The 57671-nt window shown below is 40.7% G+C and carries 55 protein-coding genes, 2 pseudogenes and 1 riboswitch (1 of these 58 running past the window's edge); of the genes and pseudogenes, 29 read left to right on the top strand and 28 right to left on the bottom strand.

Annotated elements, in window-relative coordinates; translation table 11 throughout:
- Positions 1-1137, top strand: partial view of an AbrB family transcriptional regulator gene (locus V7K48_RS21840; RefSeq protein ID WP_335075290.1) — the 3' portion only. 48 nt of this gene lie to the left of the window's left edge; the window shows 1137 of its 1185 coding nt (coding positions 49-1185); its start codon lies off the left edge, out of view; it ends in the stop codon at positions 1135-1137.
- A gap of 89 nt (positions 1138-1226) precedes the next feature.
- Here V7K48_RS21840 and V7K48_RS21835 read toward each other — a convergent pair whose 3' ends face one another.
- Together V7K48_RS21835 and V7K48_RS21830 are read right to left on the bottom strand one after the other, a co-directional pair.
- Positions 1227-1415 carry a hypothetical protein gene (locus V7K48_RS21835; RefSeq protein ID WP_335075289.1) on the bottom strand — a complete coding sequence of 63 codons (189 nt, stop codon included), beginning with the start codon at positions 1413-1415 and terminating at the stop codon, positions 1227-1229.
- A 334-nt stretch (positions 1416-1749) separates the two neighbouring features.
- On the bottom strand, positions 1750-2373 hold the full coding sequence (locus V7K48_RS21830) for an acyltransferase (protein WP_335075288.1): 624 nt from the start codon (positions 2371-2373) through the stop codon (positions 1750-1752).
- A gap of 329 nt (positions 2374-2702) precedes the next feature.
- On the opposite strand from V7K48_RS21830, the gene V7K48_RS21825 reads away from it, so the two are divergent.
- Positions 2703-2852, top strand: a complete 150-nt coding sequence (locus tag V7K48_RS21825) for a hypothetical protein (RefSeq protein ID WP_335075287.1) — start codon at positions 2703-2705, stop codon at positions 2850-2852.
- Positions 2853-4281: 1429 nt separating this feature from the next.
- On the opposite strand, the gene ccmS is transcribed toward V7K48_RS21825, so the two are convergent.
- From ccmS to V7K48_RS21805, 4 genes are all read right to left on the bottom strand, one after another.
- The gene (gene ccmS / locus V7K48_RS21820) at positions 4282-4710 is read right to left on the bottom strand and encodes a beta-carboxysome assembly chaperone CcmS (RefSeq protein WP_335075286.1); all 429 of its coding nucleotides are present in this window, start codon (positions 4708-4710) and stop codon (positions 4282-4284) included.
- A 38-nt stretch (positions 4711-4748) separates the two neighbouring features.
- Positions 4749-6557, bottom strand: coding sequence for an ABC transporter ATP-binding protein (locus V7K48_RS21815; protein ID WP_335075285.1), 1809 nt, complete (start codon positions 6555-6557; stop codon positions 4749-4751).
- Positions 6558-7097: 540 nt separating this feature from the next.
- Positions 7098-9017 carry an iron uptake porin gene (locus tag V7K48_RS21810; protein WP_335075284.1) on the bottom strand — a complete coding sequence of 640 codons (1920 nt, stop codon included), beginning with the start codon at positions 9015-9017 and terminating at the stop codon, positions 7098-7100.
- 678 nt (positions 9018-9695) lie between these two features.
- On the bottom strand, positions 9696-9848 hold the full coding sequence (locus V7K48_RS21805) for a hypothetical protein (protein ID WP_335075283.1): 153 nt from the start codon (positions 9846-9848) through the stop codon (positions 9696-9698).
- Between the two features lie 179 nt (positions 9849-10027).
- On the opposite strand from V7K48_RS21805, the gene V7K48_RS21800 reads away from it, so the two are divergent.
- The 5 genes from V7K48_RS21800 (at position 10028) to rbsK (ending at position 15229) form a co-directional block, all read left to right on the top strand.
- Entirely contained in the window at positions 10028-11710 is a 1683-nt protein-coding gene (locus tag V7K48_RS21800) for a SulP family inorganic anion transporter (protein ID WP_335075282.1), read from the top strand.
- A gap of 312 nt (positions 11711-12022) precedes the next feature.
- On the top strand, positions 12023-12259 hold the full coding sequence (locus V7K48_RS21795) for a hypothetical protein (RefSeq protein ID WP_335075281.1): 237 nt from the start codon (positions 12023-12025) through the stop codon (positions 12257-12259).
- Between the two features lie 412 nt (positions 12260-12671).
- Positions 12672-12923 (top strand): hypothetical protein, encoded by a 252-nt coding sequence (locus V7K48_RS21790; RefSeq protein ID WP_335075280.1) that lies wholly within the window; start codon positions 12672-12674, stop codon positions 12921-12923.
- A 450-nt stretch (positions 12924-13373) separates the two neighbouring features.
- Positions 13374-13763 carry a response regulator gene (locus V7K48_RS21785; protein WP_335075279.1) on the top strand — a complete coding sequence of 130 codons (390 nt, stop codon included), beginning with the start codon at positions 13374-13376 and terminating at the stop codon, positions 13761-13763.
- A 521-nt stretch (positions 13764-14284) separates the two neighbouring features.
- Entirely contained in the window at positions 14285-15229 is a 945-nt protein-coding gene (gene rbsK / locus V7K48_RS21780; RefSeq protein WP_335075278.1) for a ribokinase, read from the top strand.
- A 42-nt stretch (positions 15230-15271) separates the two neighbouring features.
- Here rbsK and V7K48_RS21775 read toward each other — a convergent pair whose 3' ends face one another.
- The 3 genes from V7K48_RS21775 to V7K48_RS21765 all read right to left on the bottom strand — a co-directional run bounded on the left by V7K48_RS21775 (position 15272) and on the right by V7K48_RS21765 (position 19100).
- Positions 15272-16270 (bottom strand): 2-hydroxyacid dehydrogenase, encoded by a 999-nt coding sequence (locus tag V7K48_RS21775; protein WP_335075277.1) that lies wholly within the window; start codon positions 16268-16270, stop codon positions 15272-15274.
- A 72-nt stretch (positions 16271-16342) separates the two neighbouring features.
- On the bottom strand, positions 16343-17395 hold the full coding sequence (locus tag V7K48_RS21770; RefSeq protein WP_335075276.1) for a hypothetical protein: 1053 nt from the start codon (positions 17393-17395) through the stop codon (positions 16343-16345).
- A 217-nt stretch (positions 17396-17612) separates the two neighbouring features.
- Positions 17613-19100: a galactose oxidase-like domain-containing protein gene (locus tag V7K48_RS21765; protein ID WP_335075275.1), complete on the bottom strand. Its 1488-nt coding sequence runs from the start codon at positions 19098-19100 to the stop codon at positions 17613-17615.
- A gap of 800 nt (positions 19101-19900) precedes the next feature.
- On the opposite strand from V7K48_RS21765, the gene V7K48_RS21760 reads away from it, so the two are divergent.
- The 4 genes from V7K48_RS21760 to V7K48_RS21745 all read left to right on the top strand — a co-directional run bounded on the left by V7K48_RS21760 (position 19901) and on the right by V7K48_RS21745 (position 24153).
- Entirely contained in the window at positions 19901-20956 is a 1056-nt protein-coding gene (locus tag V7K48_RS21760) for a glutathione S-transferase family protein (RefSeq protein WP_335075274.1), read from the top strand.
- A 52-nt stretch (positions 20957-21008) separates the two neighbouring features.
- Positions 21009-21893 carry an aspartoacylase gene (locus V7K48_RS21755; protein WP_335075273.1) on the top strand — a complete coding sequence of 295 codons (885 nt, stop codon included), beginning with the start codon at positions 21009-21011 and terminating at the stop codon, positions 21891-21893.
- A 700-nt stretch (positions 21894-22593) separates the two neighbouring features.
- Positions 22594-23577: a polysaccharide deacetylase family protein gene (locus tag V7K48_RS21750; protein ID WP_335075272.1), complete on the top strand. Its 984-nt coding sequence runs from the start codon at positions 22594-22596 to the stop codon at positions 23575-23577.
- A 336-nt stretch (positions 23578-23913) separates the two neighbouring features.
- Complete coding sequence (locus V7K48_RS21745) at positions 23914-24153, top strand: hypothetical protein (protein WP_335075271.1); 240 nt, start codon at positions 23914-23916, stop codon at positions 24151-24153.
- 150 nt (positions 24154-24303) lie between these two features.
- Here V7K48_RS21745 and V7K48_RS21740 read toward each other — a convergent pair whose 3' ends face one another.
- Entirely contained in the window at positions 24304-24645 is a 342-nt protein-coding gene (locus V7K48_RS21740) for a WYL domain-containing protein (protein ID WP_335075270.1), read from the bottom strand.
- Positions 24646-24770: 125 nt separating this feature from the next.
- On the opposite strand from V7K48_RS21740, the pseudogene V7K48_RS21735 reads away from it, so the two are divergent.
- From V7K48_RS21735 to V7K48_RS21715, 5 genes and pseudogenes are all read left to right on the top strand, one after another.
- Positions 24771-25131, top strand: a pseudogene (locus V7K48_RS21735) (biliverdin-producing heme oxygenase); the annotation flags it as partial.
- A 239-nt stretch (positions 25132-25370) separates the two neighbouring features.
- Positions 25371-26753, top strand: a complete 1383-nt coding sequence (gene hemN, locus V7K48_RS21730; protein WP_335075269.1) for an oxygen-independent coproporphyrinogen III oxidase — start codon at positions 25371-25373, stop codon at positions 26751-26753.
- 701 nt (positions 26754-27454) lie between these two features.
- The gene (locus V7K48_RS21725; protein WP_335075268.1) at positions 27455-27733 is read left to right on the top strand and encodes a GlsB/YeaQ/YmgE family stress response membrane protein; all 279 of its coding nucleotides are present in this window, start codon (positions 27455-27457) and stop codon (positions 27731-27733) included.
- 172 nt (positions 27734-27905) lie between these two features.
- A complete protein-coding gene (locus V7K48_RS21720) occupies positions 27906-28598 on the top strand; it encodes a manganese catalase family protein (protein ID WP_335075267.1) in 693 nt (230 codons plus the stop codon).
- A gap of 568 nt (positions 28599-29166) precedes the next feature.
- Positions 29167-29379, top strand: a complete 213-nt coding sequence (locus V7K48_RS21715; protein ID WP_335075266.1) for a hypothetical protein — start codon at positions 29167-29169, stop codon at positions 29377-29379.
- A gap of 251 nt (positions 29380-29630) precedes the next feature.
- Here the strand turns inward: V7K48_RS21715 and V7K48_RS21710 are convergent, their stop codons facing one another.
- From V7K48_RS21710 to V7K48_RS21695, 4 genes are all read right to left on the bottom strand, one after another.
- On the bottom strand, positions 29631-30026 hold the full coding sequence (locus tag V7K48_RS21710) for a hypothetical protein (protein ID WP_335075265.1): 396 nt from the start codon (positions 30024-30026) through the stop codon (positions 29631-29633).
- 21 nt (positions 30027-30047) lie between these two features.
- Complete coding sequence (locus V7K48_RS21705) at positions 30048-30530, bottom strand: tetratricopeptide repeat protein (RefSeq protein WP_335075264.1); 483 nt, start codon at positions 30528-30530, stop codon at positions 30048-30050.
- Between the two features lie 311 nt (positions 30531-30841).
- Positions 30842-31240 (bottom strand): response regulator, encoded by a 399-nt coding sequence (locus V7K48_RS21700; RefSeq protein WP_335075263.1) that lies wholly within the window; start codon positions 31238-31240, stop codon positions 30842-30844.
- Positions 31241-32083: 843 nt separating this feature from the next.
- Positions 32084-33400, bottom strand: a complete 1317-nt coding sequence (locus tag V7K48_RS21695; protein WP_335075262.1) for a CCA tRNA nucleotidyltransferase — start codon at positions 33398-33400, stop codon at positions 32084-32086.
- A gap of 86 nt (positions 33401-33486) precedes the next feature.
- Here V7K48_RS21695 and V7K48_RS21690 point away from each other — a divergent pair, with 86 nt between their 5' ends.
- The gene (locus V7K48_RS21690; protein WP_292790237.1) at positions 33487-33735 is read left to right on the top strand and encodes a Ycf34 family protein; all 249 of its coding nucleotides are present in this window, start codon (positions 33487-33489) and stop codon (positions 33733-33735) included.
- 354 nt (positions 33736-34089) lie between these two features.
- On the opposite strand, the gene thiC is transcribed toward V7K48_RS21690, so the two are convergent.
- The 3 genes from thiC to V7K48_RS21675 form a co-directional block, all read right to left on the bottom strand.
- Positions 34090-35463, bottom strand: coding sequence for a phosphomethylpyrimidine synthase (gene thiC / locus V7K48_RS21685; protein WP_335075261.1), 1374 nt, complete (start codon positions 35461-35463; stop codon positions 34090-34092).
- 9 nt (positions 35464-35472) lie between these two features.
- A riboswitch (TPP riboswitch) is annotated at positions 35473-35569 on the bottom strand.
- 119 nt (positions 35570-35688) lie between these two features.
- Positions 35689-37455 carry an AIPR family protein gene (locus tag V7K48_RS21680; protein WP_335075260.1) on the bottom strand — a complete coding sequence of 589 codons (1767 nt, stop codon included), beginning with the start codon at positions 37453-37455 and terminating at the stop codon, positions 35689-35691.
- Positions 37456-37766: 311 nt separating this feature from the next.
- The gene (locus tag V7K48_RS21675; protein WP_335075259.1) at positions 37767-38246 is read right to left on the bottom strand and encodes a protein tyrosine phosphatase family protein; all 480 of its coding nucleotides are present in this window, start codon (positions 38244-38246) and stop codon (positions 37767-37769) included.
- Between the two features lie 501 nt (positions 38247-38747).
- Between V7K48_RS21675 and V7K48_RS21670 the strand changes: the two genes are divergently transcribed.
- From V7K48_RS21670 to V7K48_RS21660, 3 genes and pseudogenes are all read left to right on the top strand, one after another.
- A complete protein-coding gene (locus V7K48_RS21670) occupies positions 38748-38927 on the top strand; it encodes a hypothetical protein (RefSeq protein WP_335075258.1) in 180 nt (59 codons plus the stop codon).
- A 12-nt stretch (positions 38928-38939) separates the two neighbouring features.
- Positions 38940-39509 (top strand): annotated as a pseudogene (locus V7K48_RS21665) (DJ-1/PfpI family protein); the annotation flags it as partial.
- Positions 39510-39612: 103 nt separating this feature from the next.
- Positions 39613-40116 (top strand): GNAT family N-acetyltransferase, encoded by a 504-nt coding sequence (locus tag V7K48_RS21660; RefSeq protein WP_335075257.1) that lies wholly within the window; start codon positions 39613-39615, stop codon positions 40114-40116.
- Between the two features lie 59 nt (positions 40117-40175).
- Here the strand turns inward: V7K48_RS21660 and V7K48_RS21655 are convergent, their stop codons facing one another.
- On the bottom strand, positions 40176-41096 hold the full coding sequence (locus V7K48_RS21655) for a calcium-binding protein (RefSeq protein ID WP_335075256.1): 921 nt from the start codon (positions 41094-41096) through the stop codon (positions 40176-40178).
- A gap of 57 nt (positions 41097-41153) precedes the next feature.
- Positions 41154-41912, bottom strand: a complete 759-nt coding sequence (locus V7K48_RS21650) for a glycosyltransferase (protein WP_335075255.1) — start codon at positions 41910-41912, stop codon at positions 41154-41156.
- Positions 41913-42355: 443 nt separating this feature from the next.
- Between V7K48_RS21650 and V7K48_RS21645 the strand changes: the two genes are divergently transcribed.
- From V7K48_RS21645 to V7K48_RS21635, 3 genes are all read left to right on the top strand, one after another.
- Positions 42356-42964, top strand: a complete 609-nt coding sequence (locus V7K48_RS21645) for a TetR/AcrR family transcriptional regulator (RefSeq protein WP_335075254.1) — start codon at positions 42356-42358, stop codon at positions 42962-42964.
- 214 nt (positions 42965-43178) lie between these two features.
- Positions 43179-43370: a hypothetical protein gene (locus V7K48_RS21640; RefSeq protein WP_335075253.1), complete on the top strand. Its 192-nt coding sequence runs from the start codon at positions 43179-43181 to the stop codon at positions 43368-43370.
- 159 nt (positions 43371-43529) lie between these two features.
- A complete protein-coding gene (locus V7K48_RS21635) occupies positions 43530-44135 on the top strand; it encodes a CDP-alcohol phosphatidyltransferase family protein (RefSeq protein ID WP_335075252.1) in 606 nt (201 codons plus the stop codon).
- A 282-nt stretch (positions 44136-44417) separates the two neighbouring features.
- On the opposite strand, the gene fdhD is transcribed toward V7K48_RS21635, so the two are convergent.
- Positions 44418-45257, bottom strand: coding sequence for a formate dehydrogenase accessory sulfurtransferase FdhD (gene fdhD, locus V7K48_RS21630; RefSeq protein ID WP_335075251.1), 840 nt, complete (start codon positions 45255-45257; stop codon positions 44418-44420).
- A 143-nt stretch (positions 45258-45400) separates the two neighbouring features.
- On the opposite strand from fdhD, the gene V7K48_RS21625 reads away from it, so the two are divergent.
- The 3 genes from V7K48_RS21625 to V7K48_RS21615 all read left to right on the top strand — a co-directional run bounded on the left by V7K48_RS21625 (position 45401) and on the right by V7K48_RS21615 (position 47597).
- Positions 45401-46582 (top strand): serine hydrolase domain-containing protein, encoded by a 1182-nt coding sequence (locus V7K48_RS21625; RefSeq protein WP_335075250.1) that lies wholly within the window; start codon positions 45401-45403, stop codon positions 46580-46582.
- Positions 46583-46676: 94 nt separating this feature from the next.
- Entirely contained in the window at positions 46677-47105 is a 429-nt protein-coding gene (locus V7K48_RS21620) for a toll/interleukin-1 receptor domain-containing protein (protein WP_335075249.1), read from the top strand.
- Positions 47106-47123: 18 nt separating this feature from the next.
- On the top strand, positions 47124-47597 hold the full coding sequence (locus V7K48_RS21615; RefSeq protein WP_335075399.1) for a GUN4 domain-containing protein: 474 nt from the start codon (positions 47124-47126) through the stop codon (positions 47595-47597).
- Positions 47598-47971: 374 nt separating this feature from the next.
- On the opposite strand, the gene V7K48_RS21610 is transcribed toward V7K48_RS21615, so the two are convergent.
- The 3 genes from V7K48_RS21610 to V7K48_RS21600 are packed head-to-tail and all read right to left on the bottom strand — an operon-like array spanning position 47972 to position 49356.
- Positions 47972-48268, bottom strand: a complete 297-nt coding sequence (locus tag V7K48_RS21610; protein ID WP_335075397.1) for a helix-turn-helix domain-containing transcriptional regulator — start codon at positions 48266-48268, stop codon at positions 47972-47974.
- Entirely contained in the window at positions 48261-48599 is a 339-nt protein-coding gene (locus V7K48_RS21605; protein WP_335075248.1) for a type II toxin-antitoxin system RelE/ParE family toxin, read from the bottom strand. The genes V7K48_RS21610 and V7K48_RS21605 overlap by 8 nt, the downstream gene beginning before the upstream one ends.
- A gap of 25 nt (positions 48600-48624) precedes the next feature.
- Positions 48625-49356, bottom strand: coding sequence for a Uma2 family endonuclease (locus V7K48_RS21600; protein WP_335075247.1), 732 nt, complete (start codon positions 49354-49356; stop codon positions 48625-48627).
- Positions 49357-49910: 554 nt separating this feature from the next.
- On the opposite strand from V7K48_RS21600, the gene V7K48_RS21595 reads away from it, so the two are divergent.
- Positions 49911-50360 (top strand): orange carotenoid protein N-terminal domain-containing protein, encoded by a 450-nt coding sequence (locus V7K48_RS21595; protein ID WP_335075246.1) that lies wholly within the window; start codon positions 49911-49913, stop codon positions 50358-50360.
- Between the two features lie 201 nt (positions 50361-50561).
- Here V7K48_RS21595 and V7K48_RS21590 read toward each other — a convergent pair whose 3' ends face one another.
- The 3 genes from V7K48_RS21590 to V7K48_RS21580 all read right to left on the bottom strand — a co-directional run bounded on the left by V7K48_RS21590 (position 50562) and on the right by V7K48_RS21580 (position 54725).
- Complete coding sequence (locus V7K48_RS21590; protein ID WP_335075245.1) at positions 50562-52784, bottom strand: FdhF/YdeP family oxidoreductase; 2223 nt, start codon at positions 52782-52784, stop codon at positions 50562-50564.
- A 1121-nt stretch (positions 52785-53905) separates the two neighbouring features.
- The gene (locus V7K48_RS21585; RefSeq protein WP_334977138.1) at positions 53906-54211 is read right to left on the bottom strand and encodes a hypothetical protein; all 306 of its coding nucleotides are present in this window, start codon (positions 54209-54211) and stop codon (positions 53906-53908) included.
- 286 nt (positions 54212-54497) lie between these two features.
- Positions 54498-54725 carry a hypothetical protein gene (locus tag V7K48_RS21580; protein ID WP_335075244.1) on the bottom strand — a complete coding sequence of 76 codons (228 nt, stop codon included), beginning with the start codon at positions 54723-54725 and terminating at the stop codon, positions 54498-54500.
- Between the two features lie 157 nt (positions 54726-54882).
- Between V7K48_RS21580 and V7K48_RS35115 the strand changes: the two genes are divergently transcribed.
- Complete coding sequence (locus tag V7K48_RS35115; protein ID WP_442949456.1) at positions 54883-55116, top strand: hypothetical protein; 234 nt, start codon at positions 54883-54885, stop codon at positions 55114-55116.
- 84 nt (positions 55117-55200) lie between these two features.
- Here V7K48_RS35115 and V7K48_RS21570 read toward each other — a convergent pair whose 3' ends face one another.
- The gene (locus V7K48_RS21570) at positions 55201-55326 is read right to left on the bottom strand and encodes a hypothetical protein (RefSeq protein ID WP_335075242.1); all 126 of its coding nucleotides are present in this window, start codon (positions 55324-55326) and stop codon (positions 55201-55203) included.
- 342 nt (positions 55327-55668) lie between these two features.
- Positions 55669-55791, bottom strand: coding sequence for a hypothetical protein (locus tag V7K48_RS21565; protein WP_335075241.1), 123 nt, complete (start codon positions 55789-55791; stop codon positions 55669-55671).
- A 208-nt stretch (positions 55792-55999) separates the two neighbouring features.
- Between V7K48_RS21565 and aroA the strand changes: the two genes are divergently transcribed.
- Positions 56000-57280: a 3-phosphoshikimate 1-carboxyvinyltransferase gene (aroA, locus tag V7K48_RS21560; protein WP_335075240.1), complete on the top strand. Its 1281-nt coding sequence runs from the start codon at positions 56000-56002 to the stop codon at positions 57278-57280.
- Positions 57281-57671 lie beyond the last annotated feature (391 nt).

Below are 57671 nucleotides of genomic sequence, written 5' to 3'. Positions count from 1 at the left end.
GAAAATCCTGTTGTTACCAAACAACAGCTATTAGCAAAGCAACTAATTGTCCTTGTTTTGGAAATAGTTCTGGCATTACCTCTGGGTTTACTGCTAGCAAAGTTCCAAATTGGCAGGATTGCCTGGATATTTGGCGGGATTGCCGCTGGTACAGTGGTTCTTCAAGGATGTCGAATTTTTTATCAATATTCCCCCCAACCTAACCGCACTGCTAGAAAAGTGGGAATGGCACTTGTAGGCTTAACTGTCGGCGCTTCCAATGCCCACGGGAATCTAGCTAGTGTTGTTTCTGAGATTCCGATATTTATTTTTCTTACCTTGTTTCTGCTGCTGAGTGGAAGCTGTATTGGTTATATTTACTCCCGCCTCAGCAAAACTAACTTAATGACAGCAATGCTGGCTACAGTTCCTGGTGGTGTCGGAATTATGGCAGCGATCGCCGCTGATTACAATAAAAATGTTACCTTGGTTGCCCTAGTTCAGGCGATTCGCGTCACCTCAGTAGTTGTTCTGATTCCCTTCATCGCTAAGACATCAGCTGGTAATTACTATCCGCAAACACTCCCAAGCACCGCTGCTTGGCTCAATCTTGATCCATCTCAACTAGGATTACTCTTGTTAGTACTGCTAATCACTGGATTAGTAATTTATCCAGCTATATTATTTAAAATTCCCGCTGGCGATTTCTTTGGTGCATTGTTGATTGGTATCGGGTTTAATCCTTTGCTACATTGGTTGCCTTTTGTGGGTGATATTAGCTTTAGTCCGCCGCCTTTAATTAACTTATTGGGTCAAATGCTCCTGGGAATTACTATTGGTGAGTATTGGGGAGACAAACCCAACTTTAAGAAGCGGACTGTCGGCTATGCCTTGATGTCTGTGGGCATGACTCTTGTAGCCGGAGCGATCGCTGCTACACTTGCGATGCAATTAACCTCTTGGGACTGGTTAACCTGTCTTTTAGTCACAGCACCAGGAGGATCAGCAGAAATGATCCTGGTTTCTCTGGCATTGAATCATAATGTTGAAATTGTTACAACTGGTCATTTAGTGCGACTAATTGCGATTAATAGTTCTCTACCTCTTTGGGTGTTTTTGTTTCGCCGTCTGGATGAGCGAGTTTCAAAGCCAGTTTAATTGATGAAGGCAGAAAGCAATAGAGGCAGGGGAGGTAGGCTTTCAAGGGCAGGTTTTTAGAAATGGGTAAATGATCGGATCAAACATCGTCACACAAAGTGGGTGATGAATGAGTATTCAGGTTTGCACAGTTGGATAGCGATCGTTATTTTTAGCGGAACTACTGTCCGAGAAAGAAAATACAGTCCGGCAAAGATTAAAGGAATGGTTAAAAGATGCGGCGGATAAAAAAGGTAATCATTGACAAGAAATTGATCTGACAAAGTGCTTTGCACCATTTGGTCACTTTTCTCCTGAACCTTGGACTACTCATCTCAACTTCTCTTCTGCCTAAAAAAACCTGCCCTTGAAAGCCCCCAACCCCTCCCTGCAAGCGGGGCTACAGTGTACACACAAGTCGGAAAACCTCATCCACATTGGCTTGAATGTGGTAGGGTGCATTATGGACATTAGTCCTAAGGCACCGAAAATCTGGGATGGTGCGTTAGCCTACAGCATAACACACCCTTGCATTACTGATTTGTTTGTACACCGTAGGCTTGCTCTTAGGGGAGCAAAAGCCTAACTTTGGGGAAGTGAGGTTCTAGCGTGAAATATATCAAGTTTAGTTAATCAATTATGCTGTTCAGTGTCAGAATTAGCTGATATTTCAGGTTGAATCTCTTGCTTTTCGGCGAGTTGTTCATAATGTTCTTTGTCACGGTATTTAATTGTTCTCATAGGTTGATTTCCAACAATTGCTAAAGGCTCAACATTAGCAGTTACAACTGTACCAGCCGCCACAATTGCACCATCTCCAATGGAAACTCCCGGAATAATTAGGACATTCCCGCCAATCCAAACATTGCGACCGATGACAACAGGTTTATGAATGTAGACATTATGTTCATAGGGCAAATCATTACTTTGATAATCGTGGTTTGCAGAGAGGATAACTACGTTAAATCCAAGTGTTGTGTTGTCTCCAATTGTGATTCCACCACGACCATCTAATAAAACATCCGGGCCGATGTAGACTTTATTTCCCAGAGATACATTTTGCGGATTGTCAATTCTAATATCTCGCTTAAATCGTAGACCTGAGCCACAAAATTTTAATTGACTCTTCAACTCTTGATGCTTATATCGCCGAATTTTGGTTTCTAGGTATTCTCCCCACCGTACCAGACGAGGTACTAACCATTGTTCTAATAGTTGTTCTAATTTATTTGTAATTTTATCTTTGATTTGTTTCATAAAACCTTATGGAAGTCTAAGAACTTTCTGGCTTTCAACCAAGGAGGAAAAACGACGTGGGTACTTTAGCACCCTTTACATTTGTTAGGTTTCCCTGATTAAAGTATTTTCTCCCGTGTGAATACCGTTTATCTAAAAGTGGGGTGAGGGATGCTAGCCTTGTAAAGATCAGGTAAACGTTACGAGTTTTAAGCTTGAAGTGTCAAGTTCTGAAGCTCAAGTTGCGAGTTCAAAGGTCGAAGTTCCGATAGACTTGACAAAAAGCCAACTGATGTAGCAATATTCATTTAAGTCCCTTGCGTCCCACATTTCAAAGTGGGTAGGAGGCAATGCATGATTGGCAGTATTTCTTTAACCACGATCGCAGCAATTTAAATCAAGGCACTTACCGCATCTTTGAGCCGGAGTGGAAAGCAGAGATTCTCCACTGGTTCAGCCAAAAGGATGTGGATAAGCAGCAAAAAGAAGATTTTATCTAAGCTTTAATAGATTTTGATGACGGCTGCGGCGATTTTTATCGGTATCGCGCCTATTTTTTGGCGGCTGAGGCTTTATCCCAGTTCCCAGAATGTAGCTTGGGTGATGCAATTGTAGAACAACTGCTCAAATGGAGTTATGCCTATTTTCGGCAAGATAAGCGAGATTGGCAGATACTACCAAAATCATTGGTGAAGACAGCTAGAAAAACGCTGGAATTAACTGACAGAAAACGGGTAATTGCTGCTTTTGTCCATCTGGTTCATACTACTGAAAGTCGTTCAATTCTTAGAGTTGCAGCTGAAAAGTTAGGAAAATTCGATCCGGGTAATAAAAGTGCGATCGCAGCCTTGGCTTTGATGCCGATTACTGAGGAGAGACACGGATACCAGAGAAGTTATAGTCTAGGCAAAATAGCCGTTGGTGATGAAACTGCCATCGCTGTTCTAGTTAACGACATCAAAAACATACCAGATCGGGAAATTTGCACGCATGGAATTACAGCTTTGGGAGATATTGCTGACGGTAATCACGCTGCAATCGCTGCATTAGTTAACCTTATTGAGACAACACTGAATAAGGACAATTGTTGTAATGCGATCACAGCTTTGGGAAAAATTGCAGTGGGTAATCAAACTGCGATCACAGCCCTTGTCAAATTCTTACAAATAAACCAGGGTGATAGAATCTGTTTTGATGCAGCTCAAGCTTTGTGGCAAATTGATCCTGGTAATGCAGCTGTACTCAAGAGTTTAGTGTACATTGTCGGAACTTGTGCGAATACATCTCTTATAAATCGCGCGGCTATATATCTACTAGAAATTGAGCCAGAGAATAAAACTGCGATCGCTACTTTATCCAAAACACTTGAAACCTCTCAGTCTGACGGCGAACGTTTGCAAGCAGCTAAAAGTCTCCTACAAGTAGACTCTAATAATCAAATTGCAATTAATGTCTTATTAGAGTTAATTAAAAATCTGGGTCAATCCCCAAAAGGTTTATATTATACACAATGTCTCGCGTGGGAAGCAACTAGAACTCTGTCGCAAATCGACCCCAGTAATAAAATTGCAATTAATGCTCTAGTTGATCTGATTAGGACTGCTAACCATCATTCTTACTTCAACCTAGCAGTGCAGGATTTAGGGCTTTTTGGTGCTGGGAATGAAACTGCAATTGCAACTTTAATCAAGTTAATCGCCTCCACTAAAGATGATTCCCTATTATGCGATGCCGCTGGGAGTCTAGGAAAAATTGATTCAGGTAATAAAGTGGCGGTTAGCACGTTATCTCAGGTACTTGAAACTTATCTGGCATTGTGCCGAAAATCTAACTTACCCAGATTTCTACAAAGCAATCAACTAAACAATAAGCGCAGAGTTATTTCTCTTCCTCCGCGTTCCTCTGCACTTCCCTCCGCGTCCCTTTGCGTTAAAAAACAATCTCCTCCTTCATCCTCTCTTCCAGCACATCCAATAACCCATCCACATCCTTCCCAGCTTGCTCAAAGCAAATCGGTGGTGGTGGTTCCGGTACAAACTGAATTAACTTAATTTCACCTTTACCAATCCCAATCATCACAACTTCCACTTCTGGTTTGTGATTCTCGACAATTCCCAAAATTTCCTGAAGCCGATTCTCAACTTTATTATTTAAATTCTCTATCTGCTCTTTTGGACAATAAACAAAATGCGGCGTTGGTTGCAAATCAATACCAACAGTACCCTGACTGTCGCCATTTGCTAACCACAATCCCCAAAACAGCGCCGCCAATTCCTGCTGATTTGCTTTCACAAACTTATCTAACTGGCGACGCCACTTAGTATCACCTGATTCTGGTTGACTATTACCAAAAAACATAAATAATTCGTAATGAAGACACAAATAATGGGCGAAAGTTATTTCAAACCTGACTGTACACGCCAGAGACTAGCGTAAATCCCGTTTTTCTCCAACAATTCTTCATGGGTTCCCGACTCTACTAATTTTCCATGTTCCATGACATAAATGCAATCAGCATTGCGGATGGTGGAAAGACGATGAGCGATCGCAATTGTAGTTCTATCGACTGTAATCCGTTCGAGCGATCGCTGGATTGCCGCTTCTGTCTCATTATCCACTGCTGAGGTTGCTTCATCTAAAATCAGAATCGGGGGATTTTTGAGAACTGCACGAGCGATCGCAATCCGTTGTCTTTGTCCACCAGATAACTTTTGTCCTCTTTCCCCCACAATTGTCTCATAATCTTGGGGCAGGTTAATAATAAATTCGTGCGCCTCGGCTACTTTCGCTGCCGTGATAATTTCTTGCTTTGTAGTCTCAAAACTACCATAAGCAATATTCTCCACTATAGTGCCATGAAATAGAAAGACATCTTGACTCACTAAACCAATGCAGCGGCGTAAATCTTGAAAATTTAAACTTTCCAAGTCAATGCCATCGAGAGTAATGCTTCCAGCTTGCACTTCGTATAACCGCAACAAAAGTTTGACTAAAGTGCTTTTCCCAGAACCCGTTGAACCTACAATTGCAATAGTTTTTCCCGCCGGAATATCCAAAGACAGATTTTTAATAACTGGAAATCTATCTTTATAGGCAAAATGAACATCTTTAAATTGTACTTCACCGCGCACTTTTTCCACAGGTAAAGATACATCACCTGTATGAATGGTGATGGGAGTATCTAACAAATCCATGACTCGATTAGTAGAAGCCATTGCCCTTTGATATTGGTCAAAAGTTTCGCCTAATCTTGTTAAAGGCCAAAGTAAGCGCTGGATTAAAAATACTAATACGCTGTAAGTACCTACAGACATTTTTCCAGAAACTGCTGCCATCCCGCCATACAACAGTAATGCCGTGAACCCTACCAAAATCAGCATCCGAATTAACGGTACAAAAGCAGCAGAAAGAATAATTGCCTTACTATTACTGCGGCGATAAGCGTCACTATCTAATTCCAAACGAGAGGCTTCATAAGTTTCGGCGGTGAAACTTTTAATAGTAGTAATTCCGCTGATATTGTTTGATAAACGCGAATTTAAGAAACCTACCTTTTCCCGGACATCAGCGTAGCGAGGTGCAAGTAGTCGTTGGTAGGCAAAAGAACCCCAGAGGATAAATGGCATTGGTGACAAAGCCATCCACGCCACATCAGGAGCCAAAATGAAAAAAGCAGCGCCAATAATTATAACAGTTGCGGAAACTTGGATAATATCATTCGCTCCCCCATCCAAAAACCGCTCTAATTGGTTAATATCATCACTGAGGATAGACATTAAACCGCCAGTGCTGCGTTCTTCAAAATAAGCCAATTCCAACTCTTGCAAATGTTTGTATGCATCCAAACGCAAGTCATGCTGAATATTCTGAGCCAAATTTCGCCAAAGTCGAGCGTAGGCGTACTCAAAAACAGATTCTAGTATCCAAATGATCACAGTAAGGAAGGAAATAATCAAAAATTGTCCAAAGACATCGCGTACCCCTAACTGGGCAATTATGGAATCCTGCTGCTTGACTACCACATCCACTGCGACGCCTATTAAGCCGGGTGGTGCCAAGTCGAAAAATTTATTGAGGATAGAATAAGTAGTCGCTAGCCAAATTTGTTTACGATACTGGTGTCCATACTCAAGCAAACGCTGGAGAGGATACGTTGAATGTTTACGCCTTCTTGATACCCGATGAGATTTTAATCCAGTGGCCACAGCTTTTTGCGGTTTCGTGCAACTGATATTAACACAGAATAAAGTCCTGAGGAGCTAGTGTGTTGGAGAGCCTAATATTTCTGCTACAAAGCTTAAGCTTATTAATAAATGAAAACGAAAAATCCAGGTTTTCGAGCATATTTTACGAAAAGAAGTAGGAATTTTTAGAATAGTGGGATAGGATCAGCATAGTATTGCCAATATATTTAATATCAGTCACCACCATAGTCATCGCACTAGTTTTGCATAACAGATTTTGGGCAATGCGACTATATTTTTGTCAAAAACTAAACAATATTATTCAATAAACATCCACCGATTTTCTACGTATTTATTAGTCATTATTTTATCCTCGACACTCCTTTTAAAGATGTGACTAATGGATAGCCGAAGCATCGGGGAGGGAAACGTTTGCTTTACTCAAATGCAGGGTGGGGTTATTTATTGTTGATTTATGCAAGAGGTCTACTGTGAACTTTGTTATCCAATCTCAAAATCCCCCAATTTATTGGGAGATTTTGACTGCCTACTCCCAATCTCTTAAAATGTAAAAGTAGTCCGAAGTATACCTACAGTCGTAGTATCATTGTTGCTGTTACCTTCTGGGTTAAAGAGAACAAACGCACCAGGGGTAATGCTGATATTATCGCTAACTTGAAGGCGGTAATAAGCTTCTAAATGGTAAGGAGTCGCCCGATTGTCGCCTGTAGGCGTAAGTTGAGCAGAACCACCACTATCACTACGGAAAAGCGGCTGACCAAAAAGAATCCCGGCAGTGTTTCCTGACTTGAATAAATCTCTGAAGTGAATTCCTGCCATCCAACTTGTAAAGGTGGTGGAAGCATCCACGTTATTGGAAGCAGCATCAACAAATATTGCTGCACCGTAGCCAGATAATGCTATTTTGGGAGACAATCGCCATGTTACTGTACCGCCAACAGAGTTGAGTGTGAGCGGTGTTCCAACTGCAACCCCTGCTAAAGCACCGATATCACTACTAACTAATCCTGTAGCCAAAATATTGATTTCGTGATAACTGTGGGCATAGTTTAAACCAATATCTAGAGCAGGACTTGGCTTGAAGGTTAACTGTGTGGCAATAATACTACTACCACTAAATAAACCTGCTCCCAAAGGTGTAGTAGAAACTCCTGGTACTGCCTCATTCGCAGATTTTTCGGGTAAATTGGCATTTACACTGCCGTATAAAGCTCTTAAATCAAAATTTGGCGAAATATTAAAAATAAATCCCGCCGCCGATGCTAAACCAGTACCCGAAGTCCCACCAGAAACCCGTAGCACAGGATTCAAGTTGCCAAAACGAGAAATTGACTCTTGTCCTTCACCATAAAAAGGCGTAATTGCTGGGAAAGCATCTGATGTCTCTGCCGCAGTTCCCGCAAACAAGGTTAATTTATTAGCGACGGGAAAGATATACAGCAATTTGTAAAGCTGAACACTGTTTGCGCCAACACTTGACAAAGTATTGACATTTAACCCCGGAAATTGCGGCTCAAAACTGGTACGGGCACTACTTGCACTCAAAAGTGGCGAAGCTAATCCTAAACTTTGTTGCAGACTACCCTGTCCATCGGCTCCACCCAAAAAGTTATAGGCTTGCAATCCAGTAATTAATGAATCTTTACCAGTGAAGCTAGTGGTGAGATTTAACCGCACTCTATTGACTAGGATGATATTCGGGTCACTGTCATTAGGAGCGCCACCGCTAGCACCAACACCAGCAATAATTGCCTCACCAGTGAGTTTGGTCGTAGTAGAAAACCGATTTGCTTCTAGCTCTGCTGTGCGAGCTTCTACAGCATCTACTCGACCCCGCAATGTTGCCAATTCCGCCGCAAATTGTTCTTGTAGTTTCTGCAACGTGGCTAAATCTTCTTTCTTGACCAAATCACCAGTTGCAGTCGCAATCAGTTCGTTGATTCGGTCTAAACAAGCATTTAAGCCAGCAGCAAATTCATAGCGAGTCATCGCCCGATTACCGCCATAGGTTTGATTGGGATAACCTGCGATACAACCATAGCGCTCGACTAAAGATTGGAGTGCCTGAAAAGCCCAATCAGTCGGTTGTACATCAGACAATTGGGATACGGATGTTACTTGTGCAAGTTTGTATGAGGTTGGAGATGAACTTGCAAGTTGTGGTATGATTGGCTGCCACAAGTTAACAGCAGAATCTACTTCTATATCTTGAATTTTTTGCTGTTGATTAACTAAAGGTAAGTTTTTTTGAGTTTCATTAGCTATCAGCAATTTACTGGAGATATTATTTGTTAAATCGCTTTGATCAGAATAATTCTTTTCATAGCTGCCGTCATTTTGATTAACAGCTACGTTTTTATCTCCAATTTCTAAACTAGGAAGGGCTTGCACAGGTGATAACCCGACAATTAAACATAAAAATCCCATCCCACTAGCAGAAGCTAGTAGATATTTTGCCATAATCACTCCCAACACCTATAAAATAGTGGAAAAATTCATTGCGATTTGAAAATGGATTGATAAGTAAATTTAAAGTAGATTTAGCAAGAGAGTCTTGTTAACTTTAAATTTTGGATATCAGGATTTTTTCTGAATTAACTTACTAAAACATCAACTTATTTCGCAAGCATTAAATTATAGTAAATACTATTTTGGGAGAGAATTAACAATATATCATATTGATAGTTTTTATAATTACGATAGTAATCCTCAATGGTTTTTGAACAATGCATTACGTAAAATGCTTGATTCATATTTGGGAAAGAATTAACGATACGTCATATTGATAGTTTTTATAATTACGATAGTAATCCTAAATAGTTTTTGAACAATGCATTACGTAAAATGCTTGATTCATAAGCCTTTCAAATTTTCTCTGTTCAAATATAAAATAGGATTGCTATATTGACAAAATAATGATTTACGTAAGTCTGATTTTGTGATAAAGAATATAGATATTGAGCCGAAATCCTCGGCTCAATACCTAACAAAGAATAATTTACTCAAAAAAATTAAGAGACTGCGATCGCTGCTCAATTTGGGTGCAGGCTAAGATCGGGAAGAAAACAGCATTTTGCAGAGTTTAATATATCGAGAATTACTTTCACTATTAGGAATTTGCAACAAATTTAGAAGGAATTACTCGATTATTATCAGTGAATCTACTGTAATCGGTTCGAGCGATCGCCAGATTGCCGTTTCTGTTTCATTATCCACCACCAAGGTAGCTTCATCTAAAACCAAAATGGGCGGATTCTTTAAGATTGCGTAGGCGTAGCCCGCCGCAGGCATCGCCGCTACAAGTTAATAACAATATAATTTTATAATTTTGACTTTTTTCAGAGATGTCTATAATAAAGGAGCTTTTCCCTCCAGGCTCTTTGAGGTTCCGGGTATGATGCTTAATTGCCCGGATATCATCTGACATCTATCTGTGTTCAACAAATTGTCTATAAGAGTTGAAATGGAATATGGCAATATCTGATATCCTCCAAAAACCACAGCGTCTGGGTAGCTTATTTAGTGGACTGCGTGGGGATTTGACGGGAGGACTGACAGCAGCAGTGGTAGCCTTACCTTTAGCTTTAGCCTTTGCAGTGGCAAGTGGAGTAGAACCAAAGGCTGGACTTTACACCGCTATTGTGGCGGGAATTGTAGCGGCAATTTTTGGTGGTTCCTCAGTCCAGATTACAGGGCCAACAGGTGCAATGGCTGTGATTTTGGTGGGAATTGTCGCTAAGTACGGCATTGAGAAAGTTTGGATTGCTGGGGTGATGGCTGGGATTATTCAGATTGCCTTGGGGGTTGCCAAACTTGGACAGCTAGTGAAGTTTATTCCCTATCCAGTGACGGCAGGCTTTACCAATGGTATTGCCGTGATTATATTTTGTGGACAGTTAAATAATTTCTCTGGTTTACAACTACCGCGTAGCGAACATTTTTTACCGGGAGTTTGGCAAAGTTTAACTCATATAGAAGCTTTAAACTGGGCTGCTGTTGGGTTGGCAATGGTGGTGATTGCAACCACGGTTTTGTGGCCCAGGATTAATACGACAATACCAGGTTCTTTAATGGGGTTGATCTTGGCAACAGCGATCGCTGCTTATTTCCATCTGGCTGTAGCCACAATTGGCAGTATTCCGCAATCTTTACCGATGCCCCACGGTATCCCCCACTGGAATAATTTTACGTTGATTGGGGAACTGATTAATCCCGCTTTGGCTTTAGCAGCACTGGGAAGTATTGAATCGTTGCTATCGGCGGTAGTGGCTGATGGGATGACGGTGAGCGAAAAACACAATAGCGATCGCGAATTAATTGGTCAAGGGTTGGCAAATATTATTGTCCCATTTTTTGGTGGCATCCCCGCAACAGGTGCGATCGCTCGGACTGTTATCAATGTCCGTTCTGGCGCTAAAACCCGACTATCTGGAGTAATTCACGGTGTTGCCTTAGCGATTATTGTTTTAACTTTAGCACCCCTAGCAGCACAGATTCCTTTAGCAGCACTTGCTGGCATTCTGATGGTGGTTAGCGTGCGGATGATTGAGTGGAAAGCCATTGGTTTATTAATACATGCTACCTACTCCGACTTTGCTGTGATGATTCTCACCTGGCTAGTGACAATCTTGTTTGACTTAGTTCTGGCTGTAGAAGTGGGATTGATTGCAGCTGGAGCCTTGTTCATCAAACAGATGAGCGATTTAAGCCTAGTCAAAATACCTGAAACCGAAGTATTTCCTCCTGGTACTCCTCTAGAATTAGGTAAGGAAATTGCCGTTTATCGGGTAGATGGCCCCGTATTTTTTGGTGCTGCTGAACGGTTTGTTACCTTCGTCCGCCATCAACCGGAAGTGAAGTATTTAATTCTCAGGTTGCGGTTTGTGCCAAATATGGACACAACTGGGTTAGTAGCCTTAGAGGATATTTACCACGACTTGGAACGGCACAATTGCCGCTTAATTCTCACAGGTTTACAATCCGAAGTCAAACAACTACTAGAACGTTCAGGATTGTTAAAAACAATTGGGTTATCAAATTGTTTTGAAACAACGACAGATGCAATTTGCTCTATCTCTCCTCAGATTGAAGGATGTTCTCTACCAATAGCTGCTGATTTGAAAACCAAAGAATTGATGGAATTAAATGAATGATAAGATTTTGCCATCAAGAGAGTAAAATAGATACCTATAATCACAACTAAAACTAATATTTATGATCGTAAAGGTGCTAAATATTTGGTTACTGTTACAAACTCTTTTGGGATGGCTGTTACAACTTCCCAGTTACAGCGTTTTTCAGGTAAATGAGGTACATAGGTAGGGGCACAACAATGTTGTGCCCTTACAATAATCTGTACTCACCTTGGCGTAGCCTAAGAAGAGAAGTTGCAATCTGCTGTAAGATGAATTTTTAGCGATCGCACTTATAGAATTGGGCTGGTCACGCATTGCATATCTGTAGACATGAACTCGACCCGCGATCGCACTTTGACCAAGTTAAAAATGGGAAGGCAGTCAGCAGCCGCAAAGGCAATCGACGCATTTATTCGAGAACTTCAAAAATCGACTCATGGCAATGTTCACCCCAAAGGTGAAGAACTGCCACTTGTTACCCAGATCCAGCCACCAGCCACATGGGAAGCACGGGCTGACGTGCAAACAAAGACAGCCGGCGATCGCCCAAGCCTTGCATGGATATAAGCTTTTGTTATGGCTAATCGTTGCAAGCCCGATTCTAGGGTGTCAGCTATTGATAAGCGTGGCTTAATCAGCACTAGCTGTTAATAGCATAGCAACGAAGAATCAATATTTACAGGCTTGGATTCCACGTTATGCGAACAACGTAAAATCAATAATTTTCGTCCTTGATTCCACAAAATAGCCCAAAAGTGTACTACTGAGCATATAGTGATGTTCAGTCTCTAGACTGAACGCTACTTCATATTAGCTTAGGTAAGCGAACTCGCATCTCGCCGCTCTGTCAGAAGCTGAGTATCAATGTGCGAAACTGAACCGACTCTCTACGTCTTGCGGGTGTAAATTTAAAGCTATCTAGATTAATGAGCAATGGATGCAGGATTTCAAGAGGTTCTTTGTAAGCCTTTTGAACCTGATGAGCTTGTTGCAGTTGTGGCACACCTTACACACCTACATTTGTTTAGCAATGTCAAGTAATTTCTTTACACCAGTAGAAGAAAGAGAAAAAATATTTTGCACGGAACTGGTTAACCGTGGTGTGGAACACCAAAAAGCGGTTATTGCCGCCAAAATTTTAGCGTCTGGTCAGTCAGATGAGCTTTTGTCCTTAGAAGAGAAACAAATTGTTAAAGATGCTTGTAAACAGTGGTCTTTGTACATAAATTAGCCTTCTCTTCGTTGAACCTTACACACCCGTTTTAGGTTAGGTGTACAAACTTTATTTAGATCGGCTTATTCCCTTTTCGCGATTTAGCAGACTTCTAGACCCAAAAGGGAATAAAGCGAACGCCTGCAATTCGAGCGTGAGCTTATAAACACAGTTCTATGTCCGAAACCGGACAGACTCCCGACGTTGAGCGTTTGTAAACTTGAGGATAGGATGTTTACACTATTACTACTCAAGGAAAGTGAAACCGGGAGCAATGCGATTTTGTTAGATCGGACTTTAATTCTCAGTTATAGAGCTAGATTCTCAATAAAAATAGTTATTTGACTGTGATCGCACCCCTAAACAGGTGATTTAGCACCTGAATTTTAAGCACCTCACAAAATCGCATTGCTCCCGTGAAACCTCAACACGGGAGTTATGGAGAGATAGGGAAAAGTTTTAGAGTCGATGCAGGAATCAATAGTAAATTCTATCAAACATATATTAATTTGTGATGATATCGCTGATAACTGTTTTCTGCTTGAAGCGATTTTGCAAGCTGAGGATTGCAAGACAGAAATCGTTAATTCCGGTGCAGAGTTGTTGAACAAGATTGAAACTGACCCGAAAGTGCCTGACTTGCTAATACTAGATGTGTTAATGCCACAAATAGATGGATACGAAGTAGTTCGACGTATCAGACAGTCGAATAAATTTGAATTTCTTTCTATTTTGTTGGTAACAGCTTTCGATAAAGATGATACTAAATTGGCTGACGATATAAAGATTGATGGATTTATCCAGAAACCCTTTGATCCAGATGCAGTAATTGCTCAAGTGCAAACAATTTTAGACTGAACCTACCGAAAGTACATTTAAATTAATAGATTTATAGACCCAAAAGGGCGATCGCGTCGCGCACAGAGAACTGTACAAAATCGAACATATACCCGACGTTGAGCGTTTATAAACTTGAGGATTAGATGTTACAAACCATTATAAATGGTCTCTAAGAGTGCTGTCACAGACCTTTAATCAGCTGCAAGATTATTTCTTAAAAAAGGCGATACCCAAGCTTATCAACAAACACAAACTCTGATTCAGCAAGTTCAACGTTAGTAATTTGTTCAGGGTAATATAGAAGCGTTAAGAAATTTGCTTTCCTTGCAAATCAGGTTCAGAGAAATTTAAATGCTCAGAGTGATTTAGATTTACTGAGTAACAAGATTATTTTTTTAGTTTCATACCAAATAATATTCCCGTCAAAATCAAAAAATGGGATCGCAAATATTCCACCTCTACCATTGCCAAAACAACAGTTGCGATCGCTGACTGTAATATTAGGCTAAATGACTTTAAGATCAACAAAAATAAGCATTATGAGCATTATCGTCTTCGGCAGCATAAATATAGACTTGGTTGCAACAGCACCCCGGTTGCCAGTCGCAGGAGAAACGTTGCTAGGAGAAGACTTTTTTAAAGTTTCGGGAGGTAAAGGAGCTAATCAAGCCGTAGCATTAGCAAGATTGGGAATTCCTACCCAAATGGTGGGGCGTGTAGGTGCAGACGGTTTTGGTATGGAACTTTTCAACAATTTGCAAGCATCTGGTGTGCAGATTGACAATATTTTTGTAGATGAGACTGTTAGTTCGGGAGTCGCGATCATCGCTGTAAATCATGCTGGTGAAAATCAAATTATTGTAATTCCTGGTGCCAATGGGTGTGTCAATCAAGAAGATGTAGAACGATTGTCCGATTTATTACCAGAAGCTACAGCACTGCTTTTACAATTAGAAATTCCGATTACTGCTGTGGTTGCAGCCGCTAAAGCCGCAAAAAAAACCAAAATAATCGTCATTCTCGACCCTGCACCCGCACAATCTGATTTCCCTGATGAACTTTACCCGTTAGTGGACATTATCACACCGAATGAAGTTGAAGCAGCGCAGTTAGTAGGTTTTCCTGTAGATGGAGAAGAACTTGCAGCTAAAGCAGCTGGAGTTTTATTACAACGGGGTGTGAAATGTGCGATCGTTAAACTAGGTGCTAAAGGTGTTTTTTGTGCCACTGCTGAGGAAAAGTTTTTTGTACCAGCGTTTCCAGTTCATGCGATTGACACAGTAGCTGCTGGCGATGCTTTTAATGGCGGCTTAACGGCAGCACTTTTTGAAGGACTTTCTTTACATCAGGCAGTTATTTGGGGTGCAGCAGCAGGTGCTTTGGCGACAACAAAATCAGGCGCACAAACTTCGCTAGCCGATAGGTTTACATTTGATGCGTTTCTTAGGGATAGAGTTGTGGGCAGTAGGGAGTGGGGGAAATGAGGCTTTCAAGGTAGGTATTTAAAAAAGATATTAATCAGCGAATTATGAGTTATAAATTTCAGGGTTAACACAATAAGCTAGACGATCGCCTGTCAGTCCAGCAATTAAGTTAGCGATCGCCATTGTTGCGATTTTTGAGCGCGTCTGGCGACTGGCACTACCAATATGAGGTGCAATAATTAGATTATCTAAGGTCAACAACAAGCTATCGGTGGGAATCGGTTCTGGTTCGGTGACATCCACAGCCGCACCGGCAATTTGACCACTTGCAAGGGCACGATACAGAGAATCGGGATCTACAATAGTTCCCCGCGCTGTATTAATCAAAATAGCCGATCGCTTCATCAACTCAAATTGGCAATCGCTAATCAGATGATAAGTATCATCAGTAGATGGTGTATGCAGTGTCACAAAGTCTGACTCTTGAAGTACGTATTCCAACGTCGCAAACTCCATACCTAGAGATTGTTCTAATTCTGGCTTGCATCGTTGCCTACTGGTATACAAAATCCGCATTTCAAACCCCTTGGCACGATGAGCGATCGCCTGACCAATGCGCCCAAAACCAACAATCCCTAAGGTAGCACCTGTAACATTCGGCCCCAATAATAAGTCTGGTTCCCAAGTTTGCCACAACCCTGCACGAGTAAATCGATCTGCCTCCACGACTCGCCGTGCAGCTGCCATCAATAATGCCCAGGTAAAGTCTGCGGTAGCATCGGTTAACACACCCGGAGTATGACCCACGGGAATCTGCCGTCCAGTAGCGGCACAAATATCAATGTTATTGTAACCCACCGCCATTTGACTGATAACTTTGAGTTTCCCAGACTTTATCAGTTGCCGATCAATTTGGTCAGTCAGCAGGCAGAGCAATCCATCTATTTCCTTGACTTTTTCTAGTAAAATTTCGTAGGGAGGGGGTTGGCGTTCTGGCCACACTTCGACAGTAGCAAGCGATGCCTGCGGCGGGCTACGCCTACGCAGTTGCTCCAATTCGATGGGCAGGCGACGAGTGATAAAGACTTTAGCTTGAGGCATATTGTTGATAAAAAGCCCTCAAGTCCAGATGAGGGCTTGGCACTTTTTTGCTAGATATCGGCTCAATCCCTTCTACCCACGAGCAAGCGTAATCTGAGTAGCGTCAAAGTCTTGTAGCCGAGTCATGTTTCCACTGTTCTTATCTATGGTATACACAGCATTAGGTGTCTCATACCTCATAGCTCCAAAGGCGAGGAGTTGACCTGTTGCAGAACAAACTAAGCTTTGTAAGCCATTATTCCATTCTTGACCATTAACTTTCAATTGTGCTAGTCTGATCGGCTTTTTTTGATTTGAATCTAGCTGCACCAGAGTTGTGTCACCATCAGATCCAACTAAGGACGTATAAAGTTTTCCATTTGGGCACTCAGCTAGATTGCTGACTCGCTCATCGTTCGGAAATTTAATCTTAGTGATGAAACTAATCTCTCCTGTTTCAAGGTTAATATCTACCAATCTGATCGGCGGTGTACCGTTCTTGTTACCTACTAAACCGATGAGTCGCCCATCATTAGTGCCTAGCAAGCTCCCAAGCTGTTGATTCTGTTTAAGTTCTGAGATTATCAAAGTTTTTACAGGTGTACTCAAAAATATAATGCGAGTCGGTGTCGCCTCTTTGGTACTAGTGCTAACAGGAGTAACAGCTACGGCAAGTGTGCCATCGCTTAAAGAAGTGAAGCCACTTAATGTCTCGTTAGACTCTATTAAAGGTTTAACGCGATCGGCAAATGTGCCATTGTTTAAAGAAGTGAAGCCACTCAATGCCTGATTAGACTTTACTAAAGCTGTACCGCGCTCGGCAAGTATCTGAGAAGTTAGTGGAGTTTGAAGTTGAGCCTTTCCTGTACTTAAGGATTGCAAAACAAAAGATTGCAAAACAAGTCCTAGTCCTACAGGCTTAATATCTGTGAGTACACTGTTTGAGGCAGTGCTGTCTAATTCAGTGGTGTTTACCTCTGGAACAGCCGCTTTGTCAGTGCTGATGATAGAGCTAGAACCTATACCAATAATTTTTAAATTTGGTGTTTGCCCCAAGGCTTTATTGGTTAGATAACTAAGTCCAGATACTACAGTTCCAGCAAGTGCCAACTGGCCAAATTTTCGACGTGATAGCTTGTAACTCATATTTCCACTCCTATAAATAATGACTTTTATTGAGTAAAGTGCAACGTATTATACCTCTTGCATAAATGCTTAAATTGTCATGTTGAGCGGAGCGAAACATCTAGTGAGATTCTTCTCTCCACCGCGTTCCATACCCTGCGGTAACGCTGCGTGAACAGAATGACATTCCTAATTTTTTGACTTTTGCAAGAGGTCTATTGAACATAAAGGTGTAAGGCTATAATAATTGCGTCCAGCTTGCTACTGAGGGTGTCCCACTATAGTCACTAATAAAAAGCATGTACCAGCCTGGTGGTGCTATGTTTCGATTGTTTGTTACCGTGACCTTGAGAGAAGTAGCGTTCCTAAAAATAATCGGTACATCCACTAACCTTTGTTCTGTATCGCAGGAATGGGTGTTTGCCGTTGGTCTAATCAGACTAACCCATTTAATATTCCTAGCCTGGGGTGTCTGAATCGTAAATTGCAGCCCGTAGCTCAATGTTTTAGCAGCGCTCTGAATGATTGGTCGTGACCGTGACATGTACGCAGGACTGTAGATTTCTAATCGCAGTTCATTGACAGTCCGTCTAGGGTTACCCCCAGCTGTGGCTACCCTACCATCTGGCAGGAGCAAGGCCACCGAGTGATATACGCGGGGGACTTTTTGTCTAGCTACTACTGTCCAGGTATTTGTAGCTGGATTGTAGATTTCTGCTGGCAGCATTGATTGTGTTAAGTCCTCATTCATTTTGCTACCATTGCAAACAAACACTGTGCGATCGGGCAACAAAACTGCACTGTGATGCATTCGGGCATAGTTTAGAGACTTTGCTGGTACGTAAGTTGGGTTACTAACTTTTAAATCGACAATATTTACCCTGTTTGTTGCTGTAGTAGCAGTACCCCCACCGAGAATCATGACTTTTTGGTCTTGTGCAGGTGGTAAAAGCACACTGGCAGCTTGATTACCGAAATTTGCGGCTTGCAGCCCTGGCACCACTTTTTCTGGGATGGATTGTGTAAATGTCCCTGGCAGGGTTAGTATCCTTGGCGTCACATCATGGTTGCCGCCCATCTGAGCACCTGAATAAAAGATGCTTCCACTACTTAGTAGAAACAGATGTGCATATGGCTGGAAGAAACTAGTTACTGGAAAAGCGTTCCAACCATTTGGAAATGTAGCAGAATAAATTTCTGGTTGTCTGTTGAGGCTGCCATCTTTAGCCTGTCCAGACAGCGCAAAAATACGACCGCTGCCTAGTGTTAACAGAGTGGGATACCAGCGCCCATTATTCATTGATGGCTTCTTGACCCATTTCTCGGTAATGGGATCAAACATTAGAGCAACAAGCAAACCACAAAATGGATCATAGCGCAGAGTTCCACCCGCAACCATTAACAGACCATCAGCAGTGAAGGAGTGACCGGCGCAAAAAAGGTCAATAGGTTGATTATTACTATTCAATGGAGGCGCTTGACGGGAAAAGGTTCCCTTACTTACATCCCAGACCACACTGTCATAGGGAGTATTTAATCGAGCTGGATCATTACCTGAACCGCAGAAAAAGAATACTTTACCAGTACAAAGTAGAGCGGCGTGCATAGGTAGGATTGGAGCACTGTACGACAATACTTGCCATTTGTCTGTGGTAGTACTCTGAGCTATAAAAGTCCCTAAATCGGTTTCCTCTAAAAGGTTAGTCTTGTTATTAGATTGAGTCACTTGATTTACAATTATTCCTACGTAAATTTCCTGCTTTTATTCTTTATTTCAGTAATTTTTTACTAAATTTCAGTAAGTGAGCAAGAAGAAAAAAATTATGTTACGTAATGTAATCTTAATTAAATTGGCTTGTAGTAAGGGCTTCAGCCCTTAAATCGGGATGAGGCCCTTACTGCAAACCTTTAATTATTCATACCCACTTACTTATATCTATACTTATTTAGGCTTACTTAGTGTTAAGATGTAGTATGTTTTTTTTAAAGCTAAGGTAAAATCCGGTTCGTCAATAGTAATAATACGGAAAAAATCAATACTTTTAAGTATATAATTACGCCTTATATTAGGTTTTTGGGTAAGGATAAATGATCTTTTAAATATGATGCATAGACACAAAGAGAAGCTTGAGGGTCAGTTTCCTTTGCTCATAACTTTAAAAGCAGCTTGCCATTGGGCATCACTGGCTTAAAAATTGTCTTTGAGACCTCAATTATTGACAAATGCTTGATCAGCTTAATTTGTCACCAATAGTCTGATGTAATAATGGTTACATATACCGTAAACGAAACTCACTTTAGTCGAGTTGGAACCCTCCGGATTTATCCATAGGGAAGTTCAGACAAAAATGCAATTTGAGTCAGGATTAGCTTAAAGCCTAGAGATATTTCGCAGTAAGCATCATATAAAGTACAGGCAAAGCGTAGTAAAGTAAAGTAGTAAAACTCAGAGTGGGTTGTAAGCATGGAAACCTACTTAGTAAAAACAGTGGTAATGTCAATCGCTCCCAAAGCAAGATTGTCGCCATGAGCAACTCAACTCCAATGAATGACGAGAAAAATCTCCCAAAGAAAAAGGGTAGGACACTCCCTCCCAAGCTGATCATCTGGCTGGGAAAGTATATCTGGACGACTATGTGGCAGATCATGATGTCAAAGCTTGCTCCTAGCAATCAGTCGGGAGCGTATATTCGTCCTAATAGCCAGTTTCGGAAGTCCATTGGCACAGAGTTAGGGAATCCGTACCCACCAGCAGCGGGGCGCTACAAACTCTATGTTGGGCTGGGCTGTCCTTGGGCGCACCGAACCCTGGTTGTGCGATCGCTCAAAAAACTCGAAGCAGTAATATCAGTATGTATCGTCTCTCCTTCTCCCATTGAAGGCGGTTGGATATTCAACCAGGAAGAAGAAGGTTGTCAGACACTGGCTGAATTTTATCAGCTGGCAGAACCTGGCTACAGCGGACGCTCTACAGTTCCAATTTTATGGGATAACCAAACAAAAACTATCGTTAATAATGAGAGTTCAGAGATTATCGTGATGCTGAACTCTGAGTTTAACGAATTCGCCAACAATCCCACACTCGATCTCTACCCAGAAGAACTCAAAGAAAAAATTGACTGGTGGAATGAGAAGATTTATCACACAGTAAATAACGGTGTGTATCGCTGCGGCTTTGCCCAGAGCCAAGAAGCATACAATCAAGCTTGTAATGAACTGTTTGCAACTCTCGATGAGATTGACATTGCATTGCAGACTAGTCGATATCTGTGTGGGGAAAACCTGACGCTTGCAGATGTCCGTTTATTCACGACGTTATTTCGATTTGATAGTGCTTACTATGGGTTGTTTAAGTGCAATAGGCAGCGAATTCGAGACTATCAGAACCTAGGAGCTTACTTACGTGATCTATATCAGCTTCCAGGTGTAGCTGACACCTGCGATGTCGAGAGTGTAAAACGGGACTACTACGGGAACCTGTTCCCACTCAATCCTGGCGGGATCATTCCCGATGGCCCTGATATGTCTTATCTTTATCAACCACATGGTCGTGATCGCATCGGCAAAGTGAATGCTTTATAAGTTACATTGAGAACTGATACCTCGATGGCTGCATTCTGGAGTTGGTGTAATCGTGAACCAGATTAATCGAGTTGCAATTGTCGGTGGAACTCATGGCAATGAGTTTACCGGAGCCTACCTGATCCAAAAATTTGCCCAGTTTTCAGACTTGATTACTAGACCAAGTTTTGAGACAGTCACTTTGTTAGCAAATCCTAATGCTTTTGCGGCGGGGAGGCGATATGTAGAGAAGGATTTAAATCGCTGTTTTCTCAAGCAAGATTTACAAGATCCGACTCTGAGCAGTTATGAAGAATTGCAAGCTAAATCAATTCAGGACATACTAGTATCAAACAGGGATAAACAAGTAGATTTCATCTTAGACTTGCACAGCAGTACAGCTAATATGGGTCTGACAATTATTTTGGTAAACAGTCATCCCTTAAACTTGAAATTGGCTGCTTATCTGAGCCATGTCAGTCCTTTAATTAGGGTTTATCGCTGCTCTTTTAAATCAATTGAAGAAAACCCATTTGTAAATTCTCTGTGTGAATTAGGCTTTGCGATCGAGGTTGGCCCTATTGCCCAAGGTGTATTAAAAGCGACGCTGTTCCAACAAACAGAGGAATTTGTTCATGCGGTTCTGGACTATCTGGAACAATTTAACCAGGGTGAAATCCTATCAACTAACGAAACGTTGATTCTCTATGATCACTTATCTGTTGTGGACTATCCAAAAAAACAGGATGGAACAATTTTTGGGATGATTCATCCAGAGCTTCAGGACAAAGATTATCAAGCCTTGAACCCAGGAGATCCAATGTTTTTGACTTTTGATGATAAAACAATTGTTTATCAGGGGGCATCTACCGTTTGGCCTATTTTTATTAATGAGGCAGCTTACTACGAAAAGGGAATTGCAATGTGTTTGACTCACAAGCAGGCAATCAATATTTAGTAAAGCTTGGCAAAAAAGCAGCTACCATCTCAATTAACAAGACTTGGGGCAAAATCTCCTTGTTAAAGGTAGGCAAACTGACGCCACAGGAACTAGTACTGCAAAGCGGAAGTCACTCATTCAAAAGTATTATGGAATGGGTTTTTTAGGGATTTTAAATGGTTGCTTTATTTACGCCGTAGCGGACTAGAATGTGGAGAAAATTTTTTGTATAATCGCTTTTTATTGGAAGTGATCATAGAAATTGAGTATCAGAATCATTCATAACTTCTATATCTGGCGCGAACGTTAATACTTACTTGTAATATACGTTTAAATGCGTCTTGATTATGATATATTGACAACCAGTAATCAAGTATCAGGGTAAAACGTTGTCTGAAGGGCTGATCAAGTCGAGTTCAAGGGAGCGCTGAAAACCCATTATCTAATTGATCCGGAATATCTTTTAGACAAGCAGAATTTGTTTATAAATATGGGACACTTGTTAGTGTTCAATCTAGGTGATGTCTATAACGGGCTATTCGGCGTCGAAATGCTGTTCTTAAAGTCACTCTTGATTTTGAAAATAATCAACCGCAAACCTTCTGGCTGAAGATTTCCGCTAAAACCAGTCCTGAGTCAAAATACGAAACTTGACCAATAAAGCCTAAACCTAAGACTATAATTTACGCTTAAAATTGTCCAAATAACTAAACTAATAATGAAGAACAAGCGACCAAGAAACAGACCAATAGCCAGTCTTTCTTTAGATTTGGATAATATTTGGTCTTTTCTAAAAAATCAGGGCGCTCCTGGTTGGGAGACTTTCCCCTCTTACCTGGATATTGCAGTACCTCGTTTCTTAGATATTCTCCAGCAATGGGATTTGACAATCACAGTATTCATTGTGGGTCAGGATGCAGCGTTGGAAAAAAACACCAAGGCATTACAAGCGATCGCTAGTGCTGGTCACGAAATTGGCAATCACTCATTTTACCATGATCCTTGGCTACATCTGTATTCAGAGGATGAGATTGAACAAGAGGTGGCCTTGGCCGAAGAACATATCAAGCGCGTCACTCATCAACATCCTATCGGCTTCCGAGGGCCTGGATACAGTTTTTCTCCTGCGGTATTGAAAGTCTTAGCACGACGGGGATACGAATATGATGCTTCGACTTTTCCCACATTTTTGGGGCCCATAGCACGAGCCTATTATTTGATGACCTGTAAACTGAGTAAAGAAGAACGCAAGAAACGGGAAGCCTTATTTGGCGGTTTCAAAGATGGTTTGCAGCCTCTGAAACCTTACCAGTGGCACATGGGTAAGCATAAACTCACTGAGATTCCCGTTACCACCATGCCAATTTTCAAGGTGCCAATTCACTTCAGTTACATAATGTATCTGAGTACATTTTCTTCAGAAGTGGCGTTACTCTACCTCCGAATAGCCCTGTGGCTGTGTAAACTTACACGCGTCCAACCTTCTTTGCTATTCCATCCTACAGACTTTTTAAGTCAAGAGGATGTGCCAGAACTATCATTCTTCCCTGGAATGAGTGTTCCCACCTACAAAAAGCTAGCAGTAGTGAACAAAAGTTTAGAACTTATATCCAGTCAGTTCAATGTTTTGACTGTTGGACAACACGCCAAATTCGTAGCCAACGCTGATCAACTGCCTGTATTAGTGCCTCAAAAGAGGTAAAAATATGATCTATCCGATTTCTCAGTCCAATTTGTATCCTTAATTACAGGGAAAATTAACTTTGATCTGTCTTTGAAAAAGAAGAAATAGTGTTGGCAAAAAAATAAATTTATTTTTATAATAGTTGACTATTCCAATGTCTTTATTAAAAACTTCTGGTAATATCCCTTCCCCAGAGGTTATTTTTTTAAGATGCGATGTTCAATCAGATTTTTTAATACTTGTCTGAGTTTTTAATAGCAGCTAGTTCTCTTTAAATCAGCTGACATTTGCTAGCAAGTATGTGTATAGTAATTTAGAGTTAATCATTATCTCTAATATTTGACACATCTATCTATGGTTAGAAAAACCCAACGTCTTTTACTGTTAGTTGTTTCCTGTAGTATAACTGGTGTAATTTTAGGAGGTACTGCCGGTTGGGCAGAAAGTAGTCTCTGCTTGGAAGGCAATAAGGTTACAAGTGAGTGTCTAACCCAAGCTCCAATCCAAAAAACTATCCAAGGGATGAGTACCGGATTGTTAGCTGGGGCTGGGGCCGCTTTTGGTGCAGTATGGCAGTTACGGCGTGAAGATTAAGCATGAACTACCACTAACCCGGAGTACCGGGTTAGATCAGATTTGGGTATTAATTGACCAGTGTCTTCACTTAGACTTTTGCCCAGCATGAAGTTTTACCTCTCTGCTAAGAGCTAATAGCTTCCTTGCCTCTTTTTCAATCATCCTGATTTATGGGGCTTTGGAAGAATACCGATTTATTAATGCATGAGCAGATTTCTGGTGTTCTTCAGCTAGATGTTGAGGATAGATGAACTGAGCATTGCTCATGAAACGGTACACCCAGCGACAAAACTCCTCCAGCGATCGCTCAGGCAATTTAACAATATAATTTACGTAAGCAGGTTTGCCATCTTTTCCCTTTGGCCCTAGTTTTATATCCTGCTTAGGATGTCGCTTCTCGCCCTCTTGGATAAATTCCATAACTTCAGGAAAAAATCTAACTTGTACTCGCACAAGCTCTAGTTCTCCACGAATCTCCCGTTGCTGATCTTCTCTTAAACCCAACTTCAACTCCCAACCTGCCCCTAAGAGGATGTTTGAATCCCTTCGACGCCGCTGAGGGAATCGCCTAAATTTATTTATGGGGTTCAAAATGTTTGACTTTTGAATGAGTGACTTTTGACTTCCGCCTTGCGGTACTAGGTCATGCCTACACTCGCTACATGGGCGATCTTCTCAAGGGGTCAAATGATACAAAAAGTTGCTCAGTCTGCCCTGAAGCTTTCTGGCTATGAAGGCACATCCTTTTACAATTTTGAGCAAATTCCTGACAAAAAGGCATTTAAGGATAAGTATCGTCAGGCATTAAATGCATTATCCATTGATGATATAACAGTAGAACGGATTGTTGCAGAAGCTAATAGTACCTTTCGGTTCAATTTACAGATGGCTTAAGAGTTAGAGGGAAGTTTAATCAAAGCACTCGGTCAAGTTCTGTTTAATAGCCTAACTAGTTCTCAGAATTCAGGTAGTACTGAAGTAGCTGTGGGTAATTAAGTTAGGAGTTAGGAGTAGCCCTTTCAAGGTGGGTAAAATTTTTGGACAATAATTCCTATTTTCTCTGTGTTCTCTGCGCCTAATAAGGTTAAATAAATTATTTTTAGACCGCAGAGGCGCAGAGGCGCAGAGAGGAAAGCAGAGATTTTATGAGTCACCTTGAAAGGGCTAGAGTTAGGAGTTAGAAGTCAGTAATTATTCTAGTTATTATCTCTATACATTCATTGGAAAGCAACTCAATGGTTTTTCTATTACCTGGTGTCAAATTTGATCTGGATCTGATCCAAAAGTACGACACTCGCGCCCCCAGATACACCAGTTATCCACCCGCTACAGAGTTAAGCGAAACATTCACTGAAACTGATTTTAAGGCTGCGATCGCAGCCTCGAATCAACGCAAAACTCCTCTTTCTTTATATTTCCACATCCCCTTTTGCCAAAGTGCTTGCTACTTCTGTGGCTGTAACACGGTAATTTCCAACAATAAGAATATTGCTAAACCTTACCTGGAGTCTTTGGTTCAAGACATCAAAAACACCGCAGCTTTAATCGATTCAGACAGAAAAGTGCTACAAATCCACTGGGGAGGTGGTACTCCTAATTACTTGGATCGTTACCAAGTAGAATTTTTATGGAAAAACATCAATCGCTATTTCAACATCGATCCACAAGCAGAAATATCAATTGAGATTAATCCCCGCTATATTGATAAAAACTACATTTTCTTTCTGAAACAGATTGGGTTTAACCGCATTAGTTTTGGCATTCAGGATTTTAATCGCCAAGTTCAAGTAGCTATTAATCGTGTTCAGCCAGAAGAAATGCTATTTGATGTCATGAGTTGGATCAAAGAAGCTAAGTTTGAAAGTGTGAATGTAGACTTAATTTATGGTTTACCCTATCAAACCTGTGAGACATTTCGGGAGACAGTGAAAAAGACTATTGAGTTAGATGCTGACCGAATTGTTGTCTTTAACTTTGCCTACGTACCGTGGCTCAAACCTACACAAAAAAATATTCCTCAAGAGGCGCTACCCCCAGCAGCAGAAAAGTTAGAGATTCTGAAAATGACCATTGAAGAATTGACCAATAACCAGTATCTATTTATTGGGATGGATCATTTTGCTAAAACTAATGACGAACTAGCGATCGCTCAACGGAATAGCACTCTCAAACGCAATTTCCAGGGCTACACTACCTACGCCCAGACAGAACTTTTTGGTTTTGGTGCTACATCTATCAGTATGCTAGAAGATGCTTATGCTCAAAACCACAAGGAATTAAAAGATTATTATCAGACACTTGCAGCAGGCGCTTTACCTGTTAGTAAAGGTATCAAGCTTACTCAAAATGACATCATCAGACGGGATGTAATCATGGGCATTATGTCTCACTTTCAGCTTCATAAACAAGATATTGAAAACAAATATCAGATCAATTTTGATGAATATTTCTGTGAGGAACTAGAGGTGTTGCAGCCACTAGAGGCTGATGGTTTGGTTAGTTTATCAAAAAATCACATCCAGATTACAGATATCGGTAGATTACTAGTCAGAAATATTGCCGTTATATTTGATACCCACACAAGAAGGCGAGAGACAAAATTCTCACGCACAATTTGATACCACTTTTGCAAATGTTGGCAAGAGGTCTATTATCCCTTCAATCTACTTAGAAAAGAGGCAAGAGGGATGGTTGCTTCCCCTTGCTTCTTCCTTGAAAATAACGGTTGAGAAAATCTAATATGTTGCAATTATTAAAATAATTATTGTCAGCAAACTGTGCTGTAAAATATAATAAACTCCCAGCAAAATCTGACTTTTAAAAGAAAAGATTGGTACTGAATACAAAACTATTACCTAATTTTGATGATAAAAATTATCATTTAAGGAGATCGTTGATATTTTAAAAGTTTTGCAAAAATCCTGGTTGATTATTTATCTCTAATTAAAGATAATCAATGATGAATACTAAGGAAACCGTTATAAATTTTCCTGAGCCAGATTTTGATACATCTCCAAAAAATTAGATAAAATTTTTACATCTTACTTAAGATAGATATAAAAAATATAGTTGATTAATTTTTTAGTGTCTATTTGTACAGAAAATAAGTTTAGACTGATGTACTCAATAATTATTGATTTATCTGACAAAAGTTTCGTTTAATATTTTATGCTACAAAATAAAAAAATGCCAATTTTCATCCAAATCTGAATGTAAACTTTTTTATCTAACTTTTGGATTTAGGATTTATCCCATGTGGTAGAAAGAATTGTGAATCAGAGTTGATAACTTAGAGACAGGTGAGATTGTTGAGGCAGTTATGAGTATTATTGCTTGGATAGTTTTAGGTCTTTTGGCAGGTGCGATCGCTAAAGCTATTCATCCTGGGTATCAAGGCGGCGGAATTCTCTCCACAATGATTTTGGGTATCATTGGTGCTTTCGTCGGTGGAACTTTGTTTACCTTGCTACGAACAGGAACTCTGCAAATCACTGCGGCTGGTGCTGGTTTAACTCTTGGTGGTATTTTAGTAGCTGTGCTCGGTGCAATTGTTGCTATTTATCTATGGGGATTAATCAGAAGAAGCAGCAATGCCTAATTGCTGATTGGTATTTATCAACACTGAACATCACTACTGTATTTTATCAGTCTTCTAGTTCACCAGTTTTAGAAGCTATCAAACATCAAATTAGCTCTGTCTGGAAAAATACTAGGAGACAATAAAATAGCCGATCCTTTCTGTAACACATAATTTTGGGAAGTGTAAATCTATGTTTTTTCACAAGAAAGAGCCTATTCATGCAGTTAACATTAGTGAACCAAACCCTCGTTTTGCTCAGTTGCTTTTAGAGCAGTTTGGCGGAGCTACTGGAGAACTTAGTGCAGCACTTCAATATTGGGTTCAATCATTCCATGTTGAAAATGCTGGAATTAAAGATATGCTCCAAGACATTGCGCTCGAGGAGTTCGGTCATTTAGAAATGGTTGGTAAACTCATCGAAGGTCATACCAAAAATGTAGACCAAACAGAGGCTTATAAGAGTACTCTCTTTGCGGTACGAGGAGTTGGTCCTCATTTTCTAGATAGTCAAGGTAATACTTGGACTGCAAGTTATTTGAATGAGGGTGGAGATGTAGTGCGTGATTTAAGAGCTAATCTTGCAGCTGAAGCTGGCGCTCGTCAGACTTACGAATCATTGATTAAGTTGGCAACTGACAAAGGAACCCAAGAGACTTTAGTGCATCTGTTAACACGAGAAATTTCTCATACTCAGATGTTTATGAAAGCTCTAGATTCGCTAGGTAAGTTGACAGATCCATTCTTTGGTAATGTTAAGCCAGATGAAACTGTTGCTCTTTACTACAACCTATCTACAGACGGAAACGGTAAAGATGAGCGTGGTCCTTGGAATTCTGAACCAACATTCAAATACGTTGCTAATCCGGTAGAAAGTCACTCTTAATTCCATCGATTGCAGTTAGATTATAGGTTGATTTGAGGCAGAAATGTTTTTGACATATTCTTGAAAACTTATAATCATCAGGTGGGCGAATAGCCCACTTTCTTTTGCAATTATTGGGTTGTTTGCCCACACCAAAGATTTTTGAGGGAGAATTTAGCTCTATCCAACCTCTTGCAATCCTAAATCATTCCTGAACAGCAAGATTCTTGACCTCTATAACAAGTTGGGAATCTTAACCGAGCAGTATTTGCTGATATTCATTTAGATGCAACAGACTCTAGGGGCGCACAGCTGTGCGCCCCTAAAAATGGACTTGCGAATTTAAACGCGAGAATAATTCTATTTTTCCATTATCCTTGCATTAATTGAATTACCCCTGACTTGATTGCTATGCTTCAATTCTTTAATCTAAAATCGTTCGACTGAGGGACTTGTACCAACTTGTACTGAGCGGCGTCTCGTAGAGAAGTCGAGGTAAACCGAGGTCTAAAATCCAAAATTGCTTGACTTCGATTGCTCTCTTCTGCTCTTGAGAAGCTTTGAATTTTAAATTCTATGCCCCCTAAGATTGAGTGCAGTAACTTTTACAACATTTTTGCACTTGTTTCATCGCTTACGGATGCAATTTGTGGAGGAATATCAAAAGCTTGTGCTTGCAGAATCCTACAGTAAAGTTAGTCAACCCTTAAAGGTGGCTTTTTTAGGATTACGCCAAGCTGTTGAGAGGGTTGAAGTGGAAATAAACTCAGATGTTGAGACTGAATTGGATACTCCACTTTGAAAGGTAGCTAAAAATCTGGAGAATAACAAGCGATCGCTTACTTATTGTAATAGTCTACTCATTTATTCACAAATTGCTAGGTGTATGCGTTCTTATAATTAACATTGGATTTGGAAATTTTAGTATTAACCATGCTGTCGAAGAGTGATTTCTACCTTTAATCACTCATTGCCCCAATGCCTTGCTTTTCTGCTGCATCACAAAGGATAATTCCATATTATTTTAGTTTTTGAATGCTATAGACAAGTTGCTCAGATTTTGGGAATACTTTGTGCTATTGCGTTCACGGCATCCATGCCATAACCCATAAAGAAATCTACCACACCCCCCATCAACAATTGAGTACCACTAGCAACCTGGAGACCACCCATTTTGAGAGTTACATCTAAACCGTAGTCTTTGTAAATACCAGCAGCGTAGGCGTAGCCCATCGTAGACATCGCTTGGTAAAATCCGCCGTGTTCTATTTGTGCTATCCAGTTTGTACCAAATGTAACTTTATCCAACCGAGAATTGCTATTTGATGGTTGGTTGCTGTTAGTGCAAGCAGCAATGACGCTACTAGCAATCCAGATAGAACCGTATTGAATAAAATTACGACGACTAAGGCGATGAATTGCTGTTGATGAGGGTGATGACGGATTCATAAAACAGTATAATGCTCTCTCCTACCTGCCGTTGTAGCTGAATCTAAATGTACATTCTAGAATCAACTTTTGATTGACTAGCGAATAAGGCTGAATTTCTAGAGCGCGTTGAAAAGCTCCGATCGCTTGACCATACTCTCCTAGTGCCGCATAACACAAGCCCATACCATGAAGCGCCCCAAAATGTATTGGATTTATCTGCACAACCATCTGACAATCTGCCAAAGATTTTTGATAATCACCAATACTGTAATAGAGGAAAGCCCGGCGATTCCAGGCTTCGGCAAAATCTGGCTGGTCTTTAATTAGTGCCGTCAGCGCTGTTTCGGCTTCAGCTATTTCACCTGCATCCAGTAATTTTTGACTTCGATCAATTATTTCCAGCCCATAGATTCCCTTTTGCTGAAACCAGATCCGCCAGATTTTTCTGGTTGCTTTTTCGCGGACTGTGGCATCCGGGTTTTTCAACTCTTCAAGTAAGGAATTAATAAATAAAGAATCCATGAATTTGAGATCAGTGAATATACCTTTGTATTCACTTTCTCACAAAATATATCTATTAAATCATTTTTAAAGTCATCTTTAAATTTGCGGTGATTAATTGCTAATTATGAATTTACTGTGTTATTTATTGTATTCAGTAATATGACTAATACCACACTCGACATCTAGAGTCATAAATGGTTGGTCATGAGGATGCCAAGCTTTAAAAATCAAAACTGACTATTAGGTGGTTGACAGATCCCTAGTTACTAATAACTTATCTGGAATTATTGTGGTTTTCAATCAATTACCTGATGTTCATAATCTCGAATCTATTCACCAGAGAAATGTAAAGAATTTAGCTGACTGATGTGGCGACTGATTACCACTTCTAATTGATTAAAATCATAGGGTTTAGTAATGCAATCATCAAATCCTCTGAGCATCGTGAATTCATCATCTTGTACCATTTTTAGAGGTGTTACTACAATGATTGGGATAGTAGCAGTTTTTGAGTCGTGTTTGAGGTAATCAATGACTCGGTTTGCACTCAAATTAGATAGCATTACATCTAGCAGGATTAAATCTGGTTGATGAGTTTGTGCTAATATCACAGCCCTCACCCCTTGTTTGGTACAAATGCATGAAAAATTTAATATTCCTAAATGAGAATTAAGTAGCTCTAAATCATGTAGATTCTGTTCTACAATCAAAATTAAAGGCTGTTCCATCAACAGTTAATCCCGTTCAAGAAAAACTAGGCATAAAGACTCCACCCATCAGGAAAACTTAGAGGTCTTTTTTTTTGGTAAGTACTTAAGTAAATGTAAGAGGCTGTTTTCAGACGACTAAGTAGGGCATGAAATGAATAGGCTCGTGTATAATCCATTAGATTGTCCATCTGCACTGAATTTTAGGGACGAACACAGTAAGGCAGTCATAATATCAAGCAAATAGTAGCATAGGTGATGCATATATCTGCAAGAATTGACTAAATGATGCCTGCGGTGGTCACTGAGCTTTGCCGTTCGCGCAGCGTCTCGTAGAGAAGTGCGGGCTACGCCTACGCGTAATCTTGATACACATTATTCATTATTGCCCCATAAGTTCAGTACAAGAGTTAACTTAATCCCTTTGGTTTTTTCAAATTTTCAGCATAATTTCTAATTGACAAAAGTAAGATTATCTTAACCTCTCATATCATGTCCGCTTGATTACTTATTAAACCCGAAGAACCCCAAAGAGCCAAAGCTACGCTTCGTCTCCCCTCCTGAAGAGCGGGGAGGGGATTAAGGGGAGCCAGTGCGGTCTTCTTCCAAAGGGAGAGGCTAGCGCCTGCCGTAGGATACCCGTTCGCGGAGCGTCTCGTAGAGAAGGGCTGTAGGGGTCTCCCCAAGTGGAGCATCTGGCGTGTGCGGTGCAATGGCTGTGGGAATCATAACTAATTACCCGGACTTGATATCACTCATGCTCTACCAGAGGCTGCGCCAACGACAAGCTCAGGGCATCGTCAGCTCAGTTACCCCCGCAGGCATCGCATAAAGTAGGATCACCAGAAATTGATCGGGTATATTTTAACCTTCAAATAACTGACGTGCAAATGCGATCGCCTCTGTTGGCGTTGAAACTTTCCCCTCAGCTTCTGCTATGCCAATTTCTGTCAACAGGTGGCCGATAATTGGCGAAGCTGGAATATCTAATGCTATAATCAACTCCTTCCCGCTCACTAGTGGAGTGGGATGAGCGACCAGATCATCAGGGTTCAAGTAGCGGTTGATCAAAGGTGCCAAGACTTGGCAGCGTCTCGCTTTGATTTGGTCTGTTGTAGCGACTGCCGTGTGTAGTGGCTTGTCACTAGACATCGCCTCTACCAAATTATCAAGTGCTACAGCTAGCACTGCCGTAGCGGGAAACACAATGTCTGCGTCATGGAACAATAAGTATTGTTCTCGCAAGGACATATCGACTACTTGAAACTGCGGTAACAGTTTCAGGACAGTGGTTACACCCCGGACTTCGGCACGACTATAAGTTAGTTCGTGTAGCTCTATTTCTGCTAATTCTGGATCTGAGTTGACAAGACAAGCAAGTTTGGCAATACCTAACCAAGTGGTTTTAATACTATTGCGGACATATTCTTGCAGTTGTGCCCCTAATTGTTGCCAATTTTGGGTGAGTAAGGCCGCTGCATTGTCAACTGCTGCTAGCTTGATCAAGCTTTCATGAGTGGCGTTTTTGAAGAAAGGGGCAAGTAAACCATCTTCCCAAGCACTTGTAATCCAAGGAGTACCCGGAGAATTGCTGAGTAGATAGCCAATTTCTACCCTAACTCGTTCGGCTGCAACTTTGCTGATATGTGATGCCAAAGAACGAATTGCGGCTTGGGTAGCTGGCTCAATAGTAAAACCTAGTTGGGCAGCTTGTCGATAACCTCGCATTAACCGCAAAGGGTCATCTTCTAGGTTAGCGGGTGATACCATTCGCAAAATGCCCTGTTGTAAGTCTAGATAACCTTGCAGAGGATCGATAATTTCTTGTGTATGGGGATTATAGGCGATCGCATTTACTGTAAAATCCCGTCTGTGCAAATCAACTTCTAAACTATTTCCTTCCTGTTGGGCAAAATCAGCTGTGGCGTGAGGAAAAACCACACGGGCAATTTGTCGTTTTGCATCGAGTAACACAAAACCTGCTTTATAATGATGAGCGATCGCTCTCGCTACCTTTACCGCCTTAGATGGGATAACAAAATCTAGATCCAGATATTCGCGAGTTCTGCCAAGGATCGCATCTCGGACAGCGCCACCTACCATGTAAGCGGGTTGTGGCAACAATTCCAAGCTAAAAGGCCAATTTTTGGGAGCTAAGGTAGAAAGAACTGATTTATGCATTGTAATAAAAATCAACCCAGCAACTCATGAATAAGAGTTGCGCTTAAGTTAGATTAACAATAAAGGCGCCTGGAGTTGGTTCTATTATGTGTATTTGCGTTAACTGCCACTATGTAGACAGCTGTTTTACCTATCATGCCGTAGAAGGGCAGCACCAACAGCCTCACTTGACCGAAACACCAAATTTTGATCCGAATGAACCTTCTATCAATGTCAACATTCGGACTAAAGAGGATGTAATTGAAATGGAATGGGATGTTGTTGGTTGTCTGAGCTTTAAGCGGGAAACGGGTAAGTGGTCGAAGTTGCGTCCTGGTGAATTAGTGCCGACTTGATAGAAAATGATTGGTATATCTTAAAGGTGACTACTGCACCAAACAGCAGTAGCCCTAAATATTTTTGTAAGTAACTATAAAGGTAACTTTAGCCGCATTTTTCACTTGTGAAAAATGCGGCTAAAAAAGTTTGTACTCTCGTTTGCCTTCTTCTGCCTCGTCCACAGCCCCACCTAAGACTGGGGGCTACTCTGACTTTTCACAGTATGTGGATTCATGGCAAGACCCGTGTTTCTTGTTTTGCTGCTATTTTATCCTCTGCCTGATCATAATTCCTCTGCGATTATTATGGGATATTTGATTTGACCCCCGAGCAATTCGCCAACAGGATCATGAAATTCGCTTGACAATCTATTAGCTTTGAGTCACAGCCTCTTTCGCCAAAAACTTCTCTAGTTCTGTCAGCGCATCAGCATCAACCTTAGTTTGCATTGGGCAGAACTTAGGCCCACACATCGAACAGAACTCAGCAGTTTTATAGATATCTGCTGGCAGAGTTTCATCGTGATATTCCTTAGCTCTTTCTGGATCGAGTGATAATTCAAACTGACGGTTCCAATCGAAGTTGTAACGCGCCTTAGAAAGTTCATCGTCTCTATCCCTTGCACCAGGGCGATGTCTAGCAATATCAGCCGCATGAGCTGCTATTTTATAGGCAATCAACCCATTCCTAACATCTTCGGCATTTGGTAGACCCAAATGTTCTTTAGGTGTTACATAACACAGCATTGCAGTACCGTACCATCCAGCCATCGCTGCTCCAATGGCTGAAGTGATGTGGTCATAACCAGGAGCAATGTCTGTCACCAATGGCCCCAAAACATAGAAAGGTGCTTCAGAACACTCTTCCATCTGCTTACGGACGTTGAACTCAATTTGATCCATTGGCACATGTCCAGGCCCTTCCACCATCACCTGGACATTATCTTCCCAGGCTTTGCGAGTTAGCTGTCCAAGGGTTTTCAATTCAGCTAATTGTGCTTCATCTGAAGCATCATGAGTGCAACCGGGACGCAGAGAATCTCCTAAACTGAAGGAGACATCGTATTTTTTGAAAATTTCGATGATGTCTTGGAAGTGGGTATAAAGCGGGTTTTGTTTGTGGTGATGTAGCATCCACCGCGCCAAAATACCGCCACCGCGAGAGACAATACCAGTGATGCGATTTCTCACCAAAGGCAAATGTTCAATCAAAATCCCAGCGTGGATAGTTTGATAGTCTACCCCCTGCTGGGCATGTTTTTCAATGATATGAAGAAAGTCATCAGCAGTCAGGTTCTCGATTGTGCCGTGGACACTTTCTAAAGCTTGGTATACCGGTACCGTACCAATAGGAACAGGCGAAGCCTTGATGATGGCGGTGCGAATTTCATCCAAGTTACCGCCGCCTGTGGACAAATCCATCACGGTATCAGCGCCATACTTCACCGACAAGTTCAGCTTATCGACTTCTTCTTGAAGATTAGAAGAGTTAGGAGAAGCGCCGATATTAGCATTTACCTTACATTTGGAGGCGATGCCAATAGCCATCGGTTCTAAATTAGTGTGATTAATATTAGCCGGGATAATCATTCGCCCCCGCGCCACTTCCTCACGAATGAGATCAGCGGGGAGATTTTCCCGTTTGGCGACGTAGTGCATTTCTTCGGTGATAATACCTTGGCGGGCGTAGTGCATTTGAGATACATTATCCTGCCCACGTCGTTTAGCAACCCATTCTGTCCGCATATTGATAAATTCCTCTATAAACAGCTTCCCTCCGCTGGTATTACCCAGACTCAGGTGTTAAGGGTGTGATCTCAGCCTGGTTATGTAGGCACCCCTAGCATGGATGTAGTGTACCACCTTGGTTGTGGTTGCGAGCAAGAGGGTTAACAATTCCTTGAGGTGTGGGGGGTGGTGAAGAGCGATATCGTCTCAATATCTTTGAATTGACTTGTAATAAAACAAATTTTATAAGGCTCCATAAGTTAAATAAAAACTAGAAAACTCAGTAGTTTTTAAATATGTAAATAACTTTTGTCTTATTTCTTGATCAAGGTCTCTATCTTTACCTGTACATCTACTTATAACGCTTATTGCTACGGCTTTAAATGATTTTTTTAATGCTTCTTCAAAATCTGATTCTCTGCTTTCAATAATATTATTAATTTGATCAACAAATGCTTTAACACTTTGCTCCTTAAATTGCTTTTCGTCATGAATATTTAGCAAACAACACATAGAAAGCACGATTAGATAAGGTTTATATCCTTTTTCATCCACATAAAATCTATTAAAGATTTGTCCAATTTTACCTTTAGAGTCTTGAAGATTAGCTTCGGAAGGGTACTCCTCTTTAAGTTTATCAAAAACTTTATTAGCTGCCGTTAAAATATTACCAATTATACTTACTAAAGATTTTTTATCATCCAATGAAGGATAAGCATTAGCAAGCTCATCAAACTTGATAGAAGCATAATCTGATATAAAAATGTTGCGAGGTATATAACTAAATAAACCAATAAATAAATATCTCAAATCTGAGTAAAAAACACGATTGTAGCATATTGCAGATGCAATTGATGGAACAGATGTTGAAGTTTCATGTTCATTAATTTTTACTCCAATTTCAGCAAGACTCATTTTTACTAATTGAGGTCTAAGATACTCAGATAATTCCAAGTTAATTTTTTCAATTTTATTTTGTGTATTAGCTGTTTTAGCTACTTTCGATGAATTTTCTAAATCAGCAATAACAATTTTAACAGGAACAAAACAATCTCCTGAAGGTTGAGCTTCAACAATGCACATTGTTGTCTGGCAACCATTTATAATTCCAGCATTTTCTAAAATTAAATTGCCATCTTTGTATTCTAGATAACTAGCTTTGAATGTAATTCCATTATTTCTTTCTAGCATTTTCTCTGGTTCGTTGCTAGCTGTTTTAAAAATTTCATTATTAATATCTAAAGCTGAATTACGGGCATCCAAACCTAAAAAATCTCTAACATTTTCAAAGAAAATTCCTTGGCCACATTCACTATAAATTTTTATTAAATCTTCTGCACTTATAATTCTCATGTATACATTATTATAATTTACAAATTTTTCATAAACCTTAAATAGAACTCTTTGGGGAATTGCATATTCTTTTCTATATGCTTCTAAAAAAAGTTTATATAATAATTGACCATCAATTATTTCAATTCGATTAGAATCAGCTAAGTTTTGATAAAAGTTAACCGATGGTCTACCTGAGCTTTTATATAATTCTAGTATATTTTTAGTAATTGAAAGGGTTGCTATACAATAAATAACGCTTGCTTTAGATTCAGAATTACCTATTTGATTAGCTTCTGACAAATCAAAAATACTTAATTGTTTTGTATCTTTGTTAGTTGGAAAATGAGATTGCTCATAGCTCGAAAATTTTCCTATTATGTTATCTAAATCATCTTTGCCGCGAATATGCAATTTGCATTGACAATAAACTTTTTGTTTGTTTGTTTCTGGGTCAAACCAAAAAACGTCAACTCCTTCATCATGGGTTTGTTTAGTGTTAAGCTCAGGCTTGAATCCTAAAAATTTTTCCTGCGTACTTAAAATATCTTTTGTAAATTCGGCAAACTCAGCTCCTTTTGCAGGATTTGAAAGCTTCGTATATAAGCCTTCAATATGTTGCATAAATTCAACATATGATTCTAAGAACAATGGTAAATTGACAGAATAGTTAGTCATACCTATTTTATCCAAATTATTTAATACTCTAACAAAGATATGGTTAGATATCCTAAAAACAGTGATCGCATCCCTCACACCCTTCAACTAAAAGCTTTTAACTACCAGGTATTATGCGATCGCCTTGACTTTGTACGTTGGCTCATCCACTGCTGAGTTGCGCGAATGGTACCTGACTAAAAGAAACCTCTAAGAGGTTTTACTACGCAAAACCGTCCCTCTCCGACTCGGAGAGGGACAGACTTGAACGAAAGTTCAAGGCAGGGAGAGGTTTATCAAACTTACGTTATTGTTAGCTGAGTACAGATTTTTCAGTAACTAGGCACGGCTACTTTCGCATGTTTGTTAACGTAGTCTACAAATAATTGCTTCAGCCGGGGACTAACGCCAGCGTGTTCAAAGAATCCAAAACCCAGATTCTTAGCTCTTGCTAAGGTTTCCTCTGGTGTTAATCCTTCCTGGATAGCGATACTTAAGAGCGCAATTCCAGTCGATCGCATCCCGGCTGCACAATGCACAACTGCTGGTTTAGGGATTTGTTCTAGGATCGTGAGGATTTTAGTAATTACCTCTTCATTCATATTTTTTAAATCCACCTTGAGTGGAACATTCGTATAATGCAGCCCCAATGCTTCTGCTACTTTTTGCTCATCCTGAGAAAATCCTAGTTCATCAGGCGATCGCAGATTTAGAACGGATTTAAAACCTTCTTGGATAGCTTGCTCAAGCTGTTTTGGAATGACTTGTCCTGTAGTTGTCAGGTTTTCGTTAATTTGTATGGCGTTGATCACATTCACTCCTTTTGACTTTCTAATGTCTTCCAGCTTAGTAAATACTCTGATAAGCAAGCTTTGAGAATATATTCAAGTAAACACAGCAAAATTAGCTAAATATCAAACGATATTGCCTGATTACTTCAAAATTTGTCTTTTGAAGTTGGTTATTTTATTGCTTTACCCATAATACACACTTTACCGATAGACTTACCGTACTTTAAAATTTATTATACGTTTTGTCGATAGGTTTATAGGTGTTTATATTTCATTGAGCAAGTTGGGTAAGCAATTGGATCAAGATTTTGGGCAAATAGTATAAATAAATACTAAAATTTACGCAGAAGAGATCCCCCAACCCCCTTAAAAAGGGGGCTTTTCAGATCCCCCCCTTAAAAAGGGGGGTTAGGGGGGATCGAGGTGTCAGGTTTTTAGTGCGTAAGTCCTAAATACATTAGAATTTTGCTTAAGCTATTTTAAGCATCGGCATCTTGAGTATTTTGAATGAGGACATAAATAGTGACTGTAAATGAACTTGTTTCTTCTCTATCCATTGGGATAGTATTGTTCCCAAATGTGACACAGTTAGATTTCACGGGGCCTTACGAAGTTTTTGCCAGATTGCCAAACGTGCAATTATATCTGCTGGCAGAAACACTTGAACCAATTCGGAGCGATACCTTCGGTAAGCTTCGCTAACGCGGCCTTACGTTTCTACCGGACACAACCTTTGCTCAAGCCCCAGCCTTAAATGTGTTATTTGTGCCAGGAGGCCCAGGTATCAATGCTAAAATGGAAGATCAAAAGTTTCTCGATTTTCTCAAAACCCAAGGCAAACAAGCCCGCTACGTTACGGCTGTCTGCACTGGTTCTCTGCTGCTGGCGGCGGCCGGTTTACTTCAGGGGTATCGCGCCACTACTCATTGGCTATCGTTGGATTTGCTTGAGATGTTGGGAGTTGAGACAGTTGCCCAAAGAGTTGTCATTGATCGCAATCGAATTACAGGCGGCGGTGTGACAGCTGGCATTGATTTTGGGCTGACTCTAGCTGCTGAGTTATTTGGGGAAGCGAGCGCTCAAGCAATTCAATTAAGGATTGAATACAATCCTCAACCAGCCTTTAACAGTGGTTCTCCCCAAACTGCCCCTGCGGCTGTACTTGCTCGCGTTACAGCTGCGAGTCAAAATGTTCAGGAAATCAGACGGCAGATTGTCCAGCGAGTTGTGACTCAATTACAAACTGCTAATACCAGTAAAGCAGTTGAGAATTTGTCTAGTTGATGTCTTGCGATGTCTACGACGGGCCACGCCTACGCAACTAAAATTTCTTATAACATACCAAAAATTCAAATAGGTATGTAATCTGAATGCTAGCCCTAAACCTATGAGCGCTAAGGAAATATCCCTTCGACCTGCCCAAGAAACAGATGTGTGGGTGCTAAGTGCAATTCATATTGCTGCTATCAAAGCTTTACCTGCAACTTTTTACACAAAAAAAGAACTTTTAGCTTGGCGTAATAACCGCGATAAACCTGATGGTTCAAATATCTTGAAGAGGATGAAAGTGGAAACTTTCTGGGTTGCGATCGAGGCAGATGTTGTTATCGGTTTTGCTAGTTTTATTGTTGATGAACTCATCGGGTTGTATGTTCATCCTAAATATCAAGGTAAAGGGATTGGACGTGCTTTAGTTCAATATTTTTGCGATGAAGCAACTAAGCAAGGTATAGATAAGGTAATTACAACTGCTAGTCTTTATGCTGAAGGGTTTTATTTACGACTGGGATTTACTGCTATCGAAAGAGCACCTCATTATTTAAGAAGTGGAGTGGTTGTCCCAGTTACTAAAATGAGTAAAACATTAGCTACTGTACCAAAATCAATTTGATGACCTTTAACCTTTCCCCAGACCAAATCCAGTAATTTTAGGAAAAGCAGACTGCTATATTAAAAAAAACTGAAATTGCTACTATTTAAATTTAAATCTGTAACGCCTTCCACAAATCCAATCAATTCGTTAACATTGTCTTTGAGAAATATAGCCGTGCCAGTCTTATAGCCTATAGTAAAAGTATTATTCAGGAGATAATCATTGGACGTACCCTTGAGCTGGATAGTATCTACGCTCTCGAAATCCTTAATTAGGGCATAGTCACCCAGACCTTGAGTATTAGGATTACCATTATCGTAGTAAACATTATTGATACCTCCCAACACAAATCTATCGCTACCACTACCACCATTTAAGATATCTATCTCACTGCGTCCAGGATTCACAGAAAGGGGATTGACCCCAATGAGAATGTCGGAATTATTGCCGCCATTGAGAATGTCATTGCCAGCTAGACCTATGAGTATATCATTGCCATTTTTCCCGTTGAGTTGATCATTACCAGGGCTGCCAATAAGGAAATCTGTGCCATCTCTGCCGTTAATAGTTTTTTCTACTAAATTAATGGGATATTTTAAAGTGTATGTTACCTTCCCCTGATTCACTCCGACTCCGCTGCCGACATTCCCATATGTCAATTCGGGTTGACTTTGTAAGAAAATTGATGAACCAAATTCAATGCCTACTGGGTTTTCCGTAATCAAAGCTAAACTATCTGAACCCCATTCTGGGGAAACATTACCTACCCAGAAAGCTTCTTTTGGCTTAACATTACTAAAGTTAGTAGTTACATCATCTAAACCATATGTGACACCATTAAAATTCAATTTAAAATCTGTTAAGAAGAACTCCTCAGAACCATATCCAAATCCTACAGGTTCAGATTCATCATCGTAACTGAAAAAACCTGTAAATGTTTCTCCCATTAATGGGCCTTCCAAGTTATTGACGGTAAAATCATAGGGGATAGTTGTCATTGTACTTCCTTATATATTTGAATTTTGAATTGAATAATCAGTAGTGAAATGGAGAATTTACTTTTTATGTTGCAAAGAAAATTTCCCAGTAAGCTGCACATTGACTTCAAAGCGGTCAGATAGCTGGCGTCGGCTTAATGCAGAAGAGATGGCTTTTTGGGCTAAGAGTATTTGCTCGATTTGCTTGTGATGAGACAAGCTATTGTTGTGGGTACGATAATAATAAAGTGGATGTTTAATTTGCTTTACTTGCGTGACCTCAGAAAGCCGCAAACAAAGGTCATAATCTTCTACAGATTCAAATGACTGATCAATACCGCCCACTTGGTCATAAACAGTGCGACGGATTAATCGAAAATGAAAGATCATAAAGTCAACCAATAATCGGTCTTTAGAGTATGGAATTTGGCAACGTTTTCCTTCTCCTTTAATCCTGCCTTCTTCATCGATCACAGTGTAGTCGGTGTACACAAGACCTACTTCTGGATATGTGTCGAGGACAGCAGCAGTTTCATCAAGAGCTGTTGGTGCTATGAAGTCATCACTATCCACCTGCCCAATGTAAGCTCCAGTAGTCGCAGCAAATGCCGCTTTTAAGGCGCACCCCTGTCCTAAATGTTCCCCTAATAATACTCGGACTCGTTGATCTTTGGCGGCATAACTATGAGCAATTTCTACAGAGCAGTCTGTAGAACCATCATCCCAAATTAATAGCTCAAAGTTTCTCCTCGTTTGTCTTAAAACACTTTCAATTGCTTTACTAAGGTAACGTTCCCTGTTATAGACAGTCATAACAATGGAAATTGGTAGTGTCATCAGCTAGACCATAAAGTTGTTAGCTATAAAAGTTTTAGTCGGAGTGGGTACGCAAGAAAAAACAATGAAATTAGATTTTAACACTTACACCTTACTGAAGTATTTGATTTTAATCACTCCAAACCTCATAGTAATTATCTCTCAAAAAATAAAAAGTTCCTAAGCTTGAGTTGTGGTCATTTGAGAAGTTATAAATTTATATTGCAAAATTTAACTTAGAACACAAAAAGCCGAGTGACTAGTTCAACAGGGAGTGTTTTACAGAAGTCATAGATGAGAAATCCCATTGGTAACAAAGACTAAAATGCGAATAAGCAAGCGAATCGGAAATGACTCTATATTTTAAAGTTTTTTAAAAATGCTGGTATCAAGATTATTTTTCCCCAAGTTACGACCACTTTTTCCACATAACCTATGATGTAAGTAAGTACTTGCCAGCATAAATGAATAAAACCATCCGTTCATCAACTCTCACCCGTACACGTTTGATAGAAGCCGCCTCGCAGGTATTTGCCAGTTTAGGTGTTCAAGGAGCAACTACCCGTGAAATAGCTCGTGTTGCTGGTGTGAATGAGGTGACTTTATTTCGCCACTTTGCTAGCAAAGAACAACTTCTGGGAGCAGTAATCGAAAATGCCTTTGCACTCCAGACTGAAGCCCTTGCACACCCCGAAGCGTGGACGCAGGATCTAAAAACTGATTTAAGATATTATGCCCATCTTTACAATACGATGCTAGAGGCACAGGAAGACTTAATTCGTACCTTCATTGGAGAAGCCAAACGTCATCCAGAGGCAGCTAAACAAGTGATTCAAGAAGCTGCCAAGCCTTTAGGGGAAAAACTGGTAGCTTACCTGCAATCGAGTCAGAGACGAGGCACCGTCAGAGCAAACCTTGAGCCATTTCCAGCAGTCGATATGTTTACAGGAATGCTATTAGCTGGAATGCTATGCCGCAGTGCAAAGTTCAATCAAGGCAGCTATAGCTGTGAGGACTATATCGAAACTTGTGTAGATATTTTTGTGCGCGGTATCAGTGCCACTCCCCTCTGAGTTGTCAATCCGGCCGTAAGCTATGATCTGTGAAGGTAAGTTATTTCTGCGCGACTCGCTACCAAAGCTACTCAAGAAGCAACAGCTTTAACGATCGCTGGATCAATTGCCTTGTCCCAATTCGGTTGTTGTTTGATTAGTCACTTCTCGGCGGTACTCCTGATTGGGCGGCTCAAACAGTAAGTTACGACAGGCCTTCATGGTTTGCTTTCAGATGACCCAAGAAGATGTAGACTATGGTCAGAGCTATGTTTATCTCAATCAATACAGTGGTAAGGTTTTGCGAGTCGATAGTTCTTTGAAGGTATCTTTAGGCGATCGCAATAGCGGTGTGCGCCTCTTGTGTAGTCACGATGCTGTCGAGTTCAAAGCGATCGCTGACCAATGTAGCAGCTCTCAAAACTAGAAATTTCATCATTGAAGAGTTTTACAGAGCGGACAAGAATGCTTCTTGCTCCCGACTGCCCATTTGTAGTCATCTTAAATAAAAATCTATAACTTTAGAAAGATGTGGTAATTTTCAGTGTTATGGATATTCAAAGACTACATCAAATCAAGTTCATCTATGATCACAAAGCCTTGGGATGCTCAACTTGCTTACTGGCTAGTTCGACCTCTAAAAGACAGTTGGGTAAACCCCAATCATCTCACCACAGTGCGACTTGTGACAGGGTTGGCTGCTGCCATAGCGATCGCAGTTGGCGATGCCATGTGGGCTAACATTGGGGCAGTATTGTTTGCTTTATCCAACTTTCTAGATCACACGGACGGTGAATTAGCTCGTTTGAGTGGGAAAAGCAGCAAATGGGGACATCAGTATGACCTTGCTAGTGACGCCATCATCCACATTCTTTTGTTTGTATGTATTGGATATGGTCTTAGGGAGGGAAAATTTGGTTGGTGGGCGTTGCTTATGGGGATAGTATCTGGCGTGTCTGTTGCTTGCATCTTTCATTTGCGAAACCAAATGGAACAGCGTTTGGGTAAAGACGCCAGCCATCAACCAAATTTCGCCGGGTTTGACATTGAAGACGTGCTGTATTTATTTCCCATAGTTACCTTACTGGATGGACTAGAGCCGTTACTAATGGCAGCGACAATTGGGGTACCAACCTTTGCTGTATGGGTAATTTGGCAATTTTTGGCACTCCCGCAGTCTGAATCAAACTAGGATAATGGGGCATGAGGCAGAAAGTAGCCCTTTCAAGGTGACTCATAAAATAAGATTGTTTTTCTCAGCGCTCTCTGTGCCTCTGCGGTTTAAAAGTAATTTATTTAACAGCAGAGGCACAGAGAACCAGAGATAAAGAGGTTAAAGAAGAATTTATGGACTAAGATTTGCACCCACCTTGAAAGGGCTAGTCTTGAGCTAATAAAACAGGCTTTTCAGCATTACAACTCCAACTCCGGCATTGTTAACAATTTGTAATTCGTAATGACGCTCTCTCCAAGCTTAAGCAGCGTTTATTCTTTGTAAACCAGTGTAAACATTGAACCGTTCTCCGCGCAGGAATCCAATTAAGGTAATCCCGAATTCTTTGGCGACAGACACCGCCAAACTACTGGGAGCGGATACAGAACAGACAATGGGAACTCCAGCAGTTGTAGACTTTTGCAAAATCTCAAAACTAGAGCGTCCGCTGACCAGGACAATACAATTATTTAAAGGCAACTCGTCACTGAGCAAAGCTGTACCAATCAATTTATCCAAAGCATTGTGTCGCCCAACATCCTCCCGCAGATTTAACAATTGTCCTTGAGCATTGAAGGTAGCCGCAGCGTGTAAACCCCCTGTAGCAGTGAAGATACCTTGAGCAGCCCGGAGCTTGTCTGGTAGGCTGTAGATGATCTCAGGTGTTACCGTTGGGCCAGAAGGAATCACTGGACATCCCCGCAGACGCAAAGCCTCAAGGCTAGCTTTACCACACACCCCACAGGCGCTACTAGTGTAGAAATGACGCTCCAAAGGCTGTAAGTCTGGAATCAACCCATCCCGCAGTTCTACATTTACGATGTTATGGCGCTGCTCACCATCTACTAATTCATCTACGCAGTAGCTAATCCGTCGGATATCTTCCCTGCGGCTAACGACTCCTTCACTGTAGAGGAAACCAGCAGCTAGTTCAAAATCTGCCCCTGGTGTCCGCATTGTTACAGCTACCGTTTTCTGGAAAGGGGCAAGACGAATTTCTAAAGGTTCCTCAGTAGTGAGATGATCTAAACGAGTCCGTACTTGACCTTTTTCCATTACCCAAACAGTGGCTTTGGTTTTGCTTTTAGTTGGCATTTTCATATTTATGAGAGTTGGTGAATTGAAATTTTGATACTAATCTGGAAACAGAGTGATGCTATTTGTATATCAGATGTCAGGTTGATGCTCACCAACCACTTTGTGCTGTTGAGCTAAATCGGCTAGGTTTCTATTTAGGAAGTAAAATGAACCTAAAATTTTTGGCTTTCAGTAAAATTTTATTTGCAATAGTCTTTGTAATTTCCCTTGGTTTTGCAGGATACGTAGTGGGTAATAACATTAGTCTGAGAGTAATTGAAAAGTCTCTTGCTAAACAAGTGCCGTCTACCTCCACCAGAGGAAAAAGTTCTCAACTACAGACACTTTTAAATGAGATAGTTAGAGAACAGAAAATACCTGGTGCAGTCATGTATATTAGTACACCTAAAGATTTTTGGTTGGGAGCATCTGGTGTCAATAATTTATCAACTAAAACCCGGATGAAACCCACAGATGGCTTTGCCATTGCCAGTATGAGTAAAACTTTTATGGCGGTGGTTGTGCTGAAATTAGTGGAGCAAGGGAAGATAGAATTAGATCGGGCGATCGCTACCTACTTACCAAGAGACATCAGTCCTCATATTGTCAACAGCGATAAAATTACAGTTCGTCAACTGCTCAACCACACCAGTGGTGTTGCAGAATACCTAGATACAAAAGAATTTATTCAAGCTACTGCAAAAAGAAGTCGCTCACAGCCTTGGACAGCTAGAGAAGCTATTCGGTATATGTACCAAGAACAACCGCAGGCAAATCCCGGAGAAAAATTTATTTATACTGATTGTAACTACATTCTTTTGGAACTGATTGTTGAAAATATAACTAAGGGAACTCTTGCACAAGCAATCCGCAGTCGGATTTTAAAACCATTAGGATTAAAACATACCTTCACGGAATTGCGCGAACCGACAATTGGAGAAGTAGCTACAGGTTATGGCGATCGCAATAAGGATGGTAAGCTAGATAGCTACGCCAAAGTCAATGATGGCAATGGTTTAGGAGATGGTGGATTGGTTTCAACAGCAGAGGATTTAGCCAAGTTCGCCAAAGCGTTATTTGTCAAAAAAACCTTACTTTCCTCAAACATGATCAAAGAAATGTTGAAATTTAAAAATAATGGCGAAGGCTATAGCTATGGGTTGGGTGTAGAACGGTTCTCATCTCCTTTGGCAAAAGCAATTGGGCATAGTGGTACAGCCTATGGCTTCGTAACATTGCTTGCATATCTCCCCAATCAAAATACCACCATAATAGTGCTGCTAAACAATCAGAATGTTGATATTAAATCAATAGCTAGGACAGGTCTAGAGGTTGTCGAGAATAAATAATGTCTTGGGAAGCTGACCCAACAGAGCGTAAAGTGATGGTTTGGAAAAGTATGCGAAGGCGTTGGCGGTAATTGCAGGTGTGGAAGAGTAACTGATGGAAAAATTCGATGTTTTTCTTTGCCACAACAGTAAGGATAAGCCTGCGGTCATCCAAGTTGCGGAACAACTAAAGCAACGCAAAATTGAACTGTGGTTAGATATTTGGGAATTACGCCCTGGTTTTTCTTGGCAGGATTCATTAGAGCAGCAGATAAACCAAATTGGAGCAGCAGCAGTTTTTGTAGGGGGTTCAGGATTTGGCCCTTGGCAAAGTCAAGAAATTAATGCGTTTCTGCGAGCTTTTGTGAATAGAAGATGTCCAGTTATTCCGGTACTTTTATCGGATGCTCCAACAGAGCCACAACTTCCTCTATTTCTCCAAGGTTTAATGTGGGTTGATTTTCGTTCACCGCAACCTGACCCGATGGGACAGTTGATTTGGGGCATCACTGGGCTAAAGCCAGGAACAAGACCTACAATTTAGCCTAAACCATCAGAAACAATCCCTAAACCTATTAAGACAGATGACCTTGCCTCAGAAAAAGGCATCGATTACACCAGACTGCGCGATTTACTGGCAGCACACAACTGGAAAGAAGCTGACATAGAAACTTATCTAGTGATGATTCAGGCTGTGGGTAAGAAAGACGGCGGACGGTTCAGTACAGATGAACTCTTAAATTTTCCTTGCACTGACCTCCGCACAATTGACCAATTGTGGGTAAAATACAGCAATGGTAAATTTGGCTTCAGCGTCCAAAAGAAAATTTACTTGAGCGTCGGCGGTAAAATGGACGGCAAATACTACGACGAAGAAGCTTGGAATAAGTTTGGTGATAAAGTCGGATGGAGGAAGAATTATTATTGGATTAGCTACTCAAAAGTAACATTTGAAACTAACGCTCCTACGGGACATTTACCCGCCGCTGCCAAAGTGAGGTTGGGGATGTCTCTTCTCTCGCATCGAGACTTGTAGATTGTAAGATTTAAGCGTTTCTGAGTTGTGTAAACATTTATTGCAGCTCCCTTTTGTACAGTAGAATCAGCATTTCAGAATTCCGATACATGACACTGGGGCTTAAACTCGTTCGCGCCAATAAATTTTTCGCTACTTTATGTACCTCAATACTTTCTGTTACTGCTTGCTTGTCCCAAGGTCAACTCATCTGTCCTAGTGACTTCTTTCCTTTGCCCTTATTCTTCATAGATGGCAAAAAGTCACTTCCCCAATGGTTCCTTTTTTCTGGCTTCGGTTTTAGTCGATATTTTTTACAAAACTGGTGATATCTAGCTGCACACTCCTCCAAGGTTTTCCCTAATTGTAAAAACGCTGGATGCCATAATATTCAATTACCTTGGCTTAACTGTTACTACCAAATGCAAGCCTAATGCATCCAGCAAAACATTCAGGCAATAAAATTCTATTTCTTCTTTCTCAAATAATATCTGTTCGAGTTTGTCATAAACTTGCTTAACTTGTACAGAAAATTGATCAATTCCACCTTTTGCCTCAATCACATTTTTCAGCGCCTTACTCAACATTTTCGGGTCGCCTTCTTCTAAAACAATTTCGATATAAGCTGCTGCTTCTAATGGGTCTTTGAGGTCTTCAATCAGTTTTTCGTGATAGCTTGCACTTTTAGGCATCATCTCTACTCCTATAATCTTCCCAATATTCTTTTGCTTTATCAATATCTTTTTCTTGAGTACTTTTATCACCACCGCACAAAAGAATAATAATTGCTGACCCTTCTTGTCCGAAGTAGACGCGGTAGCCAGCACCGTAATCTATTCTCAGTTCAAAAACCCCATCTCCCACTGATTTACAATCACCTAAATTACCTGCTTCTACTCGGTCAAGCCTTGCTCTAATTTTAGCTTTTGCTCTTCTATCTCGCAAAGAATCAAACCACTCAGAGAAAGTATTTATACCATCATTTGTGAGGTAATTCTTAATCTCTCTTGGTTGTACTTCCATGATTTTTAGAGCAAGTCTACATACTTTAAATCGTATTTGGGTCAATACCCAATTCTCGCAACTTTACTGCTAAACGTTCAGCGCGTTGTTTCTCTTGTTCAGCACGTTGCGCTTCCTGTTCGGCGCGTTGTCTTTGTTGTTCAGCGTGTTCTGCTTCCCACTGTGCAATTTCTTCAGGTGTGGGAATTAGATTTCCTTCCGCATTGAAATAACGCAATTGATTTTCATGAACGCCCAAGTACAAACTTAACTGTTGACTCCACAACAATCCTTGTGGGTTGGGTTCTATAAGTTGATACGTACCACCCAACAAAATAAACCCAGCAAATTCTAGATTCTTGGGGTCAAACCAGAAATATTCAGGAGTACGAAAAATATCTTGGTAAATTTGTTTTTTTAAGCCCTTGTCAATCGCTGCGGTTGACTTTGAAAGCAGTTCTATAATCAAGTTTGGATATTTGCCGTCTTCTTCCCAAACAACCCAACTATCACGGGGTTTGCGTTCAGTATTCAACACGACAAAGAAATCTGGTCCCCGAAAGTCTTGGGATTTACGCTGCCGTGGACTGTAATAAATGCTAAGATTGCCGGCAGCAAAAAAGTTGTTGTGGTCTCGCCACCACCAATCAAGGCATTTTATCAATAGCAGCATTTGCTGCAAATGTAGGTATGTTTCCAATGGTGGTTCGTTACTTTCTAAATCCCCTGGTGGAAATATAACATCTTCTAGGGTTTCAAAATCTTTGGCAGTGGACATGGCTGCAAGTTTTGGGGTGATATTAAGTTGAGCGTAGCAGGGGGAAGACGGTAATATTAGGTTTGTTTTTCCAGACGCACGATCGCATTATAATCAGGGACACCTTCAAGCGATCGCTTACTTTTAAATTCTAGGCATTATCACTGAGATTTGGCTCATTTGAAGAGTAGCTTCTCAAGTTGGCGTCATGTCTGGATATAACCAAAACCCTTACACTCACAAACGTTATGTTACTTACAGCTATTTTTAGATAAATAGACTACACCCTACGCACACAGTAATGCTGTGCCCCTAGACAGATGTGGTTTAAATACATGAAAACTGTTGTAAAGTATTAACTTTTATCTTTGCTTTTATATACATTGAAGCAGGTATTTTTGTAACTAGCAATTTGAGTTATCTCTATCTGTCTTATGTAGTGAGTCCTATTCATACCCTAAGTAGGATTATCCATCTTCATTCCTTTGTTAACTTATATGAAGGTACTGAAAGCAAGTTTTTTCAGTAAATAGCTCAGGAAATTCAAAATAGTCTTAATTTAGTTGGAGTTTATTATGACTTACACAGCTGATGAAAAAACAAAACCAGCTTTAGAAGTTTTTAAAGGCTTTGATGTAGATACTCAGCTAGGCCTACTTTGGTTCGGTTACTTGGATCTTAAAGAGCAGCTACAGCCGGCACCTCCTGAAAGGATAGAAGTTCCTGCTAAAGCAGTGTTTGACCAATTCCTGGACTTGTCTCATGAAGAGCAACTGCAAGCACAACGCGACATTATTAATGGTGCAGCTAACAATATTAGTCAAGCCTATAATGCTCTAAGTGCCAATTCCAGATTAGACGTTTGGCTGATGCTGGCACAAGGAATGGAGAATGGAACCATCATTCCAGTACCATCCGAATATCAACCACCTGCTGAAACCGATGAATTTGTTGCATTGATCAAAAATCTAGACTTTGAGCAGCGGATTAATTTCATGTTGACTGCGGTGCAAGCAATGGGTTAGTCAAATCCAAGAACTCTCAATAGCTTTCTAGAATTGGGGATAACTGAAAGTAGTAAATTAAGCTATACTTGGCTGTTTTTGCTCTACTTTTATAGTCGTTAACTTCAAACTACCGCAGAGATGCTCATCTTTGCGGTAGTCTTGATGCAAATTAATGGATATGCTGTTGGGAGTGTTAAAATTGGAAGAGTGAAACTTGATTCAGATTTTTTCTAACTGCACGATCGCATTATAATCAGGAACTCCTTCAAGCGATCGCTTACTTTTATTTAATAGCACATTCCCTTCTGGCCAATGTACTTGCAAGTTTCCTGACTGAATTGGCGCAATATAGACTTGACAGAACAACTCGCCTAAATCATTCTTAAGAATGACGCGATCGCTATCTTTTAAACCCAACTGGGCGGCATCAGCAGGATTCATTAGTACCGCCTCTCGCATTGCCCCAGTAATTGCATCCTTGCGTTCTTGCACCATACTATTAAATTGTTTGCCTCGGCGCGTTGCTACTAAGAAATAGCCTTCTGGTAATTCTCTTTGGCGTGGCAATAATACCCCAAAGTGTGCCTTCCCATCCGCTGTCGGGAAATTCCAACCAAAGCACAAATGTGACCCGCCATACTGAAACTGGTCACCAGCCTGCTGTAAGTGTTGAATACCTGCATATAGGGGGACGACTTGAGCAATTTCTTGACGTATAGCAGCTGTATCAGCAAAAGTCAGCTTATCTGCCAAATTTGGTTGCACGCGCCTTGCCAATTCGAGAAAGACTTCCCACTCTGGACGCGTTTCCCCAATGCGCGGCCCCGGTATTTCTGGACTGAAAATTACCCGGCGTTCGGTGTTAGTTTCTGTGACTCCCCCTGGTATTTCGTAGCGAGTCGTCGCAGGTAAAAGCACGACAGTATCAGCAGGTTCCACCAACATTTGGCTAGAGAGAACAATATCCATATGTACCCGCAACGGTATTTGCTTCAGCGCAGCTTCCACATAATCCGGTTCTGGCAGTACTTCTAGGAAGTTCCCTCCCACAGAGAACAACACATCTAATTGCCCCTGATGGGCGGCGTTAATCATTTCTGGAGCAATTAAACCTTTACTTGCTGGCACTTCAAAGCCCCAATGTTGACTCAATTGGGCAGCATTTTCTGGGGTGATAGGTTTACCACCAGGAAATACTGTCGCGTAACATCCCATCTCTGCACCACCCTGCACCCCAGAGTGACCGCGAATTGGCATTAAACCGCAGCCTTCCCGACCGACAAAACCTTTGGTGAGAGCTAAGTTGATGATACTTCGCACATTATCTTCACCGCATTCATGCTGGGTAATGCCCATACTCCAAACAAATACGGCTTTATTAGCTTCTTTGACCATTTTGGCAAAGGCGTACATTTCCTCGCGGGATGTGCCAGAAAGCCGTTCTAATTCTTCCCAAGATTGGCTTTCTAACGATGCTTTAAGTTCGGCAAAGCCATCTGTGTACAAATTTATAAATGACTGGTCTATCCAGTTGTTAGCAATTATATGTTTAATTGTGCCATTCAAAAATGCTATATCCCCGCCCATGTTAATTAAGAAGAAGTCTTCGGCAAATTTTGTACCGAAAAGGGCACTTTCCACAATTGAGGGCACCCAGTAGCGCTCCATTCCTGGCTCACGGTAAGTATTAATGACTACAATTTTTGTGCCAGCTTTCTTGGCATTATGGAGATATTTGACAGTAACAGGCTGATTATTGGCAACGTTGGAGCCAATGAAGACTAATAAATCAGTACCAATCCAGTCTTTATATGAACAGGTAGTAGCCCCTGCACCGATAGCAGCTTTCAATCCCGCCGTACTAGGAGAATGGCAAATGCGAGCAGCGTTATCAATATTATTGCTTCCCATTGCCCGCACAGCTTTTTGGGTAGCATAATAAGTTTCGTTGACAGTACCGCGACTGGTAATATAGAAACTGAGGCGGTCTGGTGTGGTAGCACGGATGCGATCGCTAATTATCCCTAAAGCTTCATCCCAGCTAACACGACGAAAGCCTTTTTCCCCTCGTTGACGGATCATCGGGTAAGGAAGCCGTCCCAAGTCGCGTAACTGGGCACTTTTTTGCTTTTTTAACTGCGAGACATCTGTTAATAGCACAGGGTCAAAAGCTGGCATAGTATTCATCCGCAACAGCCGCAACCGAACATTGCAGAGATGGATGCCGTCTAAAGTCCAATCTTTCATCCCGGTTGTTCCGAGAGCACAACCATCGCAGACACCTTTATCGAGAATATTCCACGCATAAGGTAGTTTGTTACGAGATAGCCAGATTGCCCGAAAGACCTCCCAATAATTGTTGGGATACTGTTCGCCAATGCCAAAAGGCTTCCAACTTGCCCAGTGCTGAGGTGTCCAGTGTTTTTTGGGTTTAGGTAACATGATGCAATGTGTGTGAGTTGCTGGATTATTCCAGGCTACCGTTTTGAGTAGCAAATGAGTAGCAGGCGGTTAAAAATCTAGACAAAGCAGATGAAAACTGGGAGGATTATTTTTTTGTGTCTTAACGACAACTTGAACGTTTATAACCACAACTTCAGCCGGAGTAACAACAACTTAAGCCTTACTTGTAGCACTAGGAACGTTATTAACCACAGCTTCAGCATTGATAACAACTGCTTAAGCTGTAGTAATTACAACTTAAGCATTAGTTATAACACCTTGAGTATTGATAATTACTGTTTCAGGCGGAGTAACTACAACTTAAGCATTACTTATCACACCAGGAAGGTTATTAACTACAGAAGAAGTTGTAGTTACTACAGCTCTAATTTTTTGAGTTACAGCGTTTGATATGGTGACAACTGATGAGCCGAGTCATACAGCGTATTGCAGGTAAATGAAGTACACGGATAGGGGCACAACATGTTCATACGTGTCAACTTAACATCAAAGCCTAGTATAATAAGAAGAGTGAAAATTCTTCGATGTACCACCTAAATTTTAGATCCCCCCTAACCCCCGATAAATTGGGGGGGGCTAGAATCGAGTGCCCCCTTTTTAAGGGGGTTGGGGAATCTAAAACGAGGATAAATAGAATGTTTGAGCTTAAGTTGACTCAAACAAAAACCATCAGATGTTTCAAACCCACCCAAATATTTAGGAATACCAGGGTGATTAAGTCCCTGTAGCACTTGAATCTCTCGCTCATGTGCTGTGAAAGCTGACTAATTAGAACCAAATTGAGTAAAACAGAACTGCTTCACCACCATCTGTTGACTTGTATTGAGGTTTGATACCAACCATCTAATCCTTCCCCCCTTCTCGATTCCGTCCTAGTTCGCTAATGACTTAATAGCCTAGTGGAGAAAAATCTGGATAGCTCATGGTCTGGTAAAAGCTAGTTAATATTAATTAATGCACTATATTGAATTTTTTAGGAGATGTCAGAAAATTGTTAACATATATGAAATTTAGATTATGGACTTAACACTACAACAGTAGCCAAATAAAAATCCCTGCCAAAGTAGACAGGGATATAGTTTTTAGCTAAAGCTTGTCTCTTAGCTAACAAAATCTTTGTGGGCAGCGACAAGCATCTGAGCTTGCCTTAAAACGTTTCCGAATAAATAAAAAGGAATTTGCCAAGCTGCAACGGTAACTTCTTTGACTATATCCTGTACACTAATTGCGATTAATTCATGCTCTGGCGGCTCTCCCTCAACTGTACCAGACCAAGTAAAAGCTAATAAAAAATCATCGTCTCCAGGTAAGGATGCAATCAAACATTCTTCTGGTGTTGGCTCACAAATAATTCCATAATCATTTGCAAGTTCTACTAATCTTTGAAAGTTGTTTATGTTTGTCATTTGTCCTTTGGGTGTAATTGAATCTCAGTTTTAGAAGAAATCATATTTTGAACTCCAGAACCCAAGTGAGTTGCTATATAGCATAAATTACGAATTATTAATTATTCGTTGAGAGTTATGAGTTATTGGAGTTAGATCAGGCTTAAGTCCAAAATCTTACCGCGATCGCCTGCTTGTATCAGCAACAATTGCTACTGTTTTAAAAAAAGCTAGACTACCTACTTTTCGGTTGACCGTATTTACATATACCTCCCTTAGTTATGATTTCAAAATTGATGCTCTAATCTCACCCAAGCTGACGGAGTGCATTAAGAATTGTGTAGATATCTAGCAGCTTGTCGTCAGACATGATTTTTAGAGAAATAGCTATAAACTGAAGCAGAAAAAGATGCTCGTCAACATTAGATTGTTGGCTCACCTTGGCATAGATGTGTTCTTCTATAGCCAGTCCTGGTTCAATCAATAACTTGAGTTTGAGATTAATCAATAGTTCTAAAAAATGTGGTGATTGCAATTGTGCCCCTTTTTATGACAGGCTAATCAATGCTCCTAGAAATACTGTTTTCACTACATGTTTTCCCTACAAAATGGTATATTTTATAGGTGCTTCTTGATTGAGAATGACTATTTTTTTATTATCTTTAGGCAAGAATAAATTATATTGACCACCAATGCTACGAATTTCACAAATTGTCACAGGGTGCTTCATTCCCTTCGGTCATATTTGTATTTGTCCAGCAATTGGGAGGTCAATATTGGCATTTTTCCAGATATTTTCGGAAATTAAAATTATTTCCTTCCACTGGATAAGACTCTATTCAGGTAGCCAAATTAACATCACTGCCAATAACTGTATATTGAGTGTGTTTTTGAGAACCAACATTTCCGGCTACGGACTGGCCTAGATTAATTACAATTCCTATTTCACGGATTGATAAATTTATTTTCTGCATTGCCAATTGTATAGCAATAGCAAAGGCGATCGCTCGTTAAGAATCATTTTTACGATTAATTGGCACACCAAATATCACAAAAATGCCATTACCCATAAACTCATTAATTGTGCCTTTATAGTGGTTAATCACATCTGTCATTGCTCCCAGATAAAGATTCAAAATATTTACTACTTCTTCAGATGGAAATTGTTTGGAAATAGCTGAGAATTCTCTTAAATAGACACCAGAACCGTAACTTTTCTCCGTTCTTCCCCCAGCTTTAACCCAGAAGGAGTTTCCGGGATATTGGCAACGATTTCATCAGTTATAGGACTTACGCAAAAGAGATCCCCCAACCCCCTTTTTAAGGGGGCTTTTCAGATCCCCCCCTTAAAAAGGGGGGTTAGGGGGGATCTAGCTTTCAGGTTTTCACTGCGTAAGTCCTAAGTTAGATAGCGTCCGAGCGTTTTTCACATCTCAGTAACCCTTTAAGCAATATACTAAGTGAGTGCGATACCTTCTCTACGAGAGGCTACGCCAACGGTGAGTTTCTCTACGAGACGCTTCTCTGTCAGAGGCTCCGCCAACGCGAACGCTGAACCTGCGAATGCCAACAAAATATAAAGATGCTTTACTCCATTTCATATTGATAATGCCTGGGTTGTAGATTAATCAGGTGAATAAATCAAGTATTCTCAAAAGCAGAGTCAGATTTTCCATTCAACTACGAACTATTGGGCATGGGGCATGGGTGAATAATCAATAATTCTTCTCCCCCTGCCTCCCCTGCCCCTTTTGGTCACAATATGGCAATATATAAAGTTGTAGCTGACCGCCCACATAGAGGTTTAACGTGGATACCATTGCAATTCCTGCTTTAAATCGGCCAGTGGATGCCACGGTAGAAATTCCCGGTTCTAAAAGTCTTACCAATCGAGCCTTGCTTGTCGCTGCTTTGGCGCAAGGTGACTCCATTTTAGAAAATGCCTTATTTAGTGAAGACAGCGAATATTTTGCCAAATGCTTAGAGCAATTGGGCATTCCCATTACTTTGAATCCTGATCAGGCACAGATCGAAGTGGCGGGAAGAGGAGGCGACATTCCAGCTAAACAAGCAGATTTATTTGTGGGTTTGGCAGGCACAGCAGCACGGTTTATCTCGGCGTTGGTGGCATTGGGTAACGGTGAATATCGCCTAGATGGTGTTCCCCGGATGCGAGAACGACCGATGGGTGACATGCTGACGGTGCTACAAACGGGTGGAGCAACCGTTAACTTTGAGGGAAACTCCGGGTTTATGCCCTACACTCTCTATAGTCGGCAATTCGCTGGCGGAAATTTTCGTTTGAAAGCTAACCAAACAAGTCAGCAACTTTCGGCATTGCTGATGATTGCGCCTTATGCTCAACAAGATACTAGCATTGTGGTTGAAGGGACACTAGTTTCTCAATCTTACGTCAAAATGACCTGTCGTCTGATGGCAGATTTTGGCGTGGAGGTGATTCAAATCGGCGATAATCAATTTCAGATCAAAGCAGGTCAACGTTACCAAGCTCGACATTACACAGTAGAACCTGATGCGTCAAATGCTTCTTACTTTTTTGCCGCCGCCGCCGTCACGGGTGGACGGGTGCGCGTCAAACATTTGACCAAACAATCGTGTCAGGGTGATATTCTATGGCTGAATGTTTTAGAACAGATGGGTTGCCAAATTAAGGATTCGGATGATTACACCGAAGTAACGGGGCCGAAGCAATTGCAAGGCATCGACATTGATATGAATGATATTTCAGATTTGGTGCAAACATTAGCAGTGATCGCGCCTTTTGCCAGTTCACCTGTTACCATCCGCAATGTGGAACATATTCGATATAAAGAAACCGATCGAATTCGAGCTGTTGTCACAGAATTGCGTCGTCTGGGAGTTAAGGTTGAAGAATTTGCAGATAGACTGAAAATTGAGCCTAGCCCAATTACCCCGGCGGCGATTGAAACCTATCATGATCATCGAATGGCAATGGCTTTTGCTGTCACTGGCTTGAAGGTTCCAGGAATTGTAATTAAAGATCCTGGCTGTACAGCGAAGACTTTTCCAGATTACTTTGCCCGATTCTTCCAAATGTTAGAACAATAAAAGATTGACCAGTATTTTCGTAGGGGAGCCAGTGCGTTGCGGAGGTTCGCTCCGTTGTAGCAACTGGCGTTGTGTTATGCCGTAGACTAACACACTAACTCTTTTTACCTTTCAAAGCAGCGCTACCAATCTTCAAGGATAGGCTAAGACTCCTGAAACTGTATGCGTAACAATCACTCTAAAACTTTTAAGATAAATATCTTAGTTATCTGCTAAGTCTTTGATTAATAATTTAAATTCGATTTGATTTTACCTCTAATTAAAGTTTACTTAAACTGATAATTTTAAAATAGGATAATTTACAGCAATTTGATATCAAAACTGCCACAAAAGTCATAAACTTAAAAGATGTAAAAAAGAAGATTATTAAGAAATGGCAGCATATTCAATC

Source organism: Nostoc sp. (assembly GCF_036919615.1).
GTDB lineage: Bacteria > Cyanobacteriota > Cyanobacteriia > Cyanobacteriales > Nostocaceae > Nostoc.
Note: the sequence above shows the minus strand (reverse complement) of the source record. Positions and strands in the feature narration are given on the sequence as shown.

Excerpts from the sequence above, each read along its gene's own strand:
- rbsK (WP_335075278.1), top strand. The coding sequence starts at position 14,285 with ATGAGCATTATCGTCTTCGGCAGCATAAATATAGACTTGGTTGCAACA.
- V7K48_RS21725 (WP_335075268.1), top strand. The coding sequence starts at position 27,455 with ATGAGTATTATTGCTTGGATAGTTTTAGGTCTTTTGGCAGGTGCGATC.
- V7K48_RS21600 (WP_335075247.1), bottom strand. The coding sequence starts at position 49,356 with ATGTCCACTGCCAAAGATTTTGAAACCCTAGAAGATGTTATATTTCCA.
- V7K48_RS21810 (WP_335075284.1), bottom strand. The coding sequence starts at position 9,017 with ATGGCAAAATATCTACTAGCTTCTGCTAGTGGGATGGGATTTTTATGT.
- V7K48_RS21660 (WP_335075257.1), top strand. The coding sequence starts at position 39,613 with ATGAGCGCTAAGGAAATATCCCTTCGACCTGCCCAAGAAACAGATGTG.
- V7K48_RS21760 (WP_335075274.1), top strand. The coding sequence starts at position 19,901 with ATGAGCAACTCAACTCCAATGAATGACGAGAAAAATCTCCCAAAGAAA.
- V7K48_RS21705 (WP_335075264.1), bottom strand. The coding sequence starts at position 30,530 with ATGGATTCTTTATTTATTAATTCCTTACTTGAAGAGTTGAAAAACCCG.
- hemN (WP_335075269.1), top strand. The coding sequence starts at position 25,371 with ATGGTTTTTCTATTACCTGGTGTCAAATTTGATCTGGATCTGATCCAA.
- V7K48_RS35115 (WP_442949456.1), top strand. The coding sequence starts at position 54,883 with ATGCTACGAATTTCACAAATTGTCACAGGGTGCTTCATTCCCTTCGGT.
- V7K48_RS21565 (WP_335075241.1), bottom strand. The coding sequence starts at position 55,791 with ATGAAATGGAGTAAAGCATCTTTATATTTTGTTGGCATTCGCAGGTTC.
- V7K48_RS21830 (WP_335075288.1), bottom strand. The coding sequence starts at position 2,373 with ATGAAACAAATCAAAGATAAAATTACAAATAAATTAGAACAACTATTA.
- V7K48_RS21785 (WP_335075279.1), top strand. The coding sequence starts at position 13,374 with ATGCAGGAATCAATAGTAAATTCTATCAAACATATATTAATTTGTGAT.
- V7K48_RS21750 (WP_335075272.1), top strand. The coding sequence starts at position 22,594 with ATGAAGAACAAGCGACCAAGAAACAGACCAATAGCCAGTCTTTCTTTA.
- V7K48_RS21610 (WP_335075397.1), bottom strand. The coding sequence starts at position 48,268 with ATGCCTAAAAGTGCAAGCTATCACGAAAAACTGATTGAAGACCTCAAA.
- V7K48_RS21770 (WP_335075276.1), bottom strand. The coding sequence starts at position 17,395 with ATGAGTTACAAGCTATCACGTCGAAAATTTGGCCAGTTGGCACTTGCT.
- V7K48_RS21655 (WP_335075256.1), bottom strand. The coding sequence starts at position 41,096 with ATGACAACTATCCCCTATGATTTTACCGTCAATAACTTGGAAGGCCCA.
- V7K48_RS21680 (WP_335075260.1), bottom strand. The coding sequence starts at position 37,455 with ATGACTAACTATTCTGTCAATTTACCATTGTTCTTAGAATCATATGTT.
- V7K48_RS21695 (WP_335075262.1), bottom strand. The coding sequence starts at position 33,400 with ATGCATAAATCAGTTCTTTCTACCTTAGCTCCCAAAAATTGGCCTTTT.
- V7K48_RS21595 (WP_335075246.1), top strand. The coding sequence starts at position 49,911 with ATGACTTACACAGCTGATGAAAAAACAAAACCAGCTTTAGAAGTTTTT.
- V7K48_RS21795 (WP_335075281.1), top strand. The coding sequence starts at position 12,023 with ATGAACTCGACCCGCGATCGCACTTTGACCAAGTTAAAAATGGGAAGG.
- V7K48_RS21800 (WP_335075282.1), top strand. The coding sequence starts at position 10,028 with ATGGCAATATCTGATATCCTCCAAAAACCACAGCGTCTGGGTAGCTTA.
- V7K48_RS21745 (WP_335075271.1), top strand. The coding sequence starts at position 23,914 with ATGGTTAGAAAAACCCAACGTCTTTTACTGTTAGTTGTTTCCTGTAGT.
- V7K48_RS21620 (WP_335075249.1), top strand. The coding sequence starts at position 46,677 with ATGGAAAAATTCGATGTTTTTCTTTGCCACAACAGTAAGGATAAGCCT.
- V7K48_RS21625 (WP_335075250.1), top strand. The coding sequence starts at position 45,401 with ATGAACCTAAAATTTTTGGCTTTCAGTAAAATTTTATTTGCAATAGTC.
- V7K48_RS21700 (WP_335075263.1), bottom strand. The coding sequence starts at position 31,240 with ATGGAACAGCCTTTAATTTTGATTGTAGAACAGAATCTACATGATTTA.
- V7K48_RS21585 (WP_334977138.1), bottom strand. The coding sequence starts at position 54,211 with ATGACAAACATAAACAACTTTCAAAGATTAGTAGAACTTGCAAATGAT.
- V7K48_RS21635 (WP_335075252.1), top strand. The coding sequence starts at position 43,530 with ATGATCACAAAGCCTTGGGATGCTCAACTTGCTTACTGGCTAGTTCGA.
- V7K48_RS21775 (WP_335075277.1), bottom strand. The coding sequence starts at position 16,270 with ATGCCTCAAGCTAAAGTCTTTATCACTCGTCGCCTGCCCATCGAATTG.
- V7K48_RS21790 (WP_335075280.1), top strand. The coding sequence starts at position 12,672 with ATGAGCTTGTTGCAGTTGTGGCACACCTTACACACCTACATTTGTTTA.
- V7K48_RS21825 (WP_335075287.1), top strand. The coding sequence starts at position 2,703 with ATGCATGATTGGCAGTATTTCTTTAACCACGATCGCAGCAATTTAAAT.
- fdhD (WP_335075251.1), bottom strand. The coding sequence starts at position 45,257 with ATGAAAATGCCAACTAAAAGCAAAACCAAAGCCACTGTTTGGGTAATG.
- ccmS (WP_335075286.1), bottom strand. The coding sequence starts at position 4,710 with ATGTTTTTTGGTAATAGTCAACCAGAATCAGGTGATACTAAGTGGCGT.
- V7K48_RS21805 (WP_335075283.1), bottom strand. The coding sequence starts at position 9,848 with ATGCCTGCGGCGGGCTACGCCTACGCAATCTTAAAGAATCCGCCCATT.
- V7K48_RS21690 (WP_292790237.1), top strand. The coding sequence starts at position 33,487 with ATGTGTATTTGCGTTAACTGCCACTATGTAGACAGCTGTTTTACCTAT.
- V7K48_RS21645 (WP_335075254.1), top strand. The coding sequence starts at position 42,356 with ATGAATAAAACCATCCGTTCATCAACTCTCACCCGTACACGTTTGATA.
- V7K48_RS21605 (WP_335075248.1), bottom strand. The coding sequence starts at position 48,599 with ATGGAAGTACAACCAAGAGAGATTAAGAATTACCTCACAAATGATGGT.
- V7K48_RS21835 (WP_335075289.1), bottom strand. The coding sequence starts at position 1,415 with ATGGTGCAAAGCACTTTGTCAGATCAATTTCTTGTCAATGATTACCTT.
- V7K48_RS21710 (WP_335075265.1), bottom strand. The coding sequence starts at position 30,026 with ATGAATCCGTCATCACCCTCATCAACAGCAATTCATCGCCTTAGTCGT.
- V7K48_RS21590 (WP_335075245.1), bottom strand. The coding sequence starts at position 52,784 with ATGTTACCTAAACCCAAAAAACACTGGACACCTCAGCACTGGGCAAGT.
- V7K48_RS21640 (WP_335075253.1), top strand. The coding sequence starts at position 43,179 with ATGACCCAAGAAGATGTAGACTATGGTCAGAGCTATGTTTATCTCAAT.
- V7K48_RS21650 (WP_335075255.1), bottom strand. The coding sequence starts at position 41,912 with ATGACACTACCAATTTCCATTGTTATGACTGTCTATAACAGGGAACGT.
- V7K48_RS21720 (WP_335075267.1), top strand. The coding sequence starts at position 27,906 with ATGTTTTTTCACAAGAAAGAGCCTATTCATGCAGTTAACATTAGTGAA.
- thiC (WP_335075261.1), bottom strand. The coding sequence starts at position 35,463 with ATGCGGACAGAATGGGTTGCTAAACGACGTGGGCAGGATAATGTATCT.